Below are 45376 nucleotides of genomic sequence, written 5' to 3'. Positions count from 1 at the left end.
TGGGATGGGCGTCCCGCCCGTCATGAGTGGACGGGCGGGACGCCCATCCCACTTTCAAGAGTGGAAGTTATTTAATTATCATTCCTAAGTGATTGGGTCGAGAATTAAGCCTGATGTTTTTGATAATTTAAGAACGATCGCACTTTGCTCAATAAAGGGCGATCGCCCTGAAAAATTATTCTTTCCAGTAACGGGTTAAAATCCGCATTACTTCGCCTGCGATCGGGGACGGTAAAGGCGGGCTCCATTCACCAACTTCTGCAAAACCCAAAACGTGCAGCAGATTGATGAGGCTTTCGACTCCTTTGGGAATCCCGCAAATCAACAATCGGATCGGTTGCTTGCCGGTGGGTGCGTCGGGAATTTCTTCGCGCAGGAGTTCGGGAACTGACTTTGGCTGTGATATCATGAGTTTTAACTACACAATAGTCGGATAGCTATCGCCCTTGAGTTTTCGAGGCCAAGGGGCGATAGCTTTTCCGTTTGGACATCCTCAGCATAGTTCATTCGCTGCTGCAAGTCAAGCGATACGACTAAAAATATTGCCGATACGGCAACACACGTGTTAGTGAAGGTTGCAGGATGCTAACATCACCTTGCAAAGTCCTGGCTAGTAGTTGAGCACCCGCAGTGATCCGTTGGAAATTGGCAGTTGTAATGGCCGATCGCAATATCAGCAATAAAGAATTGGCGGCTAGAGTTGGGATGCACCCAACATCTGTTTCTAAAATCAAAACCCGCCGCCGGCTGACAAGAATTGATGAAACAACTCTTGATGCTCTGTGCAAAGCACTAAACTGCCAACCGGGCGATTTAATGGTGTATGAGGAAGACCAGCCCGATCGCACTTAAAAAACCGACTGCGATAGTTAGTAGTGTTGACAGCGACGCACCCTACACATTCGTGAAGCGAAGCTATCCCGTAGGGAATCGCACAATTTCCACTGCAAAAACGCGAGCAAACTCAGCGACAAGGATCGATCGCACTCGATCGACCTCAATTCCGGGGATAAACTGCTCTAAACTGCCAACAGGTCGATCGGGAATCCCGCAAGGTACAATTTGCCCAAAGCCTGCGAGATCGGGACAAACATTTAAAGCAAAACCGTGCATCGTAATCCAGCGGCTGACTTTAATGCCGATCGCACCTACCTTGCACCCATCCACCCAAACCCCAGTCATACCGGGAACCCGCGAACCCTTCAACCCCAAAACTTCCAGCACCCCCAGCAGCACTTCCTCCAACTGCCGCAAATACCAGTGCAAATCAGGCTGGTGACGGCGCAAATTTAAAATCGGATAGCCCACCAATTGGCCCGGACAGTGGTAAGTCACCTCGCCGCCCCGCTCAACTCGGTGCAGTTCCGCCCCAGTTTGGCTTGGGTCAAATTTCAGAAATTCCAGCTTTGCTCCCATTCCCAAAGTGTAAACCGGCGGATGTTCCAGCAAAATCAGGACATCTGGCAAATCTGGCTTGTCGCGGCGTTCTTGCACCAGTTTTTGCTGGATTTCCCAAGCTTGGGAGTAGGGAACTTGTCCCCAATCGAGGAGTAAGCAGGGTTGTGCATTTAACTGTTGAGGGATGAGAGGAGAAATCATGCAAAAAAGTCAATAGTGTTATTACGGAATATTGGCGCAGTTTAAATCAAGAATTGTCAACATATAATAAAAGATTTGGAAGATAAGTGTTTTCGAGAATACATAGTGCTACTGTATAAAATATACCGAAGTTACAGAAGGGAGGGAGCTCTATGAAGCTTGTTATCCAGGGTAAAAATATAGAAATCACCGATGCGATTCGCGAGTACGTCAATCAAAAGGTGGAAAAGGCAGTTAGCCATTTTCAAAATTTGACTACAGAAGTGGACATACATCTATCGGTGGCTCGTAATCCCAGGATCAATCCTAAGCAGACTGCTGAGGTGACAATTTATGCTAACGGCAGCGTTATTCGGGCTGAAGAAAGCACGGAAAGCCTGTATGCCAGCATAGATTTGGTTGCCGACAAGATAGCTCGTCAACTGCGGAAATTTAAGGAAAAACGCCACGACAACAAAATCCAGAGTAGTGTTAAAACGGTTACGGCAGTTGAAGAACATCCTGTAGTAGCGGATCTAATTGGCGATCGAACTCCCGAACTTCCTGCTGAGGTGGTACGGACTAAGTATTTTGCTATGCCTCCAATGACTGTGCAACAAGCTTTGGAACAATTGCAGATTATCGATCACGATTTCTATATGTTCCGTAATGCGGAAACAGACGAAATTAACGTACTCTACGAACGCAAGACTCACGGTGGCTATGGAGTTATCCAACCCCGGCACAGCAACGGTAACGGTAATAGCAAAAATGGCAAAACTGCCGAAAGCGCTACATCTGAAAAATCGAGTGTTGCAAAAAGCTAGATAATTGCTGAGTGCTAATTGTTAATGGCTGCAAGTCGTTAGCAAAAAAGGACTAAAGTCCTTACTACGAACCACGAGTTTTTAGTAAGGACTTTAGTCCTTTCTTGGTTTTTTAGAGAATCATGACTGAGGTGCTGACTACGAACAAGTGGTAAAATCTGTCTTTACCAGCTAGCTGTATCTCGCGACTAAATCTTTCGCTGCTTGTCGGTGTTTTTCTACCAAACTCGGCGGGGAAAGCACTTGGGGGCTATCCATATATCTTTGCACCCACAGACTGAATTCGTTCTCTGAGCGATCGGGCAAATCTATCTGATAATTAACATACAGCAGCTTGCCAAAACTGTCCCTGGGCCGTTCCTTAATTTTTTGTCGCGGGTGTCGCAGATATCCCTCTAGACTCCTTGCGCTGTCTGGGGTGTAGAATGGAGGTGAAACTAATTGAATGGAATGTATGCGGAAGTTAGTTTTCTCAGATACAGAAATGTTTTATCGTGAGCTAAAGACAGCCTTGGAGCAAAGTGAGCAAGTTGAAGTTATTACAGACTACGAGCGATATTCAGACCTTCCAGAGAAGTTAAAAACCATTTTTGAGTTACACAAGAACAAATCGGGAGAGTGGGTAAATATAGCTACAGGCGCATTCATCCCTTCTTCTGCTGGAGTTACTACAATTAACTACTCTGCCCTCTATATTTTTGCTGGTGCTGGTGCAGGTGCTATTCTTGGATTTATAGTTGGTGGCCCTGTTGGAGCAGCAGTTGGCGCTGGTATCGGAGCCTTAGCTGGAACTGTTGCTGTTGCGACATCAAGCGGAAGGCATCATGTAGATATAGAAATTGAGGCGAATGGTAAACTCCGGCTTAAGATTAGCCCAATCGATTGAACAACGTGACACTCCCCACTCGCTGGGGAAACTAATTGAATGGAAAGTTTGTTAACTCTGGGGTCAAGTTTGATAATCTGTGTTGGTGCTCCCCACTGGCTGGGGAAACTAATTGAATGGAAACTGACCTGCATCGGCGCAATGGTCGCACCAAATTTGTTGGCCCAACTCCCCACTCGCTGGCGAAACTAATTGAATGGAAACGCGCGGCCTGCACTGCGATTTTCGCGCCAATATCGAAGAAACCGGGTTTTTTAGCTAATCTGCTAGATAGCAAATCATTTTCGTAAAAAAACCCGGTTTCTGGCCACCCGCGCGCCACCTAACTTTTAATAGCTTCCAAAGTTTTGAGTGCTTCTGCAACGTGTGCTTTGAAGTCTAACATCGAGTCAAAAATATGCTTGACAATGCCTTCTTTGTCAATGACATAAGTTACTCTACCGGGCATAATCCACAGGGTAGCTGGAACTCCGTATAATTGCCGAACTTTGTTGCCAGTATCGCTCAGCAGTGTAAAGGGTAGCTGATATTTGGCAGAAAATTGCTGGTGCGATTGTTGCGAATCTTCGCTAATTCCTATGACTTCTGCGCCTGCGTCTTTGAAGACTTCGTAGCTATCTCGAAAAGCGCAAGCTTGAGTCGTGCATCCGGGTGTGTCGTCTTTGGGGTAAAAGTAGACTATGACGTTTTTTTTACCTTTAAAATCTTTGAGGCTGACTGATGTGCCAGTTTGAGATGGTAAGGTAAAATCGGGTGCGGTGTCTCCTACTTTGACGCTCATGTTTTTTTAACTTAGTAGATTTGTTGGCGTGAAATTTTAACTTTTGTTATTGTACTGTTTTTTTGAGCAATAGTTCGCAGTTGCGATCGCCCGATTCGGGAGTATCTGAGATGTTGCACCATTCTCAATAAGCTTTTTAGGAACAGGCTTTTCGGCCTGTTCCACAAAGAGTGAATTTTCTTGTGGAACAGGCCGAAAAGCCTGTTCTTGAGAATGGTGCAAGATGTGAGTTACTACAAAGTTATTTGTTATCTGCCTTTGGTTAAATTTTTCAATTCCCGCCAGATTGGAGGAATTTGACCGGAGTGTGTGCGGGGCTGGGTGAGGATTCCTTGAGTAGGACTGAACAGCAATGATAGCACAAATAACCCCGATGCAACTAAAACTATTGCGGGCCCGGATGGTAAGTTATAAAAGTAGCTGAGATACATTCCGCTAATGCTGGAAATAACTCCGATTATTGCGCCTAAAATCATTACTTGGTGCAGACGAGTGACTAGGAGATAGGCGGTACTTGCAGGTGTAATTAATAGGGACAAGACTAGCACGACGCCAACGGCTTTGAGGCTGGCAACTATTGTGAGGGCGATGAGTACCATCAGTCCGAAGTTGAGCAGGTTTACTGGTAAACCTGTTGCTTGCGCTCCTAATGGATCGAATGTGTAAAATAGCAGTTCTTTGTAAAAGAATACTACAACTAATAAGACTACGGCGACTATGACGGCTGTGTCGATCGCATCTTGGGCGGTAACGCCCAGGATGTTGCCGAAAAGAAAGTGGTTGAGGTCGATTTTGTTGTCTTTTTGGACGATCGTAATTAGGGTGATGCCGAGGGCGAAGAATGCCGAAAATACGATGCCCATTGCGGCGTCTTCTTTGATTGTCGATCGAGCTTTGATCCAAGCTATGATTACTGTACTCAAAACTCCGGCAATGAACGCGCCGATAAAGATATTTCCTCCGAGGATAAATGCGATCGCCAATCCGGGCAAAACCGAGTGGCTGATGGCGTCTCCGAGCAAGGCCAGCCGCTGTACCATTAGGTAGCTGCCGACGATCGCGCAGACGATGCCGACGAGAATGGCAATTATGAGCGATCGCTGCATGAATCCGTACTGCAACGGCTCAATTAAGGTTTGTATCATAAAATTATCAAATCAAAGTTAACTAATGACTAACAACCAAAGCAACCCGGTTTGAGCCGAGATGTTGCACCATTCTCAATAAGCTTTTTATGAACAGGCAAGATGCCTGTTCCACAAAGAGTGAATTTTCTTGTGGAACAGGCATCTTGCCTGTTCTTGAGAATGGTGCAAGATGTGAGTTTGAGCCGAGATTTTCGTTGCCCAATTCAAGATTATCAAAAAAACCGGGTTCAAGAGTGTAACTCCTAGATTATTGACATACTCACCGACCTGAAGGTGCGGTGATTCCTAAGCCTCACAGCTTAGGTTTCTGCTTCTTAGCAACTGCCTCTACCCACAAGGAGATTTGGTCTTACGTTCGCTCCACAGACTAACCCCGCAAGCCCTGCGGTTTTATGTGTCGAATACCAACAAAAATCTTTGTTGTTTGATTCTAGGGGTGGACTGCCCATTGCCCTGTCCTCTTTTCCCGGTCTACCGATTTTTCTTCCCCGTTGCAGTCATTGCAAGCTTTGGTGTTAGGGTTTATGTCTCCATCGTCGCGGGTGGGTCATTGACCAATTATATTTTAACATAAAGCCGTCCTAAAAGGACGGGGTTTCTACCCAATTTTTTAATGACTGCTGGCTAATTAAGCTGCTTGTCCGGCAAAGAACATTACTTGTCCGCCGTAGGCGCGGTAAAGGTTTTCTTTTGTTAGCACTTCTTGGCGGGAACCAGCGGCAATTAATTCTGTATTTAGCAAAATTAAATCGTCAAAATTCGTAATTGATTCGCCTAAGTCGTGGTTGACTACTAAGACAATTTTTCCGGCATTTGCTAGCTGGTGGAAGATGTCGAAAATGATATTTTGAGTTTTTTGGTCAACGCCGACAAACGGCTCATCAAAGCAGAAAATAGCGGCTTCTTGGGCTAAGGCTCTAGCTAGAAATACTCGCTGTTGCTGTCCGCCGGAAAGTTGTCCGATCGGTCTGTCTTTGTAAGCACTCATGCCTACTCTTTCTAAGGCATCGGCAGCGGTGCGGCGGCTAGCTGCCGAGAAGCGGCGAAACCATCCGGCTTTTCTGACTCTTCCCATCATCACGACATCCCAAACGGTGGCGGGATAGTTCCAGTCAATTTGCGATCGCTGGGGCACGTAGGCTACTGTTTCGAGTCGATCGGCGATCGCTTCTTCGCCCCAGGTAACAGTGCCGCGATCGGCGGGAATTAAGCCCAACATTGCTTTGATTAGGGTGCTTTTGCCGGCACCGTTGGGGCCAATAATACCCGTCAGCCTTCCCGGTTTGACGGAAAGATTGATATCTCTGAGTGCCTCTACCGTGCGGTAGTTTACTGCTAAGTGCTTAACAGCGATAATTTCAGTGTCCGTAGCGCTGTCTTTGAGGTGGCAAACCATTTTAGACCAAGGATTCTCGTTGGGCAAGGCGGCGGTATTCATGGCGGTGAGTCTATCTCCTTTTTATTAAGTTTACTGTAAAAATGAAAAGAATATGAAATCATCGGTAAATAGGAATAATCTGGAACGCACGAGAGGTAGATAATGGGACAGTGCAAGCTCGAAACCCCTCAAACCATAGGTTTGGCGGCGAAAATCTCAAGTCGGTTAAAACTGATATCTTCCACCCTTCTCAAGAACGGGCAAGATGCCCGTTCCACAAAGAGTGAGTTTTCTGGTGGGGTGGGCATCCTGCCCGTCAAGAACGGGCAAGATGCCCGTTCCACAAAGAGTGAGTTTTCTTGTGGGGTGGGCATCCTGCCCGCCCAGAACGGGCAAGATGCCCGTTCCACAAAGAGTGAGTTTTCCTGTGGAACAGGCATCTTGCCTGTTCCTAAACAAGTTATTGAGAATGGTGCAAGATGTGAGTTAAAACCGACGGCGATTGTGAAGCAATCCGATAAAGGGGAGTTTAGCCGTGAGTCGGGGATTGAAACCGCCGCCCCTGGATGGGACAAGTCCAAGGCATTTTGGATTAGAACTATTGCTTGCGGCATTTTGACTGTGGGTTTATTTAGTTGCGCTCAAACCCAGGGCGATCGCCTCTCTCCACAGGCAGATGCTAAACCCAAGGTAGTTGCTACCAGCACAATTATTGAGGATTTGACCGATCGAGTAGCGGGCGACGAAATTCAGTTAACAGGAATTTTGCAGCCGGGAACCGATCCTCACGTTTACGAACCGGTGCCAAAAGATTCTCAAGCTTTAGAACAAGCTAACTTAATTTTGTATAACGGTTACAATTTGGAACCGGGATTAATTAGAATGATGAATGCCGCCGGAATTAAGGCGAGGAAATTAGCAGTGGGGGAAGTTGTCAAGCCTTTGCTACTGAATAAAGAAGGTAATACCGTACCCGATCCGCACGTTTGGGGAAATGTGGAAAATGCCGTTCAAATGGTGGAAGCGATTCGGGATGCGCTAATCGAACTGTCGCCGGAAGATCGGGAGAAGTTTACGCAGAATGCTGTGAAACTTACTGAAGAGTTAAAACGCTTGGATAGTTGGATAGAACAACAGATTAAAACTATTCCCGAAAATCAGCGCAAATTAGTCACAAGTCACGATGCTTTTCAATATTACAGCCGCGCCTACGGATTGGGAGAGGCTAACAGTTTGATCGGGATTAGTACCGAGGAACAGCCGAGCGCTCAAACGGTGCAAAAGTTAGTAGAATCGGTGAAAGCTGCGGGAGTTCCTGCTATTTTTGCCGAAACTACAATTAACCCGCAACTGATTAGAACAGTGGCGGAGGAAGCGGGGGTGAAATTGGCGGCGCAGCAACTTTATTCGGATTCGATTGGAACCCCCGGAAGCGAGGGTGATTCTTATGTGAAAATGATGTCGGCTAATACTCGCGCCATCGTCGAAGCTTTGGGGGGGAAATACACGCCGTTTGAAGTTAGCAAGTAGCAAGTAGGGTGCGTCAATCGATTTTAGATTTTAGATTTTAGATTTTAGATTGAAGCCTTGACCCCACGGATAAATTGGGGGGCGTGTTTATCGGATACAGGTTTTCTATTTCTGGACGGATGAATCCGGGGGCTTGTATCCTGATGCTTTCGGTCATCCTTGATTCCCAATCTAAAATCTAAAATCTAAAATCTAAAATAGTCTGACGCACCTACAAGTTTCAGTTTACCTGCTTCGACAAAATTAAATTGAGCACGTTCAATTCGTTGGAACTTAAAAGATATTTATCTGTAAAAATCTTTTCTCGACTTTGCTCTAAACTGTAGCTTCTAAACACGATAAATGGGAAATCTCGATACTTGTGTCCGATCGGCATTACACTGTCTATAGGGTAGATCGATCGCACATAAGCCGACAAAATATCCCGAAACCGCCTATCTTCCGGTTCTTCCAGTTGGCTGTCAGCAAAATACTCCTGCATCTCCTCCCCGCTGACAAAAGCAAACAGCGGTATGGCATAATAGCGATCGAACTGCTGACTCTGCTCTTCAAAATACTGAGTTTTCTCGACTTCGCTGTTGAGAAATTGCAAAAGCTCGATCGCACCTCCTCTTATAGCCGATATTACATTCTCCGGGGACGAATCGCTATCCCTAATTAGACACATTTTGTGCAGCAACTTCTTCTCTAGACATTCCTTAATTTCTCGATGCAGCCGCATCTGGTATGTTTCTACCAAATTTTGCTTAGCTAGAGGTACGAGCAACAAACTACCGCAAACATGACCGATTTCTAAATTATCATAGCTCAACAAACCATCAAGAGGATTGCACTTTTCCAAAAACTTACGATTAAAATCGTCCCGCATTTCCAGATAAAAATCGCCCTTTTGACGAGACTTATCAGAATTTTTCAAAACATAATCCCCGCGACTCAAAAGCTGTTCCAGACTCGTATAAACCTCCTTAAACAACATATTTCCTCGCTGGCTCTCGCTCTTTAATGTCTTAATTAGAGCCGCCATTTTGCTGCTAAATGTATCCCCTACTGCGGAAACCGACTTACCGCCGATGGGAATCATCAAAAACTTTTCCCTACCTAAATAACCGTATCCCGAAATTCGCGTCATCACCGCCGTCTTCAGAATTAGCAATAAATTCAACAAACTCAATTTGCTTTCTTGCAGGGAAAGTTCCGCATCATCAGCGTAATAAACTGCGGTATCAGATAGGTAAAAAACTAATTCTTTGTCTTCACCATCAAGGGTTTTACCGTTGTCATATTCTCCGCGTCCCCGATAAATCACCTGTATGATTTCCATGAGATTTTTCTCAATCTGAAAGCGGGGAATATCAACTAAAATATGCTTAGTTTTCGGGAAAGAAAGTCCGCGACTTCCCGATGCAGTCATAAAGATTACTTTAGCTGTATTTTTGTATTTCTGTATTTTTTCTTTCTCCTCTTCCGAGATATTCGCGTGAATTTCCAGATAATCGGTAAACTGCTCAAACTTTTCGCGACTAGCTTTAATTTTTTCAATTAATTCGGCTAATCTTTGCTTGTTTTGAATATATACTATAATTTGTTCCACACCGGGGATTGCTAATCGCTGATTGATATCCTCAATTATTTCAGATTGTACCCGCTTTACTAAATTACTATTTTGTTTTAGAGGCGCATCTTCACTGTATTTAACAGTTTCGACAAATACCTTATAAGTTATCTCTAAACTGCGCGCAGGGTAGGAATTCGCATTAATCACCTTTGCAGCTAGATTGTTAAATTTAAAAGGAATAACTTGTAAAGGTTGAATTTCTTCCGAATCTTTCGCTAACTTTTTAAAATAGATTTTGTCCGGTTCCGGTGACGTGTTATCAAGGTGCTGTTTAATCACATCGCAGTCCACAATCGAAGCATCTGCGACAATAATTTTAGTATTAAAACCATGTTCCAGCTTGTGTAACTCATGTTTTTTGACAATCTTAGCAATTCCGGCTAAAAACTCAACCCCACCATCATCTCCCGTAATTTCATCTATCATAATGAAAATATGTTTGATGCGGCTGGAGATTTCTTGCATTTTCCCCGCTATAACTTTTTTGGCGACTTTATTGTAAGTATCTTGAAAAATTTTATCTAAATGCTCTAGGGTATTTTGTCGGTTTTCTTTCATCTTCACCGATTGAATAGAAACGGTAGCTACGATATTATTAGATACCTGGCAATTTATCAGCGCGTATATACCTTCGCAAATGCTCTTAAGCACTCCATTTCCTTTGGGATTAATGGGTTTAATTACTGTTTCTCCCTTTTTTTCAAGTTCTGATTGATGATATTCCTTCCTCTGAATTTCTGAATTATCCTTGAGGTAGCGAACAGTTTTTTTGGTGAAATCTTTGCGATAGCTATTCGATGCGTACTTGACGGTACAGTGTCCTGAATTACTTTTGATGATATCGGCGTTAGTGTTGATACAAAATAATCGATCGTCGCACAGCAAACCAGTATTTTTATCTTTGAATTTTTCGATAATATCCAAGTTTACTTGCTTGCGGGGACTGACGTACAGAAATAAGAAACCGTCGTCGATATGGCTGCTTAGGAAATTGGCGATCGCAGTTGTTTTCCCAATTCCCGGATTCCCCGTCAAAAAGATATAACTTTCATCAGATTGAAGCGCTTTCACAATCAATTGAGCATGAGCATTTCTCAGATGTAATCCGCGATCGATTTGCAAATCATTTGCCAGTTTATCTGATATAATATCTATGGAATTAGCAAAATTATCAATCCGCTCTGTATGAGGTACAGGTTCAGTGACATTTTTACCAATTCCTAACAGAGCATCAACAAAATTTTTGCCTTCTTTAAAACTGCGAGCCGCGTTTAGTTGAACAACATCCAAAACTTCGCTGCGAGCATCGCTAATCTCTTTACCTTTCGCTTCATTCTGGTAAATTTTGGCACAAGTTGCTAATAACTTAATTTTGTCCTTGCGTAGGGAAATAGCGCTAATATTGCGATCGCTATAACCGACAACATTCAACAAAACCTCAGCATCATGAGGAATAATACCAGTTGTTTGCAGAAAACCGTAGAAGCTGTGAGCGTAGCTACCCGCCTGAATCAACTTAGCGCTTTCCTTATCCTTATACTTAAAAGCCGTAAAATAGCGTTTTAAATCCTCGGAGAAATCAACACCTAAAGTGCTAGTATCGATTCGCAGATTAGAAAAAACACTTTTCGATCGCAAATAGCTAATTTCTCTGAGCAAAGACTTCCGCATCACCTCTATTTCGTTCAGATTCTCGACTTTTTCCGAAGTCAACGGGGGAGTAAACACAGATAAATCAACGCACAGAATTCTAAAATCCTTACCATTCTGTAACAAAATCAGGGTATCAGCTTGCAAAAACTCGCCTTTTTCCTTGTAGCGACGGATGTAGGAGTTAATCTCATCGCCTGATAAATTGGGTTTCGCAGTTTTTAACTGAGATAATACCTCTTTAAATCCTGCTTTTGCATCCTTATTATAAGTTCTGATACTGTTAGCATCGCTAAAACTGCACTGACAGTACAAAATATTCACCAACTTTAAATTCCAGCCAGTAGATTTGATGTACTCCCGGAAAAAATTTAACCCACCCAAAAAGCCTTTTTGAACAAAAAATAAGCTCCATTTTTCAACAATTTTACCATCCAAACTACCGAGCAAATTAGCTTCTCTGGTAATTTCCGCCATCATCTTTGGCAATTTGAGTTTATGCAAATCTAGACGATAGGAATCACCAAAATTATGAGCTATATTTTCCCGCTGAATATATGCCAGAATCCCGATATTAAATCCCACCTCAAACAGCCGCCCAAAATCTTCACCAATCATGATTAATACCTCCCTCACCGACATTCAATACTTCTCTTACCTTATTCAAAAATGCCAGGGAATTAAAATCTGTGCTACCGCCAGCATGACTAAATATAGACAAAGCACCAACCGATTCATCGCCAATAATTCGCTCGTAGGGGTCAAGTTTTAAACTAATATTGTGACGAGCTTCATACCGAGAAAAGTGGAATATTGTTAGATAATGTAGCAAAGTATTTTTGATTGCACCATCATAAATCAAACCTTCACGAATATCTTGATCGTCTAGGATACCTTGATAGATATTCAACAGAGTCGAGTAAGAAATCACACCGTTATAAAAGTTTTTTTCCTCCCTGACTCTAATTCCGTTAAACAAGTTGAAAAACATCACAGCTTGCTGACTGGTATCTGCAAACAAGCTTTCAAGCTCCATTGCATCCTGAATATAAAAGGATTTTCCCTTATCGCCGAGGAAACTGCGGACATAGTATTTGTCAAAGAATATCGGATAAATTTTGATATCTCGGCGCTCTCCTTTCAAAGTTCGGAGCAATTTTTTTGACATGAAAGACAATTCCTCATCTTCCTCAGTCTTGGTAATATGCAACCTACTCATGTAAGGTGCTTGGGAAATATATGCGAAATTTCGATATCCTTGCTGATAAAGCTGGCTCATGACATCTTCAAGGATTAACGGCTCAGAATAAAGACGACTGACACTGTAATTTTCGGAAAGTGTTTTCAGCATTTCAACTTGAATTGTGCTATCGTCTAGGCGATTGATACCGACAACTTCTCCGATTAAACTAGCTTGTCTTTGGAAGCGGTTTTGATTACCTTTTTTCGCATCACTATCTCGACTGGAAACAACAATAATTGCTAACTTGTCTAACTCGGAAGCTAGCTGAACATTGTCGTCGAAGCGAAACTTTTTAGGAAGGATTGAATACAGGGAACTCAAGCCGTTACGAATTGTGAAACCATTGGGCGTTTTTCTAATCCGAAATCCTTGAGAAGTTGAGCGTTGTTTTTGACTCAAAACATGAGACAACGTTTTGGAAAGATTGGCCATAAATTTTTCTGACGGCGAAGGGTTTTTGTCGTCGCCTTCGTGAAGTCTCACCATCGGAATAAATAAGTTGCCCGCAGTATTTTCAAGCAATATCCTCAGACAGATATAGGACAGCAGCAGCATGGTAAACTTATATACAAAAATCGCGGCAGGTTGTAAACCTTTATCACCGCTGTCTAGTCGTCTGTTGTTATACCGGAATAACAGCAACTTATACTGCTTGAAAAAATTGTTATATGCACTCATCCGACTTTCGGGAACTGAAGCTACAGGCAAAACATCGACATCTTGGATATTGTATTCCATGCTGAAATTTTGGCGTTCATCAGTAGGAAAATAGCGGACATCTTCTATGGTGATATTGACTGGTAGCTGACAAATAGATCTTTCATCGACACTAGGATCTTTGACGGTAATATAATGGAGCGTTTGCTTGTAATTTCGCTCCATAATTTCATTAAAAAATTTACCAGTAGTCAAAATATTGTCAATATCCTCTACCAGACCAATTTTGAGGTTTACGTGTCGCGTTTCTGTTCGGGTTGGTAAAATTGTTTGACGCTCCAGAAAGCCTTTTAGCATTCTTCTCAGATGCGTAATTTTGTGCTTTATATTAAACTGATTAAATCCTTTAATAAAGTTGCGAAATAGCTCTCTTTTTGCCTCATCATCAGAACCTTGTAGGACTGGCAATACTCTTTGCTCAAATATGGCGATCGGCTGATAATTGAACTCAGATTCAGGATCGTAATCTTTTGCTAGTGGATTGCTGCGGGAAGCAAACACAAAATAGTATAGTAATGCTATTTTAAACACCTTGCGGACGAAGGTTTCGCTATTAACATCTTCGGCAAATTCTGCTTGATGTTCTTCACTGTCTGGATTTAGCAGATTTAGATAATATTCAAATACATCTTTTCCACCGCGCGCTTGAACTGAGTTATCAAATTTGACTTTGAGTCCAAAAATAAACTTACGTTCGTTACGAGCATTGTCGGTACTTTCTCCCAAATAACCTTCTACAATGGCAATAATTGGCAGAAAATCTAAGGCTTCCGCTCTCGCAAATATCTCTCTGTAATTAACTCTAATACCAGCATAATTAACCTCGTGATCGCCATCAGATTTACTTGGATCGTTGATATAATCTTCTATCAATCTGAGGCGACGAATCAAGTCTTGTAAGTAGATGATTCCTACAGTATCTGTACTGCTATCGCGAATGTGTTCTAGCAGATAGTCCAAATAAATAATCTTAGCTTCTTTGTTAATTTTCCCCAAAGTTTCTTTATCTACCAGTCGGATTAATTTGTGAAAATCCGAGTCAGGATTTTTAACCATCTCATCAAGACGGTGGTTAAGGTCTTCTTTCTCACTGCTAGTCTCGGCATTTTCATTGATATAGTTTTGCAAACCCTGCTTGAGTTCTTGTTCAAAAATATCAGTATTTCGGACGGCAACGGTCAATTTATGCAATTTTAAAGCTGCATGGCTTCCAGTACCTCGGCTTTCCAAAGTTAGCCTTTCTTTTTGTAAAGAAGTGTGGCGGGTGCCAAAATCGTATTTAAAGCCTAACTCTTGGCCGTTTCCGCGAAAATAGGGTGAGTCTAAGGGACTAATCAAACTAGCGACAAACCTTTCAATCGAGGTATTTTGAGGCAGTTTAGATTCTAATTGCTGCCGCAAACACTGTTGAATCTGTCTAACTTGACTGCCAAAACGCTCCTCAATTTCCGGCGGTAAGTTAACAGTGGCAGAATCTGCTTGGGGTTCAAAAGAACCCAAGGGTTGCCGCACTTGCTTGTTGGAAACATCCGCAGCAATGGTGTCAATATCAATTAGCAAGCGGCGGCTGTCTTCTGATACGCTAAACGGGTTTTTAGTCTGCAATGTTTCTAAAATCTTGTCCAGCAAATCGCCATAGTCTACTGGCACTAAATCGCTGGCATCCAATCTTAAGATGTTCACCCTGTTAACTCCTTTAAAAAGCTTGAATCCACTCTTTCACATCGTACTCAGTCCAAACCCCATTTACCCAATAAGGATCGGCTTCCACCAATTCTCGCACGGCCGCCTCATCTTCTGCTTCGTAAATTGCAAAAACTTTTGTTAAATCTTTTGTAGGCCCGATCGTACTTAACACGCCCGATTCCTTCTGCTTAGCCAATCCGGCTAAATGAGCGTCTCGAAACGGAGCGCGTTTTTCGAGAACGTCTTCGCAGTAACTTCCCCACATTACATATTTGGTCACGGTTTTGAGCCTTAGATGAATTTGTTTAAAAGTTATTGTACAATAAGAGTAAGAGGATTTAACTAAAATTTTAAGAATAAGATTAATGAACCGCAGAGGGCGCAGAGGGCGCAGAGGAAGAGGGAAAAGAGAGAGAATTGTTAGATAAGAGGAGAAATTTATTACTTTAATGGCTGAGGAGATGTTGCGGCCAGTGGTGTTAATTTAACGCTTTTTCCCTGAGTCCGGCAGGGGTTGAAACCCCCGCCTCAAAGCTGAAGTCCTCTCAAGAGGACTGAAGAGTTCATTAGTTAGCAATTATGCACTTTAGACGGTTTTATTGCAATAATTTGAGATTCTTCGCTTTGCTCAAAATGGCAAATTTACCTGGTAATCCGTAAATCTTATTAGTCCTCTTAAGAGGACTTTAGCTTTGAGCCAGGGAATTCATTCCCTGGCGGTTTATTAGTGAGTAGCGGCTTATTTTAGCTTCTCAAACTAACGCCGAATTTCTCAACTAAAACATCGCGCACTTTTTGTTGGGCCGGTTCGACATCGGTTTCGCTCAAAGTTCGATCGCCCGCGCGGTAAATTAACCGAAAAGCCAAACTGCGCTGTCCCGCCGGTACGTTGTCGCCCCGATATTCGTCGAACAATTCCACTGAATCCAGCAAACTACCCGCCGCCTTTTTCATCGCACTCTGCATCTCAACAACCGGAACTTCAATCGGTGCGAAAAACGCAATGTCTCTGTCAGAAGCGGGGAAACTCGAATAATTCGCGAATTTGCGAGTTAAGTTGTGCGATCGCCCTAATTCACCCAACAGCACCGCTAAATCTAATTGAAACACGTAAACCTGCTCAGGCAAATCCTTTTCCTGCTGCAATTGCGGGTGCAACTGTCCAAAAACCCCTAAATGTTTCCCGTTTAACGATAACGCAGCCGTGCGGCCAGGATGCAAGCGTGTATTAGAGGAATCGCTTTGATATTCCACCGACAAACCCAACTCTTGAAATGCGCTTTCCAAAATACCTTTTGCCTCAAACCAACTCAAAGGTCGATCGCGCCCTCCCTGCTGCCATTTCCACACAGTCGGATCGCCGCCGATAATCCCCGCAACTGCATCGGCTTCCTTCATTGTGGGGAGTAGGGGTTGGGCATCCTGCCCGCCCTCTTCTTTCCAGAAAATGCGGCCGACTTCAAAACCGTTTAGCGCCCCATTTCCCTGTTCCAAATTGTACTGAAAAGCATCAATCAAACCCGACAGCATTTCAGTCCGCAAAGCCGAATACTCCACAAACAGCGGATTCGCCAGCACCACCTGATTGTCTCCCTCAGTTTTCACTAAAGAATAGTGCATCAACTCCGTCAAACCGGCCGCCCGAAAAGCCGATCGCACATTCCGAATTGCCGCGTATTCCGGTGACAGATAACCGGGTTCCGTTTTGCTGGGCAAAGTATCGCAGAAATTGTCATAACCGTGGAGTCTGGCAACTTCTTCAATTAAGTCAATTTCCCTTTCTAAATCGCGGTAACGGTAAGGAGGAACAGTTATCCCAAACACCCGTTCTTTTTCCGTTGGAACAACTTCGCATCCCAAGGCTGTCAGAATATTTTTTACCTCTTCCGGTTCCAGATATTTAGAACCGCCCGTTTGTCCTCTTTTCAACTGCCCCAAAACCAGATTTACTCGGTCTAAACGCAATTCGAGCGATCGCGAAAAACTCAAATCCTCGCCCGAACTCGCCGTTTTCTGCACCGTCGCAGTGCCTCCAGCCAACTCCAAAATTAGGGCAACAGCGCGGTTGCAGGCCGTCGTCAAGGCCGCCTGATTCACCCCCCGTTCGTAGCGGATCGAAGCCTCGCTCCGCAGGCCTTGAGCGCGCGCAGAACGGCGAATCGTTGCCTGGTCAAAAATCGCGGCTTCCAAAACTAAATTTTGCGTTCCTTCGTGAACTTCCGTATCTTCGCCACCCATTACTCCAGCTAAGGCAACGGGTTTGTCGCTAGCCGTAATTAACAGATTTTGTGCTTGCAAATTGCGGTTTTGTCCGTCCAAGGTTTTGAAGGATTCCCCTGTTTTGGCAAAGCGGACGCCGATGCTGATATCTTGAGTACCCGTGAAAGATTGTAGGCGATCGCGATCGAAAGCGTGCAGCGGTTGTCCCCATTCCAGCAAAATGTAATTAGTTACGTCAACTACATTATTAATTGGCCGCACTCCCGCCGCCTGCAACCGCTGCTGCAACCAAGCTGGAGAAGCAGCAATTTTCACACCTTCAATTGCCGTGCCGATGTAAATCGGGCATCCTTGCGGTTCGGATATTTCTACTGCCAAACCAGGAGTTTCTTTGCCCTCAATCGCCACACCATTCGCTTCGGGAATTCTCAAACTCGCCCCAGTCAGCGCCGCCACTTCCCGCGCTACACCCACCATGCTCAAAGCGTCAGCCCGGTTGGCCGTTGCTGTCAAGTCTAAAATCACGTCATCTAAACCCAAAAGCGGGCGAATATCGCTGCCCAATTCGGGATTTTCTAACTCAAAAATGTGAATCCCGGCTGACTCTTTAGATAGTCCCAATTCTGCCAGGGAACAAATCATTCCTTCGGAAGGAACGCCCCGCAATTTAGCAGGTTTAATCTTTAAATCAATAGTCGATAAATAAGTGCCGACAACAGCGACAGGCACGTAAATGTCGGCTCTAGCGTTGGGTGCGCCGCAAACAATATTCAAAGCTTCACCAGAGCCGACATCCACTTGACAAACTCTCAATTTGTCTGCATTCGGATGCTGTTCGCAGGCGATGATTTTGCCCAAAATTACACCGCTTGCCCACGGGCGGCGGTCTTCGATATCTTCGACTTCAAACCCGGCCATTGTCAGGGTTTCGGCTAATTCTTCCGGGGATATCGACACATCCACCAATTCCCGCAGCCAGTTTAGAGAAATACGCATAATTTAGTCAGTAGTTAGTTGTCAGCGATCGGTAGTTATTAGTCATTAGTCTGCGCCGGCAGGCTTCGACTGTGCAGTCACAGAATTGATTCGGCAAAGCCTTTACTACCATAATAATTTAAATTTGTCAATAGTTTTGCGGTATACATAAGCAAAAACGAGCGATCGGCCCAAAGGTAGATGTCTACTGGGGGATGAGTAGCATTCTCATTCCGAGAATGAGGTATGCTAGATACATCTAACAAGGCAAAAAGCACTTAAGTTTAGAAAGACTTTACACAAAAAAGCACAACTTTAGCAAGTCTTTAAACTATCTTCAAGGATAATCAACCGAAAAAACTCACTGCAGCGAGATAATCAAAATAGGGAAAAGATATCGGCATAAAAGACTTAGGTGCAATTCCAATTCGCAATCGAAGGCACGGCTTGCCGAAACCTGATAGATTAGTATGTCTACCAGAAGCAGGAACAGGCTATTTGTGCAGTCGAGCGGCGCTGACAAGATCAGAACAACATAGGCAAACTCAATCAATATGAGCTACTGCGTAAATCCGGGCTGTCCCCATCCTCAAAACCCTGCTGACTCTATTCTTCAGTGTCAGACTTGCGGCGCGCGGTTATTGCTGCGCGCTCGCTACCGAGTTATTGAACCGTTAGGACAAGGAGGTTTTGGAGCTACTTTTCTGGCAAAAGACATCTCTTTGCCCGGTCAACCGAGTTGTGTAGTCAAGCAACTGCGACCCAGTAGTTCGTCGCCGCGAGTTTTAGAAATGGCGCGGGAATTATTCAAGCGAGAGGCAAAAACCCTCGGCCAACTGGGCGACCACCCGCAAGTACCGAGGCTGCTAGACTATTTTGAAACCGAACAGCAATTTTACTTAGTTCAAGAGTATGTTAGAGGCTCGACTTTGAAACAAGAAGTCAAGCACTCAGGCCGTTTCAACGAATCTGACGTTAAAAATTTTCTATTAGAAATTCTGCCAGTAGTGCAATATATCCACAGCCAAGGAGTAATTCACCGAGACATCAAACCCGCAAATATTATTCGCCGAGTTCAAGACGGGCACTTAGTTCTGATTGATTTCGGAGCGGTAAAAGACCAAGTTAGCCAAACAATATTATTAGACCCCGCCGACCAAAGCGCCAACACGAAATTTTCAGTCGGCACATTTAGTTTTGCTCCGCCGGAACAAATGGCGCTGCGGCCGATATTTGCCAGCGACATCTACGCGGTGGGGATGACTTGCTTGTACTTGTTGACAGGAAAGTCGCCCAAGGATTTAGATTTTGATGGAGTAACCGGCGAAATTGTTTGGCAGCCCCACGTTCAGGTCAGCGCATATTTTGCGCGGATTCTCGAAAAAATGCTAAAGCCGATGGTTGGCCACCGCTTCCAATCGGCAGCAGATGTCCTCAGAGCTCTCTCTGGCGAATTTGAAGACCCAAGTCTTGTCGATGGCTTGGCAACTCAATTCAACGGCTCTTCTCGTACTGTTGAAGAACCGACAATATTTAATGACGAGGGTTCTTCGTGGTCACCGCCGAGGAGTAAAATTAATCAAGATTTACGATCGAACCACACCCGCGCTGGTAGAACTTCCTTGGGCCAATCTGGGAACACGGGGATGCAGCCCAGAGTTTCCCGGACTCTGGCTGAGTCCGGCAGAACTTTCGGAACGGTTGGACATTCTAGCGACAATTTAGCAGCGTCAAAGGTATCGAAAGTTGCTCCTAAGTGGGACACCAACAGCTTGCGAGCGGCATATTTTAAAGGCAAGCGCGATTTTGCTGACTGCGAACTGTCTGGCCTGCAACTGCAAAAATTGCAGTTAGCGGGAAGTAATTTTTATCAGGCTAGGTTGGTGAAGGCAAATTTGCAAGCAGCGGATTTGTCGGGGGCGAATTTGGGTCACGCCCGGTTAATTCAGGCGAATTTGCGAGATGCTAATTTGACTGAGGCTTATTGCAGCACTGCCAATTTTGAAGGGGCGGATTTCCGAGGTGCTGACTTGACGGGGGCTTATTTGACTAAGGCGAATTTGCGGGGAGCAAATTTGTGCGGGGCGAATCTTACCAACGCTACAGTTTCTGACGAACAACTGGCAATGGCAAAGACCAATTGGCTTACTGTTAAGCCGGATGGTAAGCGGACTTTTGGATTTTAAGCAGTCATTTGTCAGTAGTCAGTAGGCAGTAGGCTGTAGGCAGTTGTCATAAGTTAACAGTCATAAGTTAACAGTCAACAGTCAACAGTCAACTCCCCCAGTCAGGTGAGTCGTCAGGAGGAAGTTCGATCGCCGATCGGCCGCCTAAATTAAAAACTAGGAATGGAGGATTCGATCGCACCTAAACATGAAACTGCTCAACCGCCGCACTCGAACGCTTCTGTACACCGGCATCCTGGCGCTGGCCTACTTTGTTACCGGAAAACTCGCAGCGTCGATGCTGGGACTGGTGAAAGCCGAAGCCTCCCCCGTGTGGCCGCCCGCCGGTATTGCTCTAGCGGCACTGCTACTGCAAGGGCGACGGATGTGGCCGGGAATTGTCCTCGGTTCAGTGCTGTTAAACTCTACCGGCGGTGTACCGTCGGCTGTCATTGCCACATCGGCCTTTAGCGTCACCCTGCAAGCGCTGGCTGGAGAGGCTTTGCTGACTTGGAGCGGATTTTCTACTAAACTCGATCGACTGCGAGATGTTCTGGCTTTAGTAGCGGGGGCTGTCATCGGGTCTACTTTACTAGGCTCTATCCTCGGCAACTTGGGTACGTGCATTTTTGGTTGGGCTCAGTGGAGCAATTTCTCTCGCAACTGGTGGACTACGTGGCTGGGAGACGGTATGGGAATTTTGATTGTGACGCCTGTGCTCCTGACTTTGAACCACGCGGTTAACAGTTTTAAATTTCCACTCAAACTGAGATGTTTCATTATTCTCAATTACTTGTTTAGGAACAGGCAAGATGCCTGTTCCACAAGAGATGAATTTTCTTGTGGAACAGGCATCTTGCCTGTCCTTGATAATGGTGTAAAATGTGAGATAAAACCTGGGATTATTTCAAGTTTAAAAACATTTTTTAACTGGGACAGTTACCCATCACAAGTTACAAATTATTCCAGGAGATTTTCGGCAAAGTCAAACCGCTATAATCTTCTATTTTTAATTGTTAATTATTCCGAAATCGCGCTCTGGCTGACTCTCTTGCTGAGCGTGAGCTGGCTGTTTTTTTGCTCAAAAACACAAGCGGCTATCGCTCTGTATCCGCTGGAGTATCTGCCTTTTCCTCTGATAGTTTGGGCCGCTCTGCGGTTTCAACCGGCAGGAGCGATTTTTGCTTATTCGATCGTCTCTTACATCGCGATTTGGGGAGCAGTACAGGGAGGCGGCCCGTTTTTGGCCAAAAGCGATAATCTCAAACAGGCGGTTTTATTTTTACAAGCTTTTACCGGTACGATCGCCCTTGTGGCTCTGATGTTGGCCGCCGCCGTAGCAGAACGCCAGCAAGCGCTCTTTGAGGTGCGCCGCACGGCGGCCCGGCTGCGCGATCGCGAAGCTAGTTTAGCCAACGCTCAGCGCATCGCTCAGTTGGGAAATTGGGATTTAAATTGCGCCGCCCTCACAGCAACTTACAACTGCCAAGAATCCGCAGAACATCATATATCCCATATCGAATTGCGGTGGTCAAACGAACTTTACCGCCTCTTGGGTTTTGCTCCTGGAACTGTCAAACCGACACCATCCGTTTTTTTGCAAGCTGTACATCCAGAAGACAGAGAATTGGTGGCGCGATCGCAGCGCCAAGCTATGTTGGAACGCCAAGCCTATTGCATTAACTACCGAATTGTGCTGCCAGATGGCTCCGAACGCACTGTCTGCGAACAGTCGGCAATTGAGTCAGGGGCGATCGCCGCCACAGTCCAAGACGTTACCGAACGCCACCGCGCGGAAACCGCTTTGCGGGCGTCCTCCGATCGCGATCGCTTGCTCTCAGAAATCGCCCTGCGAATTCGCAACTCCCTCGACCTCGAAGAAATTCTCAATACTACTGTTGCCGAAGTCCGGCAATTTTTCAAGGCAGACCGCGCTTTCATCGGTATTGTGGACACGGACGGGGTAAATCTTCCTAGCCCGGTGTACGGTAAGGTTGTGGCTGAGTCTGTGGGAGGCCAATGCCGTTCTCTTTTGGGGTGGGTACTCGCTGACGAGAATCAGCTCGAAAACCAGAAAACTTTTTATGCTAACAACCGCGTCCGAGCTATCTCCGATACTGCTAGCGTTCAACAGAGCGTTCCAATTGCCCAATTGTACAGCGATTATCAAATTAGAGCGACGTTAAATGTGCCGATCTTCCTGGGGGATGAATTGTTCGGGATCTTGGCCGTCAACCAGTGTTCCGGGCCCCGCCAGTGGCAGGAATTTGAAATTGATTTGTTGGAAAAACTCGCTACCCAAGTGGCGATCGCCCTACAGCAAGCCCAACTTTTGCAGCAGGTAAAAGCTCTCAATGCCAACTTGGAATCTCAAGTGGAGGAACGCACCCGCCAACTACAGCAAAAAATGCACGAGTTGCAAGAAAGCAACCGCCTGAAAGACCTATTTTTGCACGCAGTTTCTCACAATCTCCGCACTCCTGTTATGGGAATGTTAATACTGCTGAAAAATTTGCTCAACAAATCGCCCTCTGACTCTCTACAAGATGTTCCGGTTTCTCGATCGATTTTGCAGCGCATCGTTCAGGCCAGCGAACACCAGTTGACTATGGTTAATACCCTGCTCGACGCTCACGCTAGCGAGGTGAAAGGGATTGTTCTCCATACTGTACCGCTGCATTTGCCGTCTTTAGCTTCAGCCATTGTTGCCGATTTAGAACCGATGCTGGCCAAAAATCAAGCAACTTTGACGTTTGAAATTCCGGCGGATTTGCCACAAGTCAATGCCGATCGCCAACACTTGCAGCGGGTGCTAGAAAATCTGTTGACTAATGCTATTAAACACAATCCTCCGGGAGTCAATATAACTTTTAAAGCCGAGGTAATTGAAGTTGAAACAGCGCTAAGTTATGAAGAAAATTCCCAGGCTTTAACATCTCCAACTACTCAGATTGCCCGCTGTATCGCTAACCGGATACCTGCTGCGGGCGATCGTCCTAGGATGGGCGAAACCACCCAGAAAAATCAGGAAACCCTGGCCAAATTCAACCTCGACGGCAGTTGCAAAATGCCCCGCTATCAGGGCCAAATTGGCAATATCGGCAGCAAATTGCCGGGTGTCACCGTAAAAATGGTTCGCTGTACTGTAACAGATAATGGAGTGGGAATCAGCGCCAAACAGCGGGAATCTTTGTTTGAACTTTACGTTCAAGACCCTAATAGCCGACAATTAACAGGGTTGGGTTTGGGATTGTACCTCTCCAAGCAAATTATCAAAGCTCACGGCGGCTCGATCGGCGTCGAAAGCACTCCCGGCGGTGGTTCGACTTTCTGGTTTTCGCTACCTGTTGTCAACTCGGACGATCGATCTTTGTCAATCTAAAATCTCAAATCTAAAATCTAAAATGATATGAAGTCTTTGGGCAAGGCAAAATCAGTTCAGGCATTAACAGTTTACGAGGTGTGGCGCGATCGCTTCCTCCGAGATCGGCTGCGCCCTGCTGTCGGAATTGCCATCTTTTTTGCCTTCACAATAACGGTCTATTTTGTGGGCGAAAGATTCTTAGCTCGCCAGGAGTTTGAAAGTGTTTATTTGTACACTAGCGCTGCTGTAGAATTGGGTTTGTTGACCTGTTTTGTATTGCAAAAAACCTCCTTTGGACAGCGCTATCCCGGTTTGCTATTTTTGGGTTTTTCGTGGTCGCTGACGGTGGTTGTACAGATTGGGCTAGCTGTCGCACAAGTCGGGGACTTACCAATTTTTACCTGGAGTTTAGCGTTTCTGATCCAAGCTACGCTGATGCCCGTCCGCTGGCGCCTCCACCTAATTTCTCAACTCGGCGTTTTGTTTTGCCACGTCGGGATAAATTTGGTTTTAAATCTAAGTTTTGCTAAGTATACTGCTTTTAAGTTGACCGGGTTGTACTTGTATTTGTTTTGGTTTTGTTTGATTTGCGATTTGTCGGTTTATTGGTACGAATGTCTGCAACGGAAAGAGTTTAGTACCAGGCGTGAGTTGGAATCTGCTTACCAGCAGTTGGAGGCGGCGGAGGCGAAGTACCGCAGCATTTTTGAGAATGCGGGCGAGGGGATTTTTCAAAGCACTCCCGATGGTCGTTATATTACTGCCAATCCAGCTTTGGCGCGGATTTACGGCTGCGATTCCCCGGAAGAAGTGACGACAAAGTTTACTGATATTGAGCGGCAGTTGTACGTCGATCCGGCTCGCAGAAATGAGTTTTTGCGATCGATCGAGGAAAGCGGCACAGTATCGGATTTTGAATCTAAAATTTACCGCTGTGACGGCAGTATTGTCTGGATTTCCGAGAAGGCGCGGGCGGTACGAGACAGCAGCGGCGCCCTGCTTTATTATGAGGGTTTAATTGAGGATATCACGCAGCGCAAACAAGCACAAGAATCGCTACGGCTGTTTATCCACGCTCTTTCTCACGACTTGCGAAACCCGGTAGCGGGAATGTTAATGGTACTGAAAAATTGGCAAACGAAAACCGGGGATTCGATCGCAATTCCCCGTTCTATTTTGGAGCGGATGATTCAAGGTAGCGAGCAGCAATTGCGCTTGATAAATTCGCTGTTGGAAGTTCACGCCGGGGAATTGCGCGGTTTGGTTTTGCACTGCGAATCGGTTGACTTGAAAGCGATAGTTGAAGCTGCTGCGACAGATTTGGAACCTTTAATGAATGAGGGTAAAGCTACTTTTAAAAATTTATTGCCGGATGATTTGCCAGCCGTGAATGCGGACAAAACTCAGTTGTGGCGTGTGTTCTCTAATTTAATAGCTAATGCTTTGAAACACAATTTTCCGGGACTGAATTTAACTGTTTCTGCTCAAGTAATTAATGGGGAAAAATTAACTATAAATCAAAGCACAGCAAAACAAAACATCGACAAATTACCGATTACTAATCCACAATCCCCCATTACCAATTCCCAATCCCCAATCCCCAATCCCGGAAGTAGGATGATTTACTGTACCGTGAAAGATGACGGGGCGGGAATATTGCCGGAACAGTGCGAACATCTTTTTGACCTTTACGTTAGGGGCGATCGATCCCGACACTCCGTTGGTTTGGGTTTGGGTCTATATCTTTGTCGGCAAATTATTGGTGCTCACGGCGGCCAAATAGGGGTAATTAGCACTCCCGGTGCTGGGGCAAGTTTTTGGTTTACTTTGCCCCTGGCTGAGAATTTTAGGTAATTTTTTGGTATTTTAAATTACATTTAATCTAGCAATTGTGCCAAATATTTAGAACGTTATTAATTGCTGAAACCATTGCCAAATATGCTTCTTCGTTCTGCAGTGGCTATACTTGTGTTGTGCCGTCGCAGGTTCTTTTTGAGTGCTTCAAGCCAAATCTATCGCTCGGAATATTTCGATCGGACTATTGATATTAATTTAAAACCGTGGTATAGTTACCCAAATGTTTTTAAAGGAAAAATAAATTTCCGATCTTCACATTTTCTTTAGAAACATCATTTAATCTAGAAAATCTCTAAAACTAGATAAAAAATATGCAATTTATGTTTGTCGAGCAAAGCTCAGAAAATACAGCTAAGTACGACTCAGCTAAGTACGACTCAGCTAAATATAACGAGCGGTCGTTCTCAACTTTAATTCGGACTCTCCGTCTTTCCCAAGGTTACTTTTCTTTCGTTTTAGTCAACTGCAACTCGCTGGCTTTGCGGCAGCAAATAGTCGATCGGCTGCAAGCAAATTGTCCCGTGAAACCGCGACAACTGTTTTTGCCCAAATCGGCGACAACTCTCTACACGACAATCGCAGCAGAAATAGATGGCGAAAAGCCTCCAGCTTTAATGCTCCTCGGTTTGGAATCAGTGGAGCCGATCGATCGATTGCTCGTTTCTACCAACCTATTATGCAGCGAATTCAGCAAAAAATTTTCCTTTCCCCTCGTCTTTTGGGTGACGGATGAGATCCTGAGAAAAATCATTCGCACCGCCCCGGATTTATACAATCGAATGACGACAATTAGATTCATCAGTAATTAGTAATTAGCCCATCGATTTTAGATTTTAGATTTTAGATTTTAGATTTTAGGTTTTTAACCGTCAACAGCCCATCGATTTTAGATTTTAGATTTTAGATTTTAGATTTTAGATTTTAGATTTTTAACAGTCAACAGTCAACAGTCAACAGTCAAAAGCCAACTGTCAACTCTCAACAGTCAACTGTTAAATTCCGCTTCCCAAATCAGGACTAATTCTCGCGCCGCCGCAGTTCCCTCAGCAGGAAAACTTGCCAAAAAGTCTTTATCAGCCCCCACGTCGTAAGGCCCTTCCTTAAACTCCAAAATCACAGTATCCTGTGTCAAAGCTACTAACGTTTGACACTCTCCGGGCTAAAGCCACGGAGATTCTTAAGACTTAAGTCTTAAACGCGCTGTCAAATCGCATCTACACGCTCGAAACAACTACTTGGACGAGAAGTATTGCTGTTGCGCTTACTTTTGTTTTTAGATCGCTTTCTGATTCCATCAATAATCCAGTTAGGTACGCTCAACGACTCACTATTACGTGTTTGGACAGGCTCGGCATTGCCGAGTAGCGATCCAACCCAGGAGTTTCACCTTATGAAATCGTTTCAACACGTAGATGGTTGTTCTTACTTGCCTGTCTAAATTATAAACTTTAGCTGAGGATTTATTAGATATTTTAACAAAGTTTTATAATTAAAGCCGTCAAGCTTATGACGGGGCTTCAAACCCAATTTTTTGGTGAACAAATGGGCTAGTCTGGGATCATCGTTATCAGCATCTCTTGACACATGGAAATCGCAACTCAGGTGCGTATCACTAAGGCAATGCGTTTGTCAAGTATCTTTAGAAAAAGTATTAGCCCGATCGCCCTTTTGACTATTCTAGTCTGCGCCAATACCGTTTTTGCATCTGAACCGACGGCGGCACTGTTGGTTCAGCAGCAATTCTCACAGCAGCAACTTAAAGAAGAAATTCGCGATCGAGTTCAAGAAGAAGTTGACATTGCCTTCGGGCGCACGGCGGTACTGCTTAACGGGCTGGTAATTGCCCTAACTTTGTTTCCGGCAGCAGCCGGAGTCGGGGTTTGGTTTCTGTTGAGCAAATTGTCCAAGCAGACAACAATTGCCCGCCAAGAAATTGAAAGTCTCCATTACGATACAATCTCTCAATTAAAACTATTAATTTCCGACGCTGAAACTATCTTAGGCGAAATTCAACACCAAAATCACTCGGCAGAGGCAGAAACAGACCTTTTATTCCCCGATGCCCAAATTCAAGAATTTGCTCCGGTTAACTATGGCAATTACCAACAGCTATTGACGGCCGCCGACTATGCTAAACAGGGAGATGCTTGTTTCTTTGAAAACCGTTATCAAGATGCGATCGCAGCTTACGATCGGGCCCTGCAAATTCAGCCGGATTTAGCCGATACTTGGAATAACCGAGGAGTAGTGCTCACAAGAATGCAGCGGTATCCAGAGGCGATCGCCTCCTACGAACAAGCTACTACAATTCGCCCCAATTATCCCGACGCTTGGAACAATCGAGGCGTGGTATTGTTGGAGTTGCAGAAGTACCAGGAGGCGATCGGCTGTTACGAACAGGCAATTCAAGCCAAACCCGATTATGCCGATGCTTGGAACAACCGAGGCGTTGCGTTTTCCAAAATGCAGGAGTACGAACAAGCAGTAATTTCTTACAATCAAGCCCTACAAATTAAAAATGATTATACTGACGCTTGGAACAATCGAGGCGTTGCACTCTCCAAATTGCAAAAATACGAAGCTGCGATCGCATCCTACGACAATGCGGCTAAAATCCGGCCTGACTTTTACAGAATTTGGTACAACAAAGCCCGATGTTATGCACTACAAGGTAAAATTGAATTAGCCATTGAAAATTTAAAGCGCGCCCTCAATCTCAATCCCAATGTGTGTAAAGAGTTGGCAAAAAGTGAAGCTGATTTGGAGAAGATTCGCGAACACGACGCATTCAAGCAGTTGATTAATTGATCGGAACTAAGTAGATGAGTGGGAAAATACATACAGCCTATTCCAGGTTTATGGAATGTAGGGACAAAGGTTTTCGCCGTTTCCCTACGGAGATATGACGCTAGGCGGGGGTACTTCATAAGCGTGGAATCTGCTGTAATACCAATTTTAAAAAAGAATGCAACAGTATTCTTCTTCCCCCCGCAATGCAGCGGGGGGCTAGGGGGGGTCGAAGAGTGTTGCACGATTTTAGAGAATTAGTATTACTTCTGTTTGATTACTACCAAAGTAATGTCATCAAATACTTTTTGCTCCCCGATGTATCGTCGCACGTCGTCAATAACCGCTTGCTTGATTTCTGCTGCTGACAGTTCCCTGTTAAGGACAACAACTTCAATCAATGGCTCGATACCGTATTGATTTTTCTTCATATCAAAAGCTTCGGTAATTCCATCTGTGTAGAGTATGACAACATCCCCCGAATTCAACTGTATTTCAGTAGAAGCAATGAAATCGGCAATATCTGCTTCCAAGGCGATGGGAAACCCTAACTCGATGGTATCAATCCGCTCTACTTCGCCGCCGTCACGAACGACAATCACCTCTTCGTGCTGTCCGCTCAAATGCAGGGTGTTGTCCCGATATTCTAGCAAAGAAAGGCTCATATTTTTACCGGAATCCATGCGCTCTACGTTATCAAAAAGCGTTTGGTTGACTGTCTGTAATAATTTAACGGGGTCGGTTTCCTTGTGAACCAGCAAAGTGCGAATTGCTGTTTGCGCCATAATCATTAAGACGCCGCTTTCTAAACCGTGTCCTGTCACGTCGCCGATGCCAATGGTGGCTTTACCGCCGTGATTTAGTACGTCGTAGTAGTCGCCACCAACTTCATCAGCCGGTTCCATGAATGCAGCAATTTCTAGCCCTGCAATTGACTCTAATTCCTGCTGTTGAGGCAAAATCATTTGTTGCAGGCGGCGGGTTACGTCTAGTTCGGCACTCATGCGAAGGTTTTCTACTTTTAGCCGTTCGTTCAAAACCAATATTTCTGTATTAGCTTGGGCTAATTGTGCGGTGCGTTCTTCTACTTTTTGTTCTAGGGTTTGATAAAGTTGGGCATTTTCTAGGGAAATAGCAGCTTGGGAAGATAGGAGTTTTAAGACTTCTAGTCGCGCTGGGGTGAATACTTTTTTGGCTAGGTTGTTTTCTAAGTAAACTATACCCATGAAGCGACCTTGATTGATGATGGGAGTACAGAGTATGGATTTGGTTTGACGGGCAACAATATAGGGGTCGGCGGCAAACATCGCCTCGGTGGTAGCATTGTTTAAGACGGCACTTGTTTGGGTTCTTTCTACATAGTTGATGACGCTCATGGGGAGGATTTCGGGGAGGGGCTGATGGGGGATTTGTGAGAGGGTGATGTTGTCGCCTTCGACTTGTCCGACGGCTTCTACGGTGAATGTGTTTGAGTGTTTGAGCAGCAAATATCCGGTTTGTGCGCCGGCATTTTCTATGGCGATTTTGATTAGTTTTGTCAGCAATTCACTGAGGACTATTTCGCTGGAAATGGCTTGGGCGGCTTTGAAGACGGAGGCTAAGTCAAATCCTTCTGAATTGCTGCTGCTGGTGATGATGGTGGCTAAGGTGAGGCTGGTTTCTGCGGGTTTTTGAGCGTTGATTTTGGCGAAGAATTGGGGATATCGGGTTTCTAAGTCTTTGACTTTGGCTTTCGCTCCCCAGCGGATGTAGCAGTAGTATGCTTCTAGTAGGAAGAAGCGGGCCATGTTTTCTTGGCCGCGAGTGAGGTGAAATTCGCCGGTGAGTTCGTTGGCGAGGGCTTCTTCTTGGGTGTATTGCTGTTCTCTGGCCCCGGTGATGGCCGCATCGTAGAGGGTGATGGCTGCGGGGTAGTTTCCTAAAATTCGGGCTTTTTCGGCTTCTATTAGGTCGTATTTGTGTTGGTAGTTGGCGGGGCAATTGTTCGCCCAATGTCTCATTGTTTGTTGATTGGTGGCTACTTGTTCGAGATATTCTCTCTGTTCGGTTTCGCTGACGTGGGGATATTGAGCGAGGAGGCTGAGGGAATAGTAAAAGTTGAGTTGTGCTGTAGCTATCAAGCCGCCAACAGGGGCTTTATATTTATCTGCTTGTCGAGCATTTTCAATGGCAGCTTCCCGTTCTTTAAATAAATATGAAAGGAGGGTTTTAAAAGTATATATAAAAAACAAGTTAAAATAGTTATTTATTTGTAATGCAGCTTCAAGAGACTCTTTTTCATTATATTGAGCGCCAGTTAACTCAGTTGGTCGGTTTGACTGACCTAATAGACTCAAGAAAAGTTGTCGATAGAGCTTAATACATTCAAAAGAATAAGATTGCTTTAGTTTGCCAATCAAAAATACATACTCTCTGGTTTTAACCTCAAGCAACTCTAAGTCTTTACCCGCAAAGAATACATGAAGATGATTGGTTAGAATTGCATAGCAGGCATACTCTAAGTTTCCTGTTTCTAGCCCACTATTAAAGCCCTCTTGCAAAGAATCTATGGTTTCCCTAACATGGTCTTTCCAGTGTCTAATATATGAGTTAAAGGCGTGTAGAACAATTACTTTTATCTTTTTGGCATTAAATTGCTCGAGCAATCTTAAAGATAACTGACCAACTCTATATCCTGAATCAATATTTCCCCCAGTAGTCAAAAAGATACCATAATTAACATAAATGGCAGCAACTAAGGGAGGATTGCCGTAAGTTAAGCAGAGATCGACCATTGCAAATAAAAGTCGAGATCCTAATGCAGGATTCGTAATATAAGCAGCAGAATAAACTGTTAACATAATCCGAATTGTGGCCAATTGATAAGGATCGGTCATTTCGGAAATGGCTGCTAAATCCTCAATTTGTTTGTTTTCTTCTGCCAGTTTTATAGCAATTGCATGAATCAAAATTCCGGGGTCTTCCGACATTTGAGACAGCGATATACCTAATTTTTCCAGCACTTCCAGTCCTGTTTCTATTGCTTCTGAAAACCTATCTTGAGAAATATAAGACTGAATTTTAACCTCATAAACTTTCACCATATCTAAAAGCGTTTTCGCCTCTTGCAACACAACTTCTAAAAGCTGTTCCGCCTGTTCAAAATTGGCGTTTAAATATTCAGATTCTACGGTTTCCACATAAATAGGCAGCGTTAAGTCATAATCACTCTGCCAACTATCGGCAGCCAGCAGTCCCAAACTGATATTAAAATAATTAACCGCCGCTTCAAAAGCTGCGGATGCTTTAGCTTTTTGACCTGCAATCAAGTTAAGTTCTGCTAACAGGTTTTTGTCTGACTGGGTAGCTAGTAGCGGTAATTCTTCTGTGGTTGTCTCTATGCCAAAATTCAATTGATTAACCAGGGCAAAAATATTGTTTTTGCGTTCTTCTGCTGTGGTATTTTGCAGCAGCAATTGACCGATTTGGAAGTGAGTTGATTTTTTATCGGTTTCGGGAATCAGAGAATAGGCAGATTGCTGCACTCTGTCGTGCAAGAATTTGTAATCTACTTTCACATCTTGCAGCCGCACTGATTCAGATTCCGACTCAGCAAATACCAGGGTAATTTTGTAGGCTTCCGACAGGGGCAAAATCAAACCCGCCTGAAGCGCTGGCCACAACTGCGCCCCCGTTACTAATTCTGATGCTTCGTTGACAATGGCTAAAACATCTAAGTTGAAAGTGTTGCCAACGCAAGCGGCAAGTTTTAAGGCTTTCTGAGTAACCTCTGGTAGCTTTTGAATGTTTCTAGCAATGAGTTCGACCACATTTAAATCGGTAATGCCAATGGCTTGGATTGCCTCGATATCCCATTGCCATTTATCGCTGCTGGCTTCATAATGCAGCAGGTTTTCCAAGGCGAGGGTTTTCAGCAGTTGGGTTAAAAAGAAAGGGTTGCCTTGGGTTTTGCTAAACAGGAGTTGGGAAAAGGATTGAATGCGTTTGGTGGCTGCGGATTCATTGAGAGTATCGGCTATCAGTTGGCTAACATGATTGATGGCTAAAGGTTGAACGGTGATGTTGTTGAGATTTGCCCCGGATTCGCGGATTTTTTCTAAGGTTTGAACTAAGGGGTGAGTGGGGTTGACTTCGTTATCGCGATATGCTCCAATGATTAACAAATGTTGGCTGTCAGAATCACCCATCAGCAGTTGCATGAGTTTCAGGGAGGCTGCATCTGCCCACTGCAAGTCATCTAAAAACAGCACAACGGGGTGTTGGGGCTGACAAAAGACTTTGAGGAATTGTTGAAAAACTCGATTGAAGCGGTTTTGGGATTCTGTTGGCCCTAATTGCGGCACTTCTGGCTGGGTGCCGATAATGAATTCTACTTCGGGGATGACATCAATGATGACTTGGGCGTTGGGGGTGAGGGCATCTAAGAGTTGATGTTTCCAACTGGCAATTTGTCCGGCATTTTCTGTGAGTAATTGGTTAATTAAGGCTTGAAAAGCGGTGATGATGGCTGAGTAGGGAATGTTGCGGTTAAATTGGTCGAATTTGCCGGAAATGAAGTAACCGCGTTGGCGGACTATGGGTTTGTGGACTTCGTTGACAATGGCGGTTTTGCCTATGCCGGAATAGCCGGAAACTAGGATCATTTCGCTGCTGGAAGGGGAAGGGGAAGGGGAAGGGGAAGGGGTAAGAGTTGATTCCTCGGTTTGATCCCCCCCGGCCCCCCTTGATAAGGGGGGAGTAAGAGTGGAGGAGGATTCTGCTTCTGAAGCATGGTTTTGAACCCCCCCGGCCCCCCTTGCTAAGGGGGGGGTAAGAGGTGTTGGGGTAAGAGGGGATTCTGCTGGTTCTAAAGCCCCCTTAGTAAGGGGGTTGGGGGTTAGAGATGTCGGGGTAAGAGTCGAGTGGCTAATTCTTTCAAAGGCGGCTAGTAATTCTATTACTTCCTGTTCGCGGCCGTAAAGTTTTTGTGGAATCAGGAGTTGGCTACCTTTGTCGCGGGTGGCAATGGCAAAAGGTGCTATTGTTCCCGTAGCAAGCAACTGATTTAAACAACTTTCTAAGTCAAATTTTAATCCCGCTGCGCTTTGATATCTCTCTTCTGCGGTTTTGGCTAAGAGTTTCATGACGATATCAGAAATAACTTGGGGAATTTCTCTAATTTCACAAAGTGGTAAAGGCTGTTTAGCTAAGTGACAATGTATTAATTCCATCGGCTCGACCGTGGCAAAAGGTAACTGACCCGCCAGCAGTTCGTATAAAGTCACTCCTAAAGAATAATAGTCGGTTCGGTAATCTACGGAGCGGTTCATTCGCCCCGTTTGTTCTGGGGAGAGATAGGCGAGAGTACCCGCTAGTTCCGAGGGGTTGCTAACAGATTGATTTTCTTGTTGCAGGCGGGAGGATATGCTAAAGTCAGTGAGTTTGACTTCGCCTGTGGTAGAGTTAATAATAATATTAGCCGGTTTAATATCTTTGTGAATAATCGAATGGCGGTGCAAATAATCTAAGGCATCTATTAAGACAATGGCAATTCTCAGAACTTCTGTTACAGGTAAGGTTTGGTTAGTAAGTAACTGGTCGAGAGAGGAGCCGCCAAAATCTTCTAAGATTAGGGCAAAGCTATTGCGATAGTTTTCTAGGCTATAGACTTTGGTGATACTAGAACTGTCTAGGGGTTGGGCAATTTTGTATTCATTTCTGAGGCGGGTGACTTCTTCCAGAGTGGGGTACTCGGATTTAAGGAGTTTGACGATAACGGGTTGCTGGTCTGCTTCGCGGTAGCCTCGATAAACCAAACTTTTTACGCCGCTGTGAAGTTCTTGTACAATGCGATATCCGTTAAGTCCGAGCATAGTCCGTGCGCTAGTTGGTATTGTACTTGTTAGTGATATTAACCTATCGGGAGTGAAAACCACTGTATCATCAAGAAAATCCGTAAAAATTCACATTTTGCACCACGATAAAAAAGCTGTAGGGGCGGGTTCACCAACAATATTTGGTGAAAATCAACCATCTGATAAACCCGCCCCGGCCGGAATATTATGATGGTCAATTCATCGGATAGGATATGACATGAAGCGATCGGGAGATTTGCCGCCCAAGTGGGGGCGGGTTTATGAGATAATCGATCTTAACCAAATATTGCTGGTGAACCCGCCCCTACAACATTTAACATAATACAATCAGCCCTGCCGCGGTCAATAGTTGCCAATCGAAACTGTAGAGAACGCATCTGCTATACAATAACAGCAAAATCTATATTTCCCGCAAAAGGGAGCTAGGAGAAAATTATGGCTTTTCCCCAGGATTGGAGAAGTTGGGAAACACAAATAGCCCGACTGATTGGTCAAGCATGGTTGGACGAAGCTTTGTATAACAGCCTACTGAACGAACCCGCAGCCACGCTGCGAGACAATGGGTTAATTCTCGAAGATTTCGTAGAAGTCCAAGTAAATCAGGCTGCCGATGCAGTTCCCGTCCTTCGAGGTACTGAAGGGGAGACGGTTATTTACGAACTGCCCCTACCTCCCAAACCCGACGATCTGACAGAGGAACAGATTAGGGATTGGCTTGAGGGGCGGGCTGATGGATTCCCAGGCGAAATTAATGCCTGTTCTTGCTAAAGTCCCTTTAGCTTCCCCCAATCTGCGCCCGTAGCTTGCCAGTTTTTCGGCCCCGCTTGTCTAGTCGCAGCGGGGCCGCTTCAGGAGAGTTGGTGTTTCCGCAGTTGACAAGCGGATGAGACTGTTGTACTGTATCGGCATTAATTGCCAGAACAAGATTAGGTTGATCTAACAGAGGAATATAATTATGTCAGTTTTGCAACAAGATTTGACGGCGAGCGAACTGGAAATCTCAAAGGCGATCGCCCAAGCTTGGTTAAGTGGTGTTGCTGAAGGTACGATGATTGGTGAAATGCGCTTGCCCGCGAAACCTGATAATTTAACAGACGCACAGATTAGCGATTGGATTGAGGGTGGAACAGAGGTAGGCCCTGGCATTATTCCGTTGAGTTGCTAAAGTCCCTTTAGCTTACCGCAGGCGGAACCCGTAGCTTGCCAGTTTTTCGGCCCCGCTTGTCTAGTCGCAGCGGGGCCGTTTGAGGATAGTTGGTTTTTCTGGGGTTGACAAGCGGATGGGACTATTGTTAATTTATCCCAATTAATTGCCCGAACAAGATTAACTGCATCTAACAGAGGAATATATGTCGGTTTTACAACAAGAGTTGACGGTTAGTGAACTGGAAATGTCCAAGGCGATGCCCAAGCTTGGTTAAGTGGAACTCTATAGTCACAGCGGGGTCTCTCGATGAGAATTAGCTTTTCGGGCGATCGACTATAGTTAATTTATAGATTTAAATTTTTAAGAGTATGGAAACCGTAAATATCGATCGGGCTAAAACGAAAAAGATTGAATGAGGAGGCGATCGTACAAATAGTTGATGAAACGAACGAATTGTGGTTTTCTGTTGCTAGTATTTGGGAAATAGGTATCAAAGTTGCGATCGAGATACAGCATATTCCATGTATATATGGTACACACAATCTTGTCGTAGGTAAGGTGCGTCGCCACCAGTCAATCTACAAGTTCCATTTAACTTCTCACAGCGACGCACCCTACAGAAACTTAAGCTTTTAGTCCGGCAGTCCTCTCGCTCACCCGGCAGTCCGCCAGGGGTTGAAACCCCTGTCTCATAGCGAAAGTCCTCTGAAAGAGGACTGAAGAACTGATTAGATCGGGTTCGGGTAACTGCTGATAATATTATGTCCGGTCGATCGCTAGTAATACAAACCTAACTTATTGTAATTGTGCGATCGGACATGATATTAGTCCTCTTTGAGAGGACTTTCGCTATGAGGCAGGGGTTTTAACCCCTGCCGGACTGTCGGTTGTATGTTAAGATCATTTGTTAATAATTATCAAGTATCTCAGCGAACTCGCCCCGGCTTTGATATTATCCTAAAATCTATTCAAAAATTATATTAAACACCATTCAGGATGCTCTACCAACCAAAGTTTAAAAATTGCTTCACCGTCGAAATCATCAAATCGGTAGGAGTATTCCTGATCTCCGAGTCAGATTCCTTCGTCCTCTCAGGCCACCTTTACGAACTATTAACCCCCTTAATCGACGGCCACAATACCTCCGATGAAATCGTCGCCAAACTGCGAAATCAAGCCTCACCCGCAGAAATTTACTATACCCTAGCCCTGCTAGAAAAACAAGGCCACCTCATCGAAAACGACACATCCCTCCCCGAAGAAACCGCCGCCTTTTACACTCTCTTAAACATCTCCCCCCAGCAAGCCGCATCCCGCTTGCAATCCCTGAAAGTTGCCGTCATTTCCTACAGCCAAATCCCAGCAGAAACTTGCATTAGCGCCCTAGAAACCCTCGGTATTCAAGTCTCAACCACCGCAGATATCACCCTAATCATAGCCGACGATTACCTGCAACCAGAACTGGGAGAATTCAACCAAAAATCCCTTCAAACAGGCCAACCTTGGCTACTCGTCAAACCTACAAGTTCCACAATTGCGATCGGCCCGATTTTCCACCCCGAAACCACCGCCTGCTGGGAATGTCTCGCCCAACGCCTGAGAGCAAATCGCCCCACCCAAAGCTTCATCCAGCGTCAAAATAACTACTCAAAACCCTTATTAAATCCCCCATCTTACCTACCTTCCACCTTACAAATGGGTTTAAATTTAGCCGCCACAGAACTAGCAAAATGGATTGTCCAAGGCGAAAATAAAAATTTAGAAAATACAATAATTACCTTTGACACCAAAACCCTCAAAACCACCAATCACACCATAACTAAACGCCCCCAATGCCCCGAATGCGGTCTACTTCCGCCCCAAGAAATCCAGCCCTTTGTCCTCCAAAGCCAGAAAAAAACCTTTACCGCCGATGGCGGACATCGCGGCTTTTCCCCAACCGAAACCCTGCAAAAATTTGACAGCCAAATCAGTCCCATAACCGGAGTTGTGCGCGGTTTACTCAAAGTTCCCCAAACAGCCAATGCTTTAACACCGAACTACTTAGCCGGCCACAATTTCGCTACGATGTTCGATGACTTGTACTTCCTCAAAGAAAACTTACGGGGCAGAAGTGCCGGCAAAGGCAAAACCGACGAACAAGCCAAAGCCAGCGCCTTGGGAGAAGCCATTGAGAGATATTCCGGTGTATTTCAAGGCGACGAAATTCGACAAAAAGGCAGCTATCAAACAATGGGAGAAACCGCAATTCACCCCAATGATTGCATGGGTTTTAGTGAAGTACAATATAGCACTCGCCACGACTGGAATAGAACCTGTAAAAGCTTCTTTCAAAGAGTCCCCGAACCCTTCGATGCCGGCAGAGAAATTGACTGGACACCAATTTGGTCATTAACTCATCAACGAGTCAAATATTTACCCACAGCTTACTGTTATTACGGCTATCCCAAACCCGAAAAACCCGACTGTTGGGCGGACTCCAACGGTGCCGCCGCCGGCAATACCAAAGAAGAGGCAATTTTGCAAGGGTTTATGGAATTAGTGGAGCGAGATAGCGTTGCTTTGTGGTGGTACAATCGGGTTAAAGTCCCCGCTGTTGATTTAGATAGCTTTCACGATTCCTACATTCAAGAACTCAGAAACTATTATCAAAGTATAGACCGCACTCTGTGGGTTTTAGACCTCACCAACGATTTTAACATCCCCGTTTTTGCCGCCCTTTCTCACCGCATCGACAGAGAAATCGAAGATATTATTTTTGGTTTTGGCGCACATTTTGACCCCCAAATTGCCCTGTCTCGCGCCTTAACAGAAGTCAATCAATCTTTACCCGCAGTATTAACTTTTAACAGCGATGGTAGCACAAATTACGGAGTTTCCGACGGCCTCACCGTTGAGTGGTACAAAACCGCCACCCTAGAAAATAAATCTTATTTAACGCCCGATACTTCCCAACCTTTAAAATTACTATCTGACTATCCCCACTTAGCCAGCGATGATTTAAAAGCAGACGTTGAAAAGTGCGTAAAAATAGCTGAAACATTAGGCTTAGAAACCTTTGTTTTAGATCAAACCAGGCCCGACATTGGCTTAAATGTCGTCAAAGTTATAGTACCAGGAATGCGGCACTTTTGGAAACGCTTAGCAGCAGGGCGACTTTATGACATTCCCGTGAAATTAGGCTGGCTAGATGCACCCATCCCCGAACACCAAATCAACCCATTCCCGATATTCTTTTAAGCTTAATTATGAGTGAAACCATCCCCCAAATCATCCTAACTTTTAAGCCAGAAATTTCTATAATTGAGGATGCCGAAAAAGGCTTAATTTTAAAAGCCCCCTACATCGACTTTAACCTCAACAAACTCTCTCCCGGAATTGTCGCCGCGATTAAAGTTATTTCTACCGCAGGCGCAACCGAAACAGCCCTAACTCAACTGGTAGTTTCTACCGATGGCAGTTCCGCCCTCGCTAAATTCTACTACTACCTAGAACAATTTGTCATCCTGGGTTTAGTTTACCATACCTTAGAAATAGACGGCAGTGCGATCGCTACAGCCGTCCCCATAGCCACACCCTATAAATGGCAATTATCAGACACAATTATTGATAATAACTATCAACTTTCACGCTTTGCCTATTGCCACTCAGAAAAATCACATCTTGTGGTAGAATCGCCCCTTTCCAAAGCGAAAATTATCCTCGAAGATTGGCGCAGTGCAGCTTTAATCAACGAAGTCTCGCAACCTAAAGCCATCTCGGATTTAACCAAAATTCCGGGGATTTCTGAACCCACTGCCCGATTATTTATCAGCTTTTTGTTAGCGACTGAAGTGCTATCATCTGTTAACAAGAATAGCAGCTTAGAACAAAGTGAAACTCTAACTCAATGGGAATTTCACGATTTATTATTTCACTCCCGCAGTCGCGGCGGCCGCCATTCTAATCTCATTGGCAAAACCTTTCGATTTTTAGGAGAAATCGAACCCACACCCGTACTCAAAGCCAAACCTTCCAACGAGATTATCAATCTTTATAAACCTGACATCGACAGTTTGAAACAAACAGATACACCGTTTACAGCAATTTTAGAATCAAGAAAGACAATCCGGCAACATGGAGAAAAACCGATTACTGTTGAACAATTAGGAGAATTCCTCTATCGTTCCGCGAGATTGCGCGAGATTGTCCCCAGAGATAACATGGATTGCAGCAATAGACCTTATCCAACCGGAGGCGCTTGCTACGATTTAGAGATTTATACTGCTATCAATTCCTGTGAAAATATTGAGGCTGGCTTGTATTATTATGCACCCGAAGAACACCAACTTTGTAAAATTTCTGGGAAAACAAAGCAGGTAGAAGCATTGCTAAAAAGTGCAGGATTGTCAGTACAGATAGAGGTAGAACCACAGATTTTAATTCTGCTATCCTCTCGGTTTTCGAGAGTAACTTGGGGCTATGAATCAATGGCCTATAGTCTAATATTAAAGCACGTTGGGATTTTGTATCAAACGATGTATTTAGTGGCAACAGCAATGAATCTGGCGCCGTCGGGAGTGGGCGGGGGAAATTCCGAGTTATTTGCAGCAGCGGCAGGATGCGATTATTTTGCCGAATCTTCGGTGGGAGAGTTTATTTTGGGGAGTCGGTGATTAGTTTCCGTTGGTGTCAACTTAAGCTGTCAGTCCGCCCAGTTCTTTCGTCCGCCCGTCAGTCCGCCAGGGAATGAATTCCCTGTCTAATAGCGAAAGTCCTCTCAAAGAGGACTAATAGACATCTCCAAAAAAGCGAGTTTTGAACAGGCAAGATGCCTGTTTCACAAGAAATATAGTCGAGGTAGAATGAGTTTTTCAGTCCTGTTCAGAGGACTTTAGCTATTAGCCAGGGACTTAAGTCCCTGGCGGTCTGGGAAACAGTAAAATGAATTTTACGACCCCAAATCATAATTGGGTGGCAACCATTCAGGCCGACTAAACTTAAAGTTTTCTTCTAACATTAATTCTGCACTATTTAGCGCTCCTTGCACCCATCCTTGCATATTTGAATAGGCTTCGCCGCAGACATAAACATTAGCAGCATGAATCGGATGCCGCATCTGTTTCATCACTTCCCAGGGCTGACAGCGGGGGTTCCAAGAGTGCCATCCTCCCCCGTAGGGATCTTTTTGCCAGTCGATATAAAGGGCGGTATAAGGTTCTGGAATATCTGCTAAATTGTGTAGGGCTTTGAGTTGTTGCTGGGCCGTCCGTACCATATCCTGAGAAGGAACTAAGGGGTCTGTGGTAATAGAACCATCACTTTTCAGAAAAGCTCTCAATTCCAGTTTTTCGCCTCGTTCTCCGCGAAAAGCTGGACGTTTTTCTGGGTTATCTGGATTATAGGCCATCGTTCGCCAAAAACCCGCAGCAATATTATCAGGAAACAGACTTAATAATAGGGAGTTGTGATTGTTTGGATCGCCCCCTTGGGCGCTTTCTGTACCGAAGTAGTAACACTTTTACATCGGCAAATCTGTAGCCGAAGTACCACCATGAATATCTAGTTCGTGCCACCAAGGAGTATGATAGCCGAGGAAAAGTTTGTAAGCGGGATCGCCGCTAACAGTTTGGATATTTTCCTGAAAAGTTGAATTGCTAAATAGGAAATTCTGCTGGTTTTCTACGGCCAACAGTTCTAGCGATCGCTTCGGCATTGCTAAAATCCGATGTTCGCGAACACGAGGCATTCAAGCAGTTGATAAGTTAATAGCTGTAATTCTAGGCTGCGTGACCACAAATTATTTCAAATTTATCACTGATGACTAATAAAAGTCACGCGCCGAAAAATTACGCTATCTACATTCGATCTATCAATTCATCAGAAGTCACACAAAGTCTTGTGCTGTCTCGATTACTTTTGCCAATATTACACTTTTTGCAAAGAGTTTGTAGATTACTCATATCGTTAGAACCACCTTTTGAACGGGGGATAATGTGGTCAACTTCCAATAAAACTCCATCTTCCCGTGCCGATCTACCACAGCTAAGACATTTCCATTTATCTCTAGCAAGTACAGCCCACCATTTACCTGCTCTCACAAAAGAATAACTGTCTAGTTCAGGCATTTTTGAAGAATCGAAATCTTCTTCCTCGCTTTCTTCTGTTTCTATGTCATTTTCGGTATTTTTAAAAGCGAGATAAAATTCTTTGAATTGCTCAAGCCTATTTTCAAGCTGAGGTTCTCGTCCTTCACCAATAAAAATAAATGATTCTGCTAAAGCATATAAGAGGATGAATGCAATAATTAGTTCAGACAATCCTCGCCCTGGACTGACAGGAAAGTAGTATTTTGGTGATATCAACCTTATAGCTTCTGACCCTACTTCTTCAGGCACAATTGCCTGATGAAGAGGCAGAACTTCAAATTCAGGATTATACGTCGTATGTGAAATACGTGCTACCGATAATAGTGGCATTAAAACCTCGCTATACTTAGCGACGAGTTGGGAAATTCTTGCCACGTAAGCATCATCTACGCCTTGACGAAATGGCATTAGCTCAGCATGAATTGTTCCACTAGGAAATACCTTAAACGTCAGATAAGTGGGATGATGAAAGAATGGCTGTCCATTTCTCTTGAGAATTTTGAGCGGTTTGTCACCCCGTTTTGCAATAATTCCAATATGAACAAAGCCATAGTCTTTGTTCTCCTTTGCTTTATCTCGATGACTTGGAGAGTAGGCAAAAGTCATTCTCTCGTATGGATTCACATCGTAGACTTGCGCCACAACATCAAGGGTATAACGCAGTAACTTTTCTAGCCGAGGGAAGAAATAATTTTGCAGTGTTGAAAGCCTGGTTTTAGTGTCAGGGATATTGAAAATTTGAGTATCCCTCTCTACAAAAATTACTTCATTAATATTGTGACTATCTGGCACGTTTTTGACTCCATGTATTTCACGAGCTATTCAATCACACCGATCGATATCTGGCTAGTTTGCTGTATTCCTAACTTGTGGTGTGAAATCCAATGTGACTTTTCCTTCGTACCTAAAATTGATAGAGATTGCTGTTTTATTAGACTAAGCAAGCCAAATATTTATTATAGCGAAATTTTTCGTATAGTCAACTCCTAAGTCACAAAAAGCCGAAACTTAGAATTAGATTTACAAGTTGATACAGTACGGCCCAAAAGAAGTCGTTCTATGCCAACTGTTCTCACACGAGAGGAAGTTATAGCAATTATTCATCATTTATCGGGGTCATTAACTGCTCGTAAAATTACTTTCACGATTAGATAGTTGACATGACCCCGACGGATAGTATGCGCTAGCTCAAGATTGTGGCATTTACTGGCGCGAAACGGATGACTAATTACAAATACTTCTGCAACAACAAACCCATTTTCTCCTTAGTTGAGGCCGGCACTTGATCCAGCCGAGTCAGAATTGCATATTTCAACGCAGAATGTGCATCAGAAACAGGTGGATTTTCTGTTAGTCTACGGACTGTTTCTTGAATGACTTTTTGAGCATTCTCTGCATTTCGGTGCAAATTTGCTATTACCATTTCTACTGTTACGCTGTCGTGTTCGGTATGCCAGCAGTCGTAGTCTGTGACTAATGCTAAAGTTGCGTAGGCAATTTCAGCTTCTCTAGCTAATTTTGCTTCCGGCAAATTTGTCATCCCAATGACTGTGGCATCCCAACTGCGGTAAAGGTTTGATTCTGCTTTTGTGGAAAATGCGGGGCCTTCCATGCAGACGTAAGTGCCGCCCCGGTGGAGGTTAACGTCGGGGAGGTTCAAGGATTCGATCGCACTTGCTAACACTTTAGCCAATTCGCCGCAAACCGGATCGCCGAATGTGATGTGACCGACTATTCCTTCTCCAAAAAAGGTAGAAACTCGATTTTTTGTGCGATCGATAAACTGATCCGGCACTACCATATCTAAAGGTTTCGCCTCTGTTTTCAGGGAACCAACCGCCGACGCTGAGATTAAATACTCAACTCCCAAACTCTTCATTGCATAAATATTTGCGCGATACGGCACTTCTGATGGCAAAAAAGTGTGGTTGCGGCCGTGTCTAGCCAAAAATGCTACCGGCGTACCGTCCAATGTTCCCACAATTGCGGCATCCGATGGCGATCCAAAAGGTGTATCAATTTTCACCTCTTCAATATCCTTGAGGGCCTCCATTTTATACAAACCGCTGCCGCCGATAATTCCGATTTTTGCTTGTGCCATTTTTACCCTCTGCTTGAGTTTTACCACAGTGATTCTATCGGGCCAGAGTTAAGTTGACGTAAAGATAATTAAAGATTTCGTGACAAAAGTCACCCTGCATACACTATTTTGTCACTAAAATTATGTGATCTTAATCACTAAGTAGCTTCACAAAATCTTTAAAAATAAAGATACACAGTTCTGTTATCAACTTTTAGCGTGTGAAGACCATGACAGTCAGCTCTGCTAACCTCCCCAAAATCTCGATCGAGGCGATCGTCGATCGCATCTTTGCTTTCCGTCAAATTACCCCCCTTGACAGACGGCTGCTGAAATCAGCAATGCTAGCCCAGAAAGGTCTGAACGAAAAAGACCAGTGTCACATCAACCGAGTTTGTCAGGGCATCCAAAACGGCTTGATTTTAGTTGTAGAATAAATTTGCAGCACTATCTCTTGCGAGCTCAACAAGCTGTTTGAAAATTTGTGTCTGAGTCTGTATCTGCTAAAACTGCGTTCGAGCGCTGTTTTACTATTTTTCGGCGAGCGATTTATCAACATCACAAATAATATTATTTACATCTTATCGATCGAGATTCAACAGCCAAAAGCCTGTATAAGTCATGCCACTATCATCGGGCTGGACTAACAAAAAATGTAATCCTTTACTTAATTGCTTGCGCTGTTGGTAAATTTGGGCCGCGGCTTTCACCTCGCTATCTTCAAAAGTAGCCACAACCCACCTATCTACTAACCCAGCTTCCAATATCAATCCGTCTGGTTCTCCAGCAATATAATTCAAAGCAAAAGGTTTGGCATCTTGAAGCCATCTAGCCAAGCGCATAGACTGGCGTCCACCGTCAATAACAACTCCCGGTACGGGTACTGTTGAGGCCAAGCCCAAATTCAGCGGTAACAGTAATTCTGGCATTTCCAAAATTGGCAAGGGACGCCCTTGGAAAGCATCTTCAATGTCGCCGGCGGGTAGGGAAGCAAAACGCCAGCCATCGCCCCAGAGGTTTTCGGGTAAGGGTACGGGCGGCGGCGAGTCAAGGGCGATCGCACTGTAAGTTTCACCTGTATAATTAGGCATACTCAAATATTCTTTTGCGCGTTGTTGCAGCAGCAATTTGAGAGCAGCAGTGCGGCGAGTCGCTTCCACCTTGACACCCAAAACTTTGCCCGCAGCCTCAATTAAGCCCAGAGACTGAGGCCTAAATACTTGAATTAAATCTGGCAAATTCTGGGTTTGAGCTTGCTGCTGCAACTGCGAGGCTAGCCAATTAGAATTTGCGTCCCCCTGGCTGCAAACAGCGCTAAATTGAAAACTGCCTTCCGATTCGCAAATTAAGAGTTCCCACAGTGGTTTACCAGTTTCGTCTTGGAGAGGGCGGCGGTAAAAATCGGCTTGCCAAATACGCATAAATAATTAAAATTCAAAATCTACAACTCGATCATTTTAATATAGCTTGGGGACAATCCGATACAATACCGAAATCTGAAAAAAAACTTCTAGCTATATATTCTCAGTTCATAGTTGAGTTTTATTTCTACTAACACCAGTTAAAAATAATGCAACTGTAGGTCCGCGATCCCAACCGTGACAGTCATCAGTCATCCCCTATTTTCTCATCTAAAATCTAAAATCTAAAATGGTATAAAGGCTCCCTTAGCCATTTTCCATTAGGATCGCGAATTAAATAACTTATAATTTTAATTGTTATTGTGGGATGGGCGTCCCGCCCGTCATGAGTGGACGGG

Annotated in this window: 30 protein-coding genes; 14 read left to right on the top strand and 16 right to left on the bottom strand. The window is 44.5% G+C overall.

The window, feature by feature from the left end:
• Window positions 1-175 precede the first annotated feature (175 nt).
• Window positions 176-409, bottom strand: a complete 234-nt coding sequence (locus tag QUB51_RS23830) for a hypothetical protein (RefSeq protein ID WP_333053920.1) — start codon at window positions 407-409, stop codon at window positions 176-178.
• Between the two features lie 221 nt (window positions 410-630).
• Between QUB51_RS23830 and QUB51_RS23825 the strand changes: the two genes are divergently transcribed.
• Entirely contained in the window at window positions 631-852 is a 222-nt protein-coding gene (locus QUB51_RS23825; protein ID WP_333262932.1) for a helix-turn-helix transcriptional regulator, read from the top strand.
• A gap of 63 nt (window positions 853-915) precedes the next feature.
• Here QUB51_RS23825 and lipB read toward each other — a convergent pair whose 3' ends face one another.
• The gene (lipB, locus tag QUB51_RS23820) at window positions 916-1599 is read right to left on the bottom strand and encodes a lipoyl(octanoyl) transferase LipB (protein ID WP_333262935.1); all 684 of its coding nucleotides are present in this window, start codon (window positions 1597-1599) and stop codon (window positions 916-918) included.
• 152 nt (window positions 1600-1751) lie between these two features.
• Here lipB and hpf point away from each other — a divergent pair, with 152 nt between their 5' ends.
• Complete coding sequence (gene hpf / locus QUB51_RS23815; protein ID WP_333053915.1) at window positions 1752-2405, top strand: ribosome hibernation-promoting factor, HPF/YfiA family; 654 nt, start codon at window positions 1752-1754, stop codon at window positions 2403-2405.
• Window positions 2406-2859: 454 nt separating this feature from the next.
• Window positions 2860-3291, top strand: coding sequence for a hypothetical protein (locus QUB51_RS23810; RefSeq protein WP_333262938.1), 432 nt, complete (start codon window positions 2860-2862; stop codon window positions 3289-3291).
• Between the two features lie 322 nt (window positions 3292-3613).
• Here QUB51_RS23810 and QUB51_RS23805 read toward each other — a convergent pair whose 3' ends face one another.
• The 3 genes from QUB51_RS23805 to QUB51_RS23795 form a co-directional block, all read right to left on the bottom strand.
• Window positions 3614-4072, bottom strand: a complete 459-nt coding sequence (locus tag QUB51_RS23805; RefSeq protein ID WP_333210896.1) for a peroxiredoxin — start codon at window positions 4070-4072, stop codon at window positions 3614-3616.
• A gap of 248 nt (window positions 4073-4320) precedes the next feature.
• Window positions 4321-5217, bottom strand: a complete 897-nt coding sequence (locus tag QUB51_RS23800; protein WP_333262940.1) for a metal ABC transporter permease — start codon at window positions 5215-5217, stop codon at window positions 4321-4323.
• Between the two features lie 631 nt (window positions 5218-5848).
• Window positions 5849-6658: a metal ABC transporter ATP-binding protein gene (locus QUB51_RS23795; RefSeq protein WP_333053907.1), complete on the bottom strand. Its 810-nt coding sequence runs from the start codon at window positions 6656-6658 to the stop codon at window positions 5849-5851.
• Between the two features lie 102 nt (window positions 6659-6760).
• Between QUB51_RS23795 and QUB51_RS23790 the strand changes: the two genes are divergently transcribed.
• Complete coding sequence (locus tag QUB51_RS23790) at window positions 6761-8128, top strand: metal ABC transporter substrate-binding protein (protein WP_445243064.1); 1368 nt, start codon at window positions 6761-6763, stop codon at window positions 8126-8128.
• A 220-nt stretch (window positions 8129-8348) separates the two neighbouring features.
• Here the strand turns inward: QUB51_RS23790 and QUB51_RS23785 are convergent, their stop codons facing one another.
• The 4 genes from QUB51_RS23785 to pheT form a co-directional block, all read right to left on the bottom strand.
• Window positions 8349-12011 carry a helicase-related protein gene (locus tag QUB51_RS23785; RefSeq protein ID WP_333262942.1) on the bottom strand — a complete coding sequence of 1221 codons (3663 nt, stop codon included), beginning with the start codon at window positions 12009-12011 and terminating at the stop codon, window positions 8349-8351.
• Complete coding sequence (locus tag QUB51_RS23780) at window positions 12001-15036, bottom strand: hypothetical protein (RefSeq protein WP_333262945.1); 3036 nt, start codon at window positions 15034-15036, stop codon at window positions 12001-12003. Before QUB51_RS23780 ends, QUB51_RS23785 begins: the two co-directional genes overlap by 11 nt.
• Before the next feature lie 13 nt (window positions 15037-15049).
• A complete protein-coding gene (locus tag QUB51_RS23775) occupies window positions 15050-15319 on the bottom strand; it encodes a YciI family protein (protein WP_333210883.1) in 270 nt (89 codons plus the stop codon).
• A 464-nt stretch (window positions 15320-15783) separates the two neighbouring features.
• The gene (gene pheT / locus QUB51_RS23770) at window positions 15784-18255 is read right to left on the bottom strand and encodes a phenylalanine--tRNA ligase subunit beta (RefSeq protein ID WP_333262948.1); all 2472 of its coding nucleotides are present in this window, start codon (window positions 18253-18255) and stop codon (window positions 15784-15786) included.
• A 533-nt stretch (window positions 18256-18788) separates the two neighbouring features.
• Between pheT and QUB51_RS23765 the strand changes: the two genes are divergently transcribed.
• The 4 genes from QUB51_RS23765 (at window position 18789) to QUB51_RS23750 (ending at window position 26429) form a co-directional block, all read left to right on the top strand.
• Entirely contained in the window at window positions 18789-20420 is a 1632-nt protein-coding gene (locus QUB51_RS23765; RefSeq protein WP_333053896.1) for a serine/threonine-protein kinase, read from the top strand.
• Between the two features lie 187 nt (window positions 20421-20607).
• Window positions 20608-23781 carry an MASE1 domain-containing protein gene (locus tag QUB51_RS23760; RefSeq protein ID WP_333053895.1) on the top strand — a complete coding sequence of 1058 codons (3174 nt, stop codon included), beginning with the start codon at window positions 20608-20610 and terminating at the stop codon, window positions 23779-23781.
• A 27-nt stretch (window positions 23782-23808) separates the two neighbouring features.
• Window positions 23809-25617, top strand: coding sequence for a PAS domain-containing sensor histidine kinase (locus QUB51_RS23755; protein WP_333053894.1), 1809 nt, complete (start codon window positions 23809-23811; stop codon window positions 25615-25617).
• 314 nt (window positions 25618-25931) lie between these two features.
• A complete protein-coding gene (locus QUB51_RS23750) occupies window positions 25932-26429 on the top strand; it encodes a hypothetical protein (protein ID WP_333053893.1) in 498 nt (165 codons plus the stop codon).
• Window positions 26430-26605: 176 nt separating this feature from the next.
• On the opposite strand, the gene QUB51_RS23745 is transcribed toward QUB51_RS23750, so the two are convergent.
• Window positions 26606-26752 carry a hypothetical protein gene (locus tag QUB51_RS23745; protein WP_333053892.1) on the bottom strand — a complete coding sequence of 49 codons (147 nt, stop codon included), beginning with the start codon at window positions 26750-26752 and terminating at the stop codon, window positions 26606-26608.
• Between the two features lie 452 nt (window positions 26753-27204).
• On the opposite strand from QUB51_RS23745, the gene QUB51_RS23740 reads away from it, so the two are divergent.
• Complete coding sequence (locus QUB51_RS23740; RefSeq protein WP_333053891.1) at window positions 27205-28428, top strand: tetratricopeptide repeat protein; 1224 nt, start codon at window positions 27205-27207, stop codon at window positions 28426-28428.
• Window positions 28429-28670: 242 nt separating this feature from the next.
• Here the strand turns inward: QUB51_RS23740 and QUB51_RS23735 are convergent, their stop codons facing one another.
• Entirely contained in the window at window positions 28671-34259 is a 5589-nt protein-coding gene (locus QUB51_RS23735) for a protein kinase domain-containing protein (RefSeq protein WP_333262952.1), read from the bottom strand.
• A gap of 438 nt (window positions 34260-34697) precedes the next feature.
• Here QUB51_RS23735 and QUB51_RS23730 point away from each other — a divergent pair, with 438 nt between their 5' ends.
• The 4 genes from QUB51_RS23730 (at window position 34698) to QUB51_RS23715 (ending at window position 40064) form a co-directional block, all read left to right on the top strand.
• Window positions 34698-35030 (top strand): hypothetical protein, encoded by a 333-nt coding sequence (locus QUB51_RS23730; RefSeq protein WP_333262955.1) that lies wholly within the window; start codon window positions 34698-34700, stop codon window positions 35028-35030.
• Between the two features lie 187 nt (window positions 35031-35217).
• The gene (locus QUB51_RS23725; RefSeq protein ID WP_333262957.1) at window positions 35218-35427 is read left to right on the top strand and encodes a hypothetical protein; all 210 of its coding nucleotides are present in this window, start codon (window positions 35218-35220) and stop codon (window positions 35425-35427) included.
• A 978-nt stretch (window positions 35428-36405) separates the two neighbouring features.
• Entirely contained in the window at window positions 36406-38649 is a 2244-nt protein-coding gene (locus QUB51_RS23720; protein ID WP_333262959.1) for a TOMM precursor leader peptide-binding protein, read from the top strand.
• Between the two features lie 8 nt (window positions 38650-38657).
• Window positions 38658-40064 (top strand): SagB family peptide dehydrogenase, encoded by a 1407-nt coding sequence (locus tag QUB51_RS23715; RefSeq protein WP_333053886.1) that lies wholly within the window; start codon window positions 38658-38660, stop codon window positions 40062-40064.
• A 275-nt stretch (window positions 40065-40339) separates the two neighbouring features.
• Here QUB51_RS23715 and QUB51_RS23710 read toward each other — a convergent pair whose 3' ends face one another.
• From QUB51_RS23710 to QUB51_RS23695, 4 genes are all read right to left on the bottom strand, one after another.
• On the bottom strand, window positions 40340-40798 hold the full coding sequence (locus QUB51_RS23710; RefSeq protein WP_333053885.1) for an FAD-dependent oxidoreductase: 459 nt from the start codon (window positions 40796-40798) through the stop codon (window positions 40340-40342).
• A 111-nt stretch (window positions 40799-40909) separates the two neighbouring features.
• Window positions 40910-41137: a hypothetical protein gene (locus QUB51_RS23705; protein ID WP_333232772.1), complete on the bottom strand. Its 228-nt coding sequence runs from the start codon at window positions 41135-41137 to the stop codon at window positions 40910-40912.
• 109 nt (window positions 41138-41246) lie between these two features.
• Entirely contained in the window at window positions 41247-42329 is a 1083-nt protein-coding gene (locus QUB51_RS23700; protein WP_333262964.1) for an HNH endonuclease, read from the bottom strand.
• A 436-nt stretch (window positions 42330-42765) separates the two neighbouring features.
• Window positions 42766-43638 (bottom strand): S-methyl-5'-thioadenosine phosphorylase, encoded by an 873-nt coding sequence (locus tag QUB51_RS23695; protein WP_333053880.1) that lies wholly within the window; start codon window positions 43636-43638, stop codon window positions 42766-42768.
• Window positions 43639-43847: 209 nt separating this feature from the next.
• Here QUB51_RS23695 and QUB51_RS23690 point away from each other — a divergent pair, with 209 nt between their 5' ends.
• A complete protein-coding gene (locus tag QUB51_RS23690) occupies window positions 43848-44054 on the top strand; it encodes a hypothetical protein (RefSeq protein ID WP_333053879.1) in 207 nt (68 codons plus the stop codon).
• 144 nt (window positions 44055-44198) lie between these two features.
• Here QUB51_RS23690 and QUB51_RS23685 read toward each other — a convergent pair whose 3' ends face one another.
• Window positions 44199-45038: a Tab2/Atab2 family RNA-binding protein gene (locus tag QUB51_RS23685; protein WP_333053877.1), complete on the bottom strand. Its 840-nt coding sequence runs from the start codon at window positions 45036-45038 to the stop codon at window positions 44199-44201.
• Window positions 45039-45376 lie beyond the last annotated feature (338 nt).

It is taken from the genome of Microcoleus sp. AT8-A3 (assembly GCF_036705675.1).
In the GTDB taxonomy this organism is placed as follows: Bacteria; Cyanobacteriota; Cyanobacteriia; order Cyanobacteriales; family Microcoleaceae; genus Microcoleus.
This window is presented reverse-complemented; position numbering and strand designations above follow the sequence as displayed.

Bases quoted from the DNA above. Each gene is read 5' to 3' on its own strand.
- QUB51_RS23740 (WP_333053891.1), top strand. From the start codon at position 27,205: ATGGAAATCGCAACTCAGGTGCGTATCACTAAGGCAATGCGTTTGTCA.
- QUB51_RS23695 (WP_333053880.1), bottom strand. From the start codon at position 43,638: ATGGCACAAGCAAAAATCGGAATTATCGGCGGCAGCGGTTTGTATAAA.
- QUB51_RS23690 (WP_333053879.1), top strand. From the start codon at position 43,848: ATGACAGTCAGCTCTGCTAACCTCCCCAAAATCTCGATCGAGGCGATC.
- QUB51_RS23685 (WP_333053877.1), bottom strand. From the start codon at position 45,038: ATGCGTATTTGGCAAGCCGATTTTTACCGCCGCCCTCTCCAAGACGAA.
- QUB51_RS23790 (WP_445243064.1), top strand. From the start codon at position 6,761: ATGGGACAGTGCAAGCTCGAAACCCCTCAAACCATAGGTTTGGCGGCG.
- lipB (WP_333262935.1), bottom strand. From the start codon at position 1,599: ATGATTTCTCCTCTCATCCCTCAACAGTTAAATGCACAACCCTGCTTA.
- hpf (WP_333053915.1), top strand. From the start codon at position 1,752: ATGAAGCTTGTTATCCAGGGTAAAAATATAGAAATCACCGATGCGATT.
- pheT (WP_333262948.1), bottom strand. From the start codon at position 18,255: ATGCGTATTTCTCTAAACTGGCTGCGGGAATTGGTGGATGTGTCGATA.
- QUB51_RS23715 (WP_333053886.1), top strand. From the start codon at position 38,658: ATGAGTGAAACCATCCCCCAAATCATCCTAACTTTTAAGCCAGAAATT.
- QUB51_RS23755 (WP_333053894.1), top strand. From the start codon at position 23,809: ATGAAGTCTTTGGGCAAGGCAAAATCAGTTCAGGCATTAACAGTTTAC.
- QUB51_RS23730 (WP_333262955.1), top strand. From the start codon at position 34,698: ATGGCTTTTCCCCAGGATTGGAGAAGTTGGGAAACACAAATAGCCCGA.
- QUB51_RS23830 (WP_333053920.1), bottom strand. From the start codon at position 409: ATGATATCACAGCCAAAGTCAGTTCCCGAACTCCTGCGCGAAGAAATT.
- QUB51_RS23720 (WP_333262959.1), top strand. From the start codon at position 36,406: ATGCTCTACCAACCAAAGTTTAAAAATTGCTTCACCGTCGAAATCATC.
- QUB51_RS23735 (WP_333262952.1), bottom strand. From the start codon at position 34,259: ATGCTCGGACTTAACGGATATCGCATTGTACAAGAACTTCACAGCGGC.
- QUB51_RS23765 (WP_333053896.1), top strand. From the start codon at position 18,789: ATGAGCTACTGCGTAAATCCGGGCTGTCCCCATCCTCAAAACCCTGCT.
- QUB51_RS23785 (WP_333262942.1), bottom strand. From the start codon at position 12,011: ATGATTGGTGAAGATTTTGGGCGGCTGTTTGAGGTGGGATTTAATATC.
- QUB51_RS23795 (WP_333053907.1), bottom strand. From the start codon at position 6,658: ATGAATACCGCCGCCTTGCCCAACGAGAATCCTTGGTCTAAAATGGTT.
- QUB51_RS23705 (WP_333232772.1), bottom strand. From the start codon at position 41,137: ATGCCTCGTGTTCGCGAACATCGGATTTTAGCAATGCCGAAGCGATCG.
- QUB51_RS23810 (WP_333262938.1), top strand. From the start codon at position 2,860: ATGCGGAAGTTAGTTTTCTCAGATACAGAAATGTTTTATCGTGAGCTA.
- QUB51_RS23710 (WP_333053885.1), bottom strand. From the start codon at position 40,798: ATGGCCTATAATCCAGATAACCCAGAAAAACGTCCAGCTTTTCGCGGA.
- QUB51_RS23750 (WP_333053893.1), top strand. From the start codon at position 25,932: ATGCAATTTATGTTTGTCGAGCAAAGCTCAGAAAATACAGCTAAGTAC.
- QUB51_RS23800 (WP_333262940.1), bottom strand. From the start codon at position 5,217: ATGATACAAACCTTAATTGAGCCGTTGCAGTACGGATTCATGCAGCGA.
- QUB51_RS23805 (WP_333210896.1), bottom strand. From the start codon at position 4,072: ATGAGCGTCAAAGTAGGAGACACCGCACCCGATTTTACCTTACCATCT.
- QUB51_RS23725 (WP_333262957.1), top strand. From the start codon at position 35,218: ATGTCAGTTTTGCAACAAGATTTGACGGCGAGCGAACTGGAAATCTCA.
- QUB51_RS23760 (WP_333053895.1), top strand. From the start codon at position 20,608: ATGAAACTGCTCAACCGCCGCACTCGAACGCTTCTGTACACCGGCATC.